The sequence below is a fragment of the Nocardiopsis codii genome (assembly GCF_036327455.1).
Lineage (GTDB): Bacteria > Actinomycetota > Actinomycetes > Streptosporangiales > Streptosporangiaceae > Nocardiopsis > Nocardiopsis codii.
On sequence record NZ_JAUZMY010000045.1, the window covers coordinates 1 to 40,765 of the forward strand.

Sequence of the window (40,765 nt, forward strand, 5' to 3'; positions counted from 1 at the left end):
AATAAGAGGGACTCCAAAACACCAGCAAGAAGTCACGCGAGAACGCGAGCATCTCGGAGCACCCGCACCTGGTCGGACGTCAGACGGCCGGCCGCCGGGTACAGGTGAGCGGTCCCCCACGCGGTAGTGACCCGGATCCACGCCTCATCACTGGACACCCGCCACACCTCGGCCTGCGCAACCAGGTCGCGCAAGATCGCGTTCCGGGTCCACGCCGCCAGCGTCGGCCACTCCTCGATCAGGGTCCCCATGATCGCGACGTGGTCCTCGGGTCCGCGAGTGCGCGCCTGCTTGGCCTCGGCCAGCTGGGCGGCGAGCTCGGCCTCTCGCGCCTGGTGCTTGTCCCGGGTGCGCCGGTAGGAGTCGGCCGGGATGTCTCCCTCGGCGTATGCCTCTGTGAGCGCGTCGAGCCGACGCCGGGTGTCGAGGATGTCGGCTTGGATCTTCTGCACGTCGGCTGCGGCGTCGGTCGCGGGCGCCGAGGTGGGGTTGTGCGCTTCGGTGGCCTCGGCGATCTCGGCGAGTCGGTCGCGCTCGCTGGTGATCAGGGACCACAGGGCGTAGAGGACCTGTCGGCCGGAGACCTGTACGGGTGAGTCGTGCACCTGTCGCCCCGGGCACGCGCCGTTCAGACTGGCGAGACACCTCCAGTTCGGGGGGTGGTCATGGCCCAGGGACGGTATCGCGGACATGGACCGGTGGCACCAGCGACAGCGCATGAGACCGGTTGCTTCGTATTTCGCTTCCTTGGCCCTGGGGCCGAGTTTCTTCCCCTGCTGTCGACGATTCTTGTACGCGTCCCAGACGTCGTCGCGCTCGTTGTCGTCTGCGAATACGTGCGGTTGCGCCCCGGGCAGTTCCACACGGTTCTTGCAGTTTCCAGCCCCGTCGGGTTCGTGGCTTTCGCATTTCGGATTGTGGGCAATGATGTAGCCACATCCGAATCCGGAATCCAGAATGGAAAGGACTGCATTATTTGACCAGTTGTCCACATTCCCCAGGACGCTTGGAATCCGACCTTCAAGCAGCCATTTGACAAGGTGCATCGTGGGCGCACCTTCCGCTGATTCCATAAACATTCTTCCCAGCTGTGGGGAAAGGTCGCCGAGCGCGTAGCGTTCTTCGGGGTCGTCGGGATCAACGACGTACTTGTCTCCGAATTTGATGCGCCCGAGTCGGTCGTATCCGAACTTCGCCGCCCCGGTGTGGGGGAGTCCGCGCGCGAGTCGGTAGGCATGGACTTCCCGCCACCCCTCCCCGATCAGGTCGCTTTTCAGGGCCGCCACCTCGAAAAGCATCCCGCGCGCGAAGCGCCCGATGGCGGTTGCGGCGTCGACCTGTTCCGTAGCGGAAAGCAGTTGACCGCCCGCGCGTTCCAGCCGGGACAGGTTCATAGCGTTGTCGGCGCGGTTCCGGCCGAAGCGGTCGAACGTGCGCACGCCGACCTGACGGGCACCGTCGACTGCTGACCGGGTAGCGATGCTGTCGATGATGCCGCTGATCTGACGCTTCGCGAGGGTCCGGCCGGAGAGGTCGAGATCGGCCACCCACAGGACGATCCGACGGCCGGTGGACGCCGCCCACGCGTTGACCGCGTCGGCCTGCATCTCCGGGCTGATCATGTCCTCCCGGGCGGTAGAGACGCGGATATAGCCGATGATCGGGATCCGGCCGACGGGGTCGCCGTGGTGGGTGATGAGTAGGGCGTCGAGGTCGATCTCGTAGTCGACCGCCATGGGGGGTCCTTCCGGTGGGGGCAGGTGTGGGGGTGACGCTCCATGCCCCCGCGGGAGCGTCACCCTGGGCCGCGTGGGCCCTATGCCCTGGGCGGGCCGAGTAGGGGTCCGACGCGCTCGGCCGCCGAATTCCACGGGTGTGCCATGCCGGCGGCTTCACAGCGTCGGATGAGGTCTCGGTCGATGCGGGTGTCTGGGCGCCACCATCGCGCCCGGGAGTAGGCGACCGGGTCGAGATCGGGGTTGGGGATGCGTAGTGCGGACCACAGGACCAGGCGGGCGGGCCCGTGCAAGTTTCGGAGGTAGGCGTGTTCGAGTCGGTCGCTGTAGAGGTCCTCGGTGAACACGACCAGGTGCCGGGCGCTCCCGTCGGGGAGGGTGAGCCGGTAGGGACGGTACGCCTGACGGCGGGGGAGGTCGCCGAACGTGAACGAGATGGGGGGAGGGGTGTGCCCGGGTGCGGGTGGGGGGAGCGTGAGGCCGGCCGGGTCGGGGGGTTGGTCTAGGACAGACATTGTCCTCCTGTCGTGGGTGAATGATCATGCTAATCGGACAAGCGTTTGTTTCACCAGTCTTGACCTGGACTTTTTCACACATGGTGATCGCTCTCCGCATGAGTCGTATTGCACCCCGTGACGGTTTACCGACCTTTTGTCCGATTCTGGTCAACCCTTGTGGCAACCATTCGCGCGACTATGCGTCGCGCCCCCGACGCCGTTGCATCTCCTCGCGTTTGGCCGCGTAGAACAGGGTGTAATCCGAGCGGATGCGCTCGGCGAGTGCAGTCTCTAGCTCGGCGCGCTCCTCGGCGGAGAGGTCATCGTCGCCCGCGATGTCCTCGACGATCTCGTAGACAACCCGGCCAACCCGCGTCCCGAGCACATGCTCGGTGCTCCCCTCGGCGTCGCCGGGAGGGGTGGGGGTGTCGCCGCCCGACGTCCCGGCCGGCGCGGCGCGGCCGAGGGTGGCGAACAGCTCGCCAACATCGACGCGGGTTGCGTGCGCGAGCGCGACCCAGATGCTGTCGGTAGCTCGCTGGGGCTCCTCTCCGCGTAGGCCGACGGTAAGACCGCGCAACCACGTCTCGGAGATTCCTGCCCGCTTCGCCAGTTCGCGCTGGCTGAGGCGGTCGCGCTTGCGCGCCTGGTGTATGAGCTGGCCAGCTGCACGCCTGCTCTCCGCGGTCTCTTCTGTGGGGAAGGGCATCCGCTCAGTGTACGCACTACTACGCACTTCAGTACGACTTTGACGCGAATTTATACGCGCGTAGTACGCACACACTCCGCGCGTAGTAAGGGTTTCATGGCCCCAGAGTGCGTAGACACCTGCGTAGAAGTGTGCGTACTTTGCGGGATTTGAGTTGCGTAGTGTGCGTAGTGGTGCGTAGTGTCGCCCCCATGATCAACGGAAACACGCTGGTCGCGCTCCGGGAGACGCTCGGCTACACACGAGCTCACGTGGCCCGGACCGCCGGTATCAGCCCCCAGCACTATGGCCAGATCGAGCGCGGACAGCGCGGACGGCGGCCCTCTCGCCGGGTCCTGTACGGCATCAGCACCGCCCTCGGCGTCAAGCCCGCCGCCATCATCCGGGACGCGGCGTGAGGGCGCCCCGGCCGTGGGCAGAGGTTCGCGCCGCCGCCGCCCGCACGCTGCGAGCCGGACGTATCGCCCGCGACAGTCTGTCGCCCCGCGCCGCGGCCGAGGCCGCGCACATCCCCGGTGGGCCGTCGGTCGACGACCTCGAAGCGCTCATTCGCCGTCACCGCGCCGAGGCGCGCGCCGCCCGCATCCCCCGCCCCGCCGCGCACCACGCGGCATAAGAAGAGCCCCCGCCTGACGACCAAGCCCGCGGGGGCCCCGAAAGGAACGCATTCCTGTGAAGCACTCTACCCGCCGCCCCTCCTCCGCCCCGGTGGTGACCCTGTGAACGCCGCCCAGCTCGCCGAGTACCTTCTCCCCGCGTTCATGGCCGTGGGCATGGCCGCGGCGACGTGGCTCGGATACCTCCTCGGTGCCGAGTCCCTCCTACTGGTCATGCGCCGCGCTCGCCGACTCCGCGCCGAGGTGCGGCGCCTGCGGTCCGAGCGCACCGAGCTCGTCGCCCAGCTGATCGAGGCCGAGACCAGCCTCGGTCGCGCCACGGGCGGCACGGACGCCATCATGCGCGCCGTGCGACAGGGGGAACAGTGACCACCACCGCCACCGCGCCCGTGTTCCTGTCCGTGCCCGACGCGGTCGCCCCGGCGCCCGCGTCGGTCGAGGTCGCCCCTGTGGTCTGGCCTACCGCGACGCTCGCCGAGGGCCTGGTCGCCCTACAGGGGAAGCTCCCCCGCATCCACAAGGGCGAGACGGCGAACGTGAAGAGCGACAAGGGGAGCTACTCCTACAGCTACGCGGATCTCGCCGACGTGTCCGAGGAACTCCTACCGGTGTTGGCCTCGGTCGGGCTGTCGTTCACCACCCGCCCGACCCTGGTCGATGGCGTTTTCCTGCTCGCCTACGCCCTGGTGCACGTGTCCGGGGAACGCGAGGAGGGCCTCTACCCCCTCCCGGCCGGGGGCAACCCGCAGGCGATCGGGTCGGCGATCACCTACGCGCGCCGCTACTGCCTGCTCGCCATGACCGGCGCCGCCCCACACAACGAGGACGACGACGCGCGGGCCGCCATGCCGACCCGCGGGACCGACGGCGCCCGGGGCAGTGGCGCCCCGTCAGAGGTCGACACCGAGTGGGTCGCCGAGGCCCGGCGCCGGGTCGAGACCGCCCGGTCCCGTGACGACCTGTCCGCTGTGTGGGCCGCCATCCGCCCCGCGCTCGTCGAGGGGCGTATCGACCAGGCGACCGCCGACCGGGTCGCCGACGCTGTGCACGCCCGCGCCGCCCAGCTCGACGCCGAGGACGCGCCCCCGGTCGACGAGGCGGCCGACCCGCCCACGGCCGACGCGCCGACGGCCGACCAGGTGCGCGCCGCCCAGGACCGCGCGGCCGAGGGGCCGCCCGCTGTCCCGATGGTCGACCACAACCCGGCGCCCGCACCCCGGTCGGTGATCCCGCCGGGCCCGGCCCATGACGACCAGCTCGCCGCGCTCCGTGCCCGCGCCGCCCGCATCGCCGCCAACCACACGCCCGGAGAGAACCAGTGACACAGCCAGAGATCACGCCGGGGGCCGCCGTCGCCGTCATGCGCGTCATCGGCGATCAGGTCAAGGCCCAGACGTCCGCCGTCCGCGCGTCCGCCGAATCGGAGTTCAAGGGGTTGCGCGCGGCCGGGGTCAAGAGCATGCAAGCGCAGCTCCCCACCGGCGCTGAGGTGGGGCGGATCAGTATCCGCGACGCGTCCCCGGTGGTCCGGTGGAACGGGCCCGCACTGACGGAGTTTGTGCAGCGCACCGCCGCACACAACCTTGTGGACCGGGTCAACCCCGACGTGTTGGGCGACCCGGAGCTCGTCCTCTGGGTTCTCCAGCACCGCCCGGACATGGTGCGCACCGAGGTCTACGACTCCTACCGCGACCAGCTCAAGAAGAAGCTGACGGCCGAGGGCGAGCTCGTCGACGAGTCGACGGGAGAGCTGCACAAGGTCGCCGAGATCGACCGGCCAGCGGCCACGGGTGCGTTCTCGTACACGCCGTCGGACAGTGCGGCCGAGGAGGTGCTCGCCGCGTGGCGGTCCGGGGCGCTCGCCGGGATGGGCGGAGTTCTCTCCGCCATCACCGGCCCGGCCGACGGCGCCCAGGCCGCGGGGGGCGACCAGTGAGCGTCTCCGCCCCCGCGTCGACTGCCGCTCTGTTCGGCGCGGTCCGCGCCGACATCGGGGCCGCGCTCCGGCTCGACGCTGGCCGCCTGTCCGGCGCCCCGGTGGACCTCGGAGAGCTCGACGCGCTGCTCTCCGACGCCGCCGAGCGGATCAGCGACCTACGCGGCCTGATCCACGCCCAGACGCCCGCCCGTTCCTGATCCATCCCCTACCGGCCGCACGCCCCGTGTGGCGTGCGGCCGGTCCCATGAGAGGACACCCCGTGTCTGAAGTCCCCCGCCCCGTCCTGGGGCTGGATCTCGCCGCTGTGAAGTCCGGCTACGCCGTGCTGCACGCCGGGGAGATCCTCGCCGTGGGCACCATCACCGCGCCGCCCGCCGCTGGCGAGAAGCGGACGGCCGAGGACAACATGCACCGCCTCGACGTGGTGACGCACATGGTCGAGGTGCTCCTCGACCGGTACCGGCCGGGTCTGGCCGTGCTGGAGGACTACGCCCCCGGCGCCAAGGGATCCGCGGCGCACCGGCTCGCCGAGATCTCCGGCGCAGTTCGGCTCGCCTGCCGACGCCGCGCGGTCCCGCTCGCCCTGGTCGGGGTTCGTCAGGTCAAGCAGTACGCCACCGGGTCGGGGACGGCCGCCAAGTCGACCATGGCGGTTGCCCTGTACAAGCGCACGGGGTTGGAGCTGTCCGAGGATGAGGTCGACGCGTGGTGGATCGCCGCCATGGGCGCCGATCACCTCGGTCACCCGCCCGCGGTGCTCCCGGCCGCACAGCGTGCCGTGCTCGACCGCATCACGTGGCCGGAGACCGGACAGGGCGTGATCCTGTGACCAGGCCCGCCCCGATCACGGTGACGTGCGCCTGTGGGTGTGGGCGCGTCGGTGAGCGCCGAGGACGTGAGGGGTACGTCCGTGCTTGCTATGTGCGGTGGAATCGGGTCGGTCGCCCCGCAGGCGGCCCCCCGCCGGCCGCGCGCGGTCGCGTCGCCGCGAGTACCGGGGAGTCGGCCCGTGCCCGCGCCACCCGCGCCCGGTACCGGTGGGCGACCCGCGTTGCTGTTGACGTGGTGACCGGCGCCGTGTCTCTACCCGCCCCTGTGTGGGAGGAGTCCGCGGAGTGCCGCGACCTCCCCCCGGGGTGGACGCCGAACTTGTGGTTCCCGCTCGGCCCCGTGTCCACCGACGTCCGTGCGGCGTGCGACCGGTGCCCGGTGCGCCGTGAGTGCCTGATCACCGCGCTGATCCGCGAAGAGGCTGACGGTATCTGGGCCGGCCTGTCCCCCGACCAGCGGGCCCGCGCGTTCAACCGCGGGCGGGCCACCGCCCCGCCCCAGGTCGCCGAGGACGCCGCGTGACTTCGGTACCCCACCAAACGAGAGGAGGCCGCACGTGTGGTTCCGCGTAGATGACGCGTTCAGCACACACCCGAAGGTGTTCGCCGCGTCTCCGGCCGCGCTCGGCCTGTGGGTCGTGGCCGGGTCCTGGTCGTCCGGCGCCCGTACAGGGGGTGTGATCCCCCGGCACGCGCTCGCGCGACTCCTGCCCGGTGCCGAGGCGCTCGCCGACGAGCTCGTCGTCGCCGGGCTGTGGGAGTCCGACAGGTCCGGTGGGTACCGGTTCCACGACTGGGAGGACTACAACCCGTCGGCCGAGGAGTCCCGCGCTGCGAAGGACAAGCAAGCCGCCGCCGGGAAGCTCGGCAACCACAGGAGGTGGCACCTCGGCCGCGGTGTGGTGGACCCGTCGTGTCCGTGGTGCTCTGCCGATCCCGCACCCGATCGGGTACCCGATCGCTCTACCGATCGGGGTGGGGAGTCGGGGGGCGAGTCGCCCCGACGCCGACCCGACGCCGCGCACGGCCGCGCGGGGGGAGGTGCGTCGATCGGGTCCGATCGGGTCCCCACCCCTGAATCTGTCGGGTCCGGTGCTGCCGCTACCGGTGACCTGCGCACTCCTGACGGCGCACCCGATCGGGCACCCGATGCCCTACCCGAATCGGGGGCGAATCCCCCGACCCGTCCCGACCCGTCCCGACCCGTACCCACCTCTACCCCTACGTCTGTAGGGGGTGTGGGGGAAGCCGCCGCTGTCGCGTCGGAGACGGACCAGCCACAGCTACCCGCCGCGTACACCGACCCGATCACCGACCCCGACAAGCCCAAGGCCGCACCGAGGGGCACCCGGATCCCCGACGACTTCGAGATCACCGACGCCATGCGCACATGGGCGTCCAAGAGCGCCCCGTCATGCGGCTGGTCGGATCACGAGTCATTCGTCGACTACTGGCGGGGAGTGCCCGGCGCCCGGGGCCGCAAGCTCGATTGGGTCGCGACATGGCGCAACTGGATGCGCCGCGAACACCAAAGGCACCTCGGGGGCGGGGGGTCCCGGTACCCGGCCCCAGCCTCGACCGGACGGTCGGTCACGTCCGAGCGCGCCGAGGGATGGCTCGCCCTCGGCCTCGACAACGCCCAGGGCACCCCGCACGGCTCCCAGATGGCTCTACCCGCCGCCACCGCACAGGAGGTGCCCCCGTGGCACGTCGCATGACCGAAACCGACATGAAGCGTGTTCTAGCGCGCGCCGCCGCTTTCGACAATCGCCGTCCGGATCCCCTCGTTCTCGAAGCGTGGCTCGCCGCTATCGGGGATCTCGACCCGACCGACGCCCTCGATGCCGTGGTCGCCCACTACGGCGACTCGGTCGAGTGGATCAAGCCGGGGCACATCCGCGCCCGGGTCAAGCGGGTGCGCGCCGAACGTCTGCGGTCCGCTGATCTCGCGTTGCCCCCGGCCGACCCGGACGCCCGCGACTACGGTCCCCAGCTCCGGAAGCTCCTCGGCGAGATCGCCGACGGCCGCACGGTGTCCCGCGCGCTCGACTCCGCCCCCACGAAGGGCACCGAGCCGCCCGCCGAGTACATTGCCGCACGCGGCCCCGGGTACGTGCGCCGCCGCGCCGCGCTCGCCGTCCCCTGCCCGCTGGTCGGGTGCCGCATGGGCCCCGGCCGACCCTGCCGCGCCCCCGGCTCCCGCCGCTCCCTGACCGCCGGATACCACCCCGCACGCCTCGACGCCGCCCGCGCCGAGCTCGACGCACAGGAGACCCCATGGACCTGAACCAGCCCGCCACCGACGACGCCCTCGACGCCGTCACGTGGGACGACATCCACACATGGGCGAGCAACTTCCTGCACACCCCGTCCGCCACCGCTTTCACTGACTGGCTCGACGACCACCTCGGGGACCGGGGAAACGACGACAGCACCGTGCGCGACGTCCTGATCGGTGCCCACCAGGAATGGACCGGGGCCGACCTCCCCGACCCCGACGACCAGTAGTCGACATCACAGGCGCCCGCGGCACATACCGTGCCGCGGGCGCCTCGTTGCGCGCCCCCGCCTGGAATCCTGCCCACAGCCGAGACGAGGGGGCCGCATGGGCGGACGATGCACCACCGAGGAATGCCCGGAGATGACCAGCGCGCACCTGTGCGACCTGTGCACCGGCCGACTCACCGCCGCACTCCGGGCCGTCGTCGAGCTCGCCCTCGGCGCCGAGCTTCACCGTGCCGCGCTCCGACAGACTCGTCTCACCCGCTCGGCCGACACCATCGGACGACCCTCGGACTCCTACCCGCTCCCCGTCGACACCGACGCCGTAGACCTCGGCCGCGCCCTGGTCGACACGTTCTCAACCTGGGTACGCCTGGTCGCCCGGACCATGCCGCCCGGCCGCGTCCTCGGCCCGGTCTGCCACGGGTGCGCCGGGGACCCGCTCCCCCGACACGGATCCTGTGCCGCCGTGCTCGGCACCCGGGCGCCGGCCGCGCACCCCTCGGCGCTCGCCCAGTGGCTTGCCGCCAACGTGCCGTACATCCGGCGGATGCCCTACGCGGGGGAGCTCCTCGACGAGCTCGCCGCGATCATCCGCGCCGCCGAGGCCGCCGTCGACCTCCCCTCACCGTCCATCCTCGCCGGGGCCTGCCCCGACTGCGGGAACCCCGTGTACACCCGACAGGGGTCGACCGCCGGCCGATGCCGCGCCCCCGACTGTGAGGGACTGGTCGACGTCGCCCAGGGCCGCGCCGACCACCTCGGCCGCCTCGACGACACCCACCACACCGCCGCCGACGCCGCGCGCATCATGACCGAGCTCGGCGAGCGCGTCACCCGGCACACGATCGCCCAGTGGCACCGCCGAGGCCGTATCGCCCGCGCGTCCTGGGCGCCGCCCCGCGCGGCCGTCCGCTCGACCCGCCCCGGGGAACCCCCCCTGTACGGGCCCCCGGCGCCGAGTCCGCGGTTCCGCCTCGGCGACGTCCGCGCCGCCCGCTGGTCGACCACCGCCCCGGGCCGCACCGCGTGAGCGCCGCCCTGGTCGACGTCGTCGAGCACGCCCGCGCCCACGCCGACGGCGCCGCCTACGGACTCCCCGACCACGTGGTCGACCACGTGGTCGACCAGTGGCTCGACCACGCCCGCGCCACAGGCACCCGCCCACCGTGGGCGACCATCCGCGCCATGCTCGTACACCGGGCGCTCGGCGACCGCTGGCACCCGCCCACCACCGAGGAGACCACCCCATGACCGACCCCACCACCACCCCGCGCCGCGACCCCGCCGGCGCCACCCTCGGCGCCGTACTCACCGCCGTGTTCGCAGGTCTGGGCGTGTGGCTGTGGACCCTCGACGCGTGGTGGTGGACCGCCGCCGCCGTGGTGTGCGCGCTCCTCACCGCGTTCGGCGCCTACGGGTTCGCCGAGTCCCTCCGCCGGGTCCCCCGCGACCGCCGAGGCATCGCCCAGCACGAAAAATGACACATACCGACTCGCCGACCGGGTGATCGACCGGTCGACCGTGTCATCATCATGTGCAGCGCCACACCTGTACCCAGGGCCCCGACCGGCCGTCCATCTCGTCTCCCCGGTCGGGGCCCTTTCCCATGTCACAGGGGGTGTGCTCGTGTGGCCGACAAGCCCAAGCGCCGCCGGGGTCGACCGGTCGATCCCGCCACTCGCGCGCGCGCCCGCGAGCTCCACGCCCAGGGATGGACACGGAACAGGATTGCGCGCGAGCTCGACATGTCCGGCTCGACCGTGTCCGGCATCATCCACGCCGCGGGCAAGTCGTTCGACCGAAAGGCGACCGAGGCCGCGACCGAGGCGCGCGTCGCCGACACCGCCGCGACCCGCGCCGAGCTCGCCGCCCGCCGCGCCCAGCTCTCCACCGAGCTCCTCGGCGACGCCGAGAAGCTCCGCGCGCTCCTGTGGAAGCCGTACACACACGGCGAGTTCGGCGGGAAAGACAACGTGTGGTCGGAGGTCTCTCTCCCACAGCCGCCCGTAGGCGCACAGCGCACGATCCTCGCGGCCGTCCACTCCGCCATCCGAGACCACGTCGAACTTGAGAAGCTCGACGCCACCGACGGCGCCCAGGACGTTGCGTCGATGCTCGACCGCCTCGGCGAGACCCTCGCGACCGTCACCGGGCAAGCACTCGTCGACGCCGAGGAGGCCGCGGCCGAGGCCGCCCGCGCCCAGGGCGACGACGCCGAGGGGGCCGGAGATGCTTGACCGGCTCGCAGGTGTCATGTCCCCGATCCAGCTGCAATCCATCACGGGGGCGCTGTCCACCCCACAGATTGCGGTGTGGTCCGGCGCGGTCGCGTCGGGGAAGACCATCGCGTCGTTGCTGGCGTTCTTGATCCTCATCACCCGGGCGCCCCGTACCGGCCTGATCGTCGTGTGCGGTAGGACGTTGCAGACGATCGAGCGCAACCTCCTCGACGTGTTGCAGAGCCCCGAGCTGTTCGGGCCGATCGCCGCGCACGTCCACCACACCACCGGGAGCACGACGGCCGTCATCCTCGGCCGGACCGTGCACCTGGTCGGCGCCTCGGACGCACGCGCCGAGGGACGTATCCGCGGCGCGACCATCGCACTTGCCTACGTCGACGAGGCAACCCTCATCCCAGAGTCGTTCTGGACAATGCTCCTGTCCCGTCTCCGAGTGCGGGACGCGCGCCTACTCGCCACCACCAACCCCGACGGACCCCGGCACTGGCTACGCCGCGACTACCTACTCCGCGGGGCCGAGATCGGTCTCCGCCACTGGCACCTCACCCTTGACGACAACCCGGGGCTTCCCGAGGGGTTCGCCGAGCGGCTCAAACGGCAGTACGTCGGACTCTGGCACCGCCGGTTCGTGCTCGGCGAATGGTGCCTCGCTGAGGGTGCCGTGTACGAGATGTTCGACGACGACCGCCACGTCGTCGACGCCCTACCGCCGATAGACCGGTGGCTCGCCGCCGGGGTGGACTACGGCACCGTCAACCCGTTCGCCGGTCTCCTGATCGGCGTCGGCGCCGACCGCCGCCTGTACGTCACCGCCGAGTACCGGCACGACAGCAGGCACGCGCGCCGCCAGATGACCGACGCCGAGTACTCCGCCGAGCTCCGGAAGTGGCTCGCCCACGTCCCGCGCCCGCACGAGATCACCGGCCCCGACCGGGCGCCGGCACGAGGTGTCCGGCCCGAACGCATCTACGTCGACCCCTCGGCCGCGAGCTTCATGACACAGCTGTGGTCGGACAAGGTCTCCTCGGTCACCGCGGCCGACAACACCGTCTTGGACGGGATCCGCGCCGTATCCAGCCTCCTCGGCCAAGACCGCTTGCGTGTCCACCGCTCCTGTACCGGGCTGCTCGCCGAGCTCCCCGGCTACTCGTGGGACCCCGCATGGACCGAGCGCGGCGAAGACCGGCCGATCAAGGTCGACGACCACTCCGTCGACGCGTTGCGGTACGCCCTCTACTCCTCGGCGTGGCAGTGGCGCGCCGTCCTGCGACTGCCCATCCTCGATCTCGCCGCATAGGAGACACCCCGTGCCGACCCCCACCGCAGACGCCGCCGAGGCGCCCACGTTCGAGCAGGCGCTCGCCGCCGCGGCCGAGTGCCTACGCACCGCGTCGCGTCCCGACGTGACCGTGGGTGAGGCCGAGTGCCACACCCACATTGCCGACCGGTGGCTCAACCTCGCCGCCCTACTCAAGCCGTAGGAGGAGACCCGTGCACACCCGCTACGTGGTCCGCGCGCGGACCCTCCCCCCGCACCTGCAAGCCGCCCGCCCCGGACGGCCGACCGTGTGGGACGTGACCGAGGCGCACACCACCCGACCCGTGTACCACGGGGTGCACACGTGCCCGGCCAGGGCCGCCGAGCACGCCGTCCGGCTCAACCGGTGCGCCGACGCCGCGGCCGAGCGTGACGCCCAGGACGACGACGGCGCCCGCGCCCAGGACCGGGCCCGTATCGCCGCCACCCGCGCCCCGCAGGAAGAGGCCAAGCCTCGGCGCGTTCGGCGCCGCCGCCGGCCGACCGCGCTCCCGCCCCGCACCGCCCCGTGGAACGGCACCCTGCCCGACGCCGCCGACATCATCACCCGCGTGCGCGCTGCTGGCGGGAGTGCCGCCTACGTGTGCGCGAACCCGTCGGTGTGCGTGCAGACCGGCGGGCGCTCCCCGCACGCCATCCGGGTCACGGCACCCGCCGAGGTGACCGTGTTGGCGGGCGACATGCCGCCCCCGCTCGAAGGGAGGTGAACCCGTGGCGCTCCCCGCTGATGACACCGCGTGGCCGCCTCTGTCGGTGGCGCCCCTGTACGCGGACATGGTCGAGGCCGACGTCTGGTATCAGGGGGACGGTCGCCGTCTCGCCAGCTACTACGGGACGCGTGTGCAGCGCGCCGACGACCGGGCCGCGGCCGAGGCTGTGCTCTGGTCACAGCCGCAGCCCCTCGACGAGCACGAGCGTCGGGTGCATGTCCCGCTCGCCGGAGACATCGCGTCGACCTCGGCTGATCTGTTGTTCGCCGAGCCGCCCGTGTTCACCGTCGAGGCCGACCCGGTCGCCGCCGAGGGGGCGCCCGCGACGGGCACCCGCTCACAGCGGACCGTCACCCAAGACCGCCTCGACGAGCTCGTCGAGGATGGCGGGTTGCATATGCGCCTGTTGGAGGCGGCCGAGCTCGCCGCAGCCCTGGGGGACGGCTACCTCGCGCTCGCGTGGGATGCCAGCCTTGTCCGCCGCCCCCTGGTCGTGCCGTGGTCCGCAGACCAGGCCATCCCCACTTTCCGGTACGGGATGCTGACCGAGGTCACTTTTTGGCGGGAGCTGTCCAGGGTCGGCGACGTCGTGCTCCGGCTCCTTGAGCGGCACGCCGTTGAGGGCGGGGACGGGCTGATCGAGTACCGGCTCTGTGAGGGCACGAGCTCGAACCTCGGCCACCGGGTGCCGTTCACCGAACACCCGGACGCCGCTTACCTGGATGCGCTCACGGGCGGGACCGGCCGACAGATGACCGGTATCGGGCTGCTCACGGCAACGCACATCCCCAACATGAGGCCGAACCGCGCCCACCGCGGCTACCACGGCCGCAGCGACTTCGCCGCCCCCGTGTACGGGCTGTTCGACAGCGTCGACCGCACCATCACGTCGTGGCTCCGCGACCTCCGTCTCGGCGCCGGCCGGGTCTTCATCCCACCGGACTTCTTGGAGGACCTCGGCCCCGGACAGGGTGCCGGGTTCAACGCCGCTACGGAGTTCTACGAGAAGCTCAACATGCCGCCGGGAAGCGCGGACGGCGGCGGGCTCACCATCAACCAGTTCAGCATCAGGGTCGCCGAGCACAGGGAGTCGCTGGAGGCGTTCACGGTCGCCGCGGTTCGCTCCTGTGGCTACAGCGCCCAGACGTTCGGGCAGGCCGGTGACGCCGCGGTCACCGCGACCGAGGTCGTTGCCCGTGAGCGCCGGTCGATGACGACCAGAGCGCGCAAAGCCATGTACTGGAAACCGGCTCTCCGCCGGATCCTGCAAGCCCTGCTCGCGCTCGACGCGGCCGTCTTCGACACGGGTGTTGAGCCGGTCATGCCCGCCGTCGAGCTCGGCCCCGTCGTGGCCACCGACCCCGAGTCGCAGGCGCGGACGCTACAGCTGCTCGACGCGGCCGGCGCGATCTCGACGTGGGCCAAGGTGTCCATGCTTCATCCGGAGTGGGCAGAGCCGGAGGTCGCCGAGGAGGTCGAGCGGATCCGCGCCGACACCACCACCGAGGCCGACCCGTGGGCGCGCGCCGACGCCGCCGGGAACCAGCTCGACGACGCCCAGGGCGACGACGCCGAGGAACCCGCCGCCGTGTAGCCGAGGGGGTGCCCGGTGCCTGGTGTGGACCCCGACGACATTGACGACATCGTCGCCCAGGTCGCCGCGATCTACCGGGAGGGCGAGCTCGCGCTCGTCGCCCAGATCACCCGCCACCTGAACCGGTACCCGGGGGCACCCACCGCGTCGGCCGGGGAGATGCGCCTCGACGCACTCGGCGACCTACGCCGGTCCGTCGAGGTGATCCAGGCGGGGTTGCAGGCTGATGGGTCGCGTGCGATCCGGGAGGGTCTGGCCGCGGCGTGGCGCCTCGGCGCACGCTCGGCCCTGTCCGACATCCCCGATCAGTGGTTCCCCGCGTCCGGGATCGGGTCGCGTGCCGAGGCCGCCCGCGTCGAGGTCCCGCAGACAGGGGCTATCGAGGCGCTCGCCACCGCGATTGTGCGCGACGTCGGGCAGGTCACCAGCAACATTCTCCGCGACAGCCTCGACGCCTACCGGTCGGCGGTCGCCGGGGGGACGGCGCGGATGCTCGCCGCCGGGCAGACCCGCCGGCACGCCTCACAGGCCGCATGGTCCGCGCTTGTCCAGCGCGGCATCACCGGCTTCACCGACCGGGCCGCGCGCCGCTGGCGACTGCACTCCTACGTTGAGATGGCCGTGCGCACCGCGTCGACCCGCGCCGCCGTCACCGGACAGGACGACCGGCTCGCCGCCCTGGGCGTGAACCTGGTGTACATCTCCGCCCACACCCAGGAATGCCCGCTCTGCTCGCCGTGGGAAGGGCGTGTACTCCACCGGGTGTCCGGGGCGGCCGGGACGGTCCGTGTCGAGCACGCCACCCGCGACGGGGTCATGGTCGAGGTGGACGTCGCCGGGTCCGTGATGCACGCAAGAGGCGCCGGACTGTGGCACCCGAACTGTCGACACAGCATGTCCGCGTACCTGCCCGGGGTGACCCGTCTCCCCGAGGCGACACCGGCGCCCGCCCAGTACGAAGCCCGGATGCACCAACGCCACCTTGAGCGGCGCATCCGTCAGGCGAAAGAGGTCGAGGCCGCGGCTTTCACGACCGAGGCGAAGCAGGTCGCGCGCCGCACCGTGCGCGCCCGGCAGGCAGCCCTACGCGAACACCTTGCCCAGCACCGCTACCTGAAACGACTTCGCTACCGCGAACAGCTCGGCGCCGGGTCCACCCCGCCCCGCGGACAGGAACCCGACGCGGTCGACCCGATCGGCCCCGACGTCCAACCGACCCTTGACGGGACGGGGGGCGTACAGGTGCGCCGCACCCGCACCGCCCAGGACGACGAGCCCGCACGCGACCAGGCCGACGAGCAGGTCGAGGGGCAACTCGACTTCGACCAGGCCGCCGAGGAGGCCGAGCGTGAACGCGCCGAGGCCGAACAGCGCGCGGCCGAGGAGGCCGAGCGCGCCCGGCGCCGGACCGCCAGCGACACCACCCGGGAGCGCATCAACGCCGTGTATGAGTCTCTCCCCGCCTCGGCCGAGGCGTGGGAGGCCGTACTCCCGGTCGAGCGGTACCGGGACGTCGACGACTTGATCCGGCGCGCCCAAGACCTGTACTGGTCGGAGATCACCCGGTTTGCCCAGCGCACAGAGGAGATGGAGGAGGAATTCCGGCGCAAGCGCACCCCGCACGCCCGGCGGGGCGACCTGCTCGCCGAGGCGACCGGCCCGCACGCGCGGCGCGCCCGTCAAGCAGTTGAGCAGAAAGCCGAGTGGGAGCGGATCCGCGACCAGTACGACCAGGTCGACCCCGCCGACATCCCCGACGACCTACGGCCCGTGCTGGAGTGGCGTACCCGCACCACCTACCCGACCGACAGCCGCGGAACCCGAATGCCGCCGCCGGAGCTCCTCGGCCACCTGTCCGACGTGCTCGACGTCGGCGAGCACCTCCTCGGCGACGCCGAGCGGGTCATGGCCGAGGACACCGAGCTCGCCGAGCTCCGCGCCCGCTTCGACCAGGCGGGCGCCGACCAGAAAGCGGAAGCGCGGCGGGCGGTCGCCCGGCGAGAGTCCGACATCATCCGCACCGTGCTCGCCTCGGTCGTCGACCTGGGCGGGCACGAGCAGCGCCTCGGCGACGTCGACGCGACCGTACCGGACTCGGCCGAGGACCAGATCCGCGCCGCCGAGGCGTTCTACCCGACCAGGTGGCTACAGCTCGCCGACGCGGCCGGGCCGCTCGACCTAGTCCAGTCCGACCGGCAGTACTTCCGCGCCGGCCGCGACGGTGCCCGCGACGTCATGGCCATGGACGACCGCGGGTACCACTACACGGGGGCGCTCGCGTCCGACGCGCACGAGACCACCGTGCACGAGCAGGGGCACCGCATGGAACAGCACGTGCCCGGGTTGACGTACCTCGAATTCGCGCTTGTGCGCCGGGCCTCGACAGGGGCGGACGGTGACCTTGAGCCGTGGCAGCGGCTACGGGACATCACCGGCAACGCCGGGTACCGGGAAAACGAGATCGCAACCCCGGACGACTGGGGCAACCCCTACGCCGGGAAGACCTATGAGGGCCGCGACATCACCGCGCCCGCCCGGCAGTCCTGGGAGTTGTTCCAAACAGGCGTGCAAGACGTCTGGGGCCGAGGGCATATCCAGTACACCAACCGGGACGGGGTCCGGCTCGTACTCGGCGCGCTCGCCACCCTGCAACGCTCCGAGCGCGTCGAGCTCCTCGACCCGCCCCTCGAATCGCTCTCCGACGATCAGCTCGGCGAGCGGCTCATGGCCGCGTTCACCGACGGCGACATGGACCAGGCCGCCACGCTGGAGGCCGAGGTCGAGCGCCGAGCCGAGGCCGAGCGGGCCGCGGCCGAGGCCGCCGAGCGGCGCCGGGAAGCGGCCCGACTGCGAAGGGAGGCACGGGAGCAGGCTCAGTACGCCGAGATCGTGCGCCTGGTCGAGGAGGACGGGTGGTCGTGGGAGGAGGCCGCGGCCGAGGTCCTCGGCCGTACCGTCGAGCAGATCCGCCGACAGGAGTACGTGCGCGTCCACCGGGTGGGCGACGACGACCGCCGGCCGTTCCGGGAGATCGCCCGGGAGCAATACCGGTTGTACGTGCATCGTCAGGTGGTGTCGGCCGAGCACGCCACGAACGGGTACCTGCTCACCGCCGAGGGACAGCGCCGGGGGATCGACCCTGAAACGCTGTTCAGCGGCCCCCGGGCGCGCGCGGAGAGGTGGGCCTCGGAAGAGCTCCGGCAGTGGTGGGATCAGCACGGTAGGTTGACGTTCGAGGACTTCGTCGCCGAGATCGAATCCGGCCGAGGCGGCGACCCGACACAGGACTACAACAGGTAGGGGGTGGGGTGTGGGCGTCGCTACCGAGCTCATGAGGGCCCGCGCGGACGGGGCCGCGGCGGCTCGCCGAGGCGACACCCGCGGCACGTGCCCGCACCCGCCCGCGGCCGACGCGCCCCCACAGGCGCGCGCGCTGTTCGGGCTGTGGCAGGCAGGGTACGACAGCGTTCGGCCGCTCCCGATCGACTACAGCGACGGGGAGGGGTGACCATGTGGACCGTGCGCACCCGACCGGGCCGCGGGCACCCGGACCGTTGGGTCACGTGGGCAGACGGCGCCTGGTCGGCCGACCCGACCACTACCGCCGAGGCGGGGCCGTTCCTGGGCGGGCCGGTTCCGCTCACACCGACGGGCCCGATCTACGAACCCACCGGCCCCGACGGTACCGAGGTGGCGGTGTTCCTCGGCGCGGTCGCGTCGATCCCCTACCCCGTGACGGTCGAGGGGGAGCCCCCGGCCGTGCCGGAGACTCCCCCTGTGCCTGACGACGCGGTCGCCTGACCTACTCCTCGGCGTGGCGCCACTCGGCGCGCGCGGATTTGGCGGCGCGCTCGACCGCTTCCATCTCCAATGCCAGACCGCGGAGAAGCTTGTTCTCCGGGTTCTGCTGGGAGGCTCTCCGCAGAAGCTCGGTACCGCTGGCGGGGGGCCCGTCCGGCTCCTGCTCGGTGGTCTTGCGCGGCCGACCGCCCCCGGCACCGCGGCCGGGCATCCCCGCCCGCCACGTCACCCACTCCGGGAGGCGCTTCTCCTCCCACCCGAGGACGTCGCCGACGATCACGTCGGGCGCCGGGCACGGGTGCGAGCTGGTCGGCGGGTACCGGTTGAGCCAGTTCGTCACGGTCTGCGTGCGCACTTCGAGGGCTCGCGCCACGTCTGCGGTACCGGCGTACCGAGGGATGGCCGGGTAGTGGTCTGCTGTCGCCATGGTGGCCATTCTGTCGTCTCCTGACACGGGTGGGCCCCGGCCGACCGGCCGGGGCTGGTGGGGTGCGACTACTCCACGAGGAGGGCCGCGCGGACACGCTCGCCGAACGCGGTCAGTGCGGTCGCCGTGATGTCGGTGACGAGCTCCCGGTCGAGTGCTCCCTTACGGGTCTGGTAGTGCCACGGGCCCGCCGCGATATCGGACACCAGGGCGCGCACCTTCGGGGACATCCGGAGCGCATCGACGTCGACCGCGGGCGCCCCCGTCGAGCCGGTGCTCTCGATCTTGCGTGCTTCGATGCGTAGGCATGACGGGCACGACAGCGGCGCGGTGGTCTTCGCGTAGCGGGTCATGCGGCGCTGTCCGCTTCCGGTATCGCACAGTGGCATGACGCTGGGGGAAAGTGCATCGTTGAGCAGGTGGACGTGGGCGCCTCCGAGGACGGAGGTGCACCGCATGTCCTCCTCGACGACCGCGGGCTCCTCGACGATCTCCTCGGCGGTGTTGGTGGTGAACCCCGACGCCCACCGGTCGGCCGCCCCCGCGGGGAGGTCTGCGGTGAGCATGGCGCGGATGCCCGCGGTGTCGCGCTTGGCCTGCTCCTCCTCGGCCGCGATCTCCTCGGCCAGCTCAGCAGCGGCGCGCTCGATCTCGGCGAGCTGCTCGGCCTGGGCGTCGTCGATGGCTCCCAGGAGAGTGCCCTCCTTGGGGAGGTAGGGGGTCATGTCGAAGAGAAGCGGCTGAGCGGCCATGGTGTCTCCCTAGAAACTTCGAGTGGCTTGCATTCAAAGTAACCTCCCCTCGAAACCTTGTCAACCTAGCACTCAAAGTTTTTCGGCCTCGTGGCATCTGCCCGGGGCCGTCGTCATGTCCGGGCAGGCCCCGGACCCCACCAACCGCCCTGGAGGCGACCCACCATGACCGACCCCGCGCCCACCACCGGCCCCACCGGGCAGACCCCGGGGACCACCCCCACCAACCCGCCCCCCGCTGAGCAGGCCGGGGCGCCGGCCGAACCCGCCGCGGCCGACACCGCCCAGGACGTCGAGTCGCTCCCCGCGTGGGCACAGGCCGTCATCCGGGACGCGCGCGCGGACGCCGCCAAGGAACGCACCACGGCCAAGGCCGCGGCCGTCGACGAGTTCAAGCGCGACTTGGTCAAGGCGCTCGGATTCGGCGCGGACGGCGGCGACCAGGGCGACGCCCAGGGCCCGGACCCGGCCGAGCTCGCCCGTGAGCGCGACGCCGCTCGCGACCAGGCGCGCGCGGCCACGCTCGCCGCGACCGTCTACCGGGTCGCCGCCGACCACGGGGCGCGGCCGGCCGGGCTCTTGGACTCGGTGAGCTTCCGTACCGCGGTCGCCGAGCTCGACCCCGCCGACGAGACCGCGCTCGGCGCCGCCATCACCGCGGCCGTGACCGCGAACCCCGCACTCGCCGTCCCCGCCGTCCCCGACCCCGGCCAGGCGCCGGGCGTGGGCGCGCGTGGCGGCTCCGACCCCGCGGGCCGGCCGGGCGCCCCCGCGGTCCCCGAGAACCTCACTGACGCTTACGCCGCCTTCTACAGCGGCACCACTCGATAGGAGGGGCGCCGCATGGCTCCCGTGACACTGGCCGAGGCCAAGAAGAACACCACCGACCACATTGACTTGCAGGTCATCGACGAGTTCCGGAAGAGCTCGTTCCTGCTCGACAGCCTCACCTTCGATGACGCGGTCAACCCCGCCGGGGGCGGCGCCACGTTGACGTACACCTACACGCGGCTGGCCACCGAGCGCCCCGCGGCTTTCCGTGAGTACAACACCGAGTACGAAGACGCCGCCGCGACCCGTGAGCGTGTGTCCGTCGACCTGTCCCCGCTCGGCGGTAGCTACTCGGTCGACCGGGTGCTCGGCAACCTGGGCCCGGCCGCGTCGAATGAGGTCGCTTTCCAGACGTCCCAGGTCATCAAGAGCACGCGCGCGTTCTTCTCCGACCAGGTGATCAACGGCGAGCGCACCGGTACCGGTGATGCGGCGACCGGGTTCGACGGGCTCAACTCCGCGCTCTCCGGGAGTTCCACCGAGTACCGGCCCGACCGGGTGACCGACTGGTCGACGTTCGCGTCGGACGTCGACGCCCGGCAGGCGCTCGACGCGATCGACGAGTGGCTCGGCCTGATGGACGACACCCCCGGCGCGATCATGGGCAACGGCAAGACCATCGCGCGGCTTCGCAGCATGGCGCGCGCCGCGGGGTACTACTCGCGCACCGAGGACGCGTTCGGCCGGACCGTCGAGAACTACGCTGGGGTGCCCTTCCGGGACCTGGGCGCCAAGGCCGGATCGAACGACCCCGTGGTCGAAGTCGGCGCGCGCACCGTCGACGGCGCCGAGGCGACGAACGTCTCGGACCTGTACGCGGTCCGCTTCGGGCTCGACGGCTTCCACGCCGTCACCACCGCCGGGGGCAGCATCGTCCGCCAGTGGGCGCCGGACTTCTCGACGTCCGGCGCGGTCAAGCGCGGTGAGGTCGAGCTCGGCCCCGTGGCGGTCGTTCTCAAGCAGACCCGCGCGGCGAGCGTGTTCCGCAACATCAAGGTGGCCGCGTAGCCATGGGCTTTCTGCACTACCGGGATGCCAGCGGCGCCCTGGTCGAGGTCGGCCCCGGCTCCCCGCTCCCCACCACCGCCAGCGGCGCGGGTGGGGGCGGGGTGGCCACCGTCAACGGGGTCACCCCCGACGAGTCGGGCGACGTCGCCCTCGACGCTCCGGCGGTCGGCGCCGCCCAGGCCGCACACACCCATGACGCGGCCGACATCACCACGGGGGCGCTCGCCGTCGCCCGGGTACCGAATCTGGCCGCCTCGAAGATCACCAGCGGCGTACTGGCCGCGGCTCGGCTTCCCGCCGCCGCGGCCGTGCCCGACGCCACCGACGACCCCGCCGCCACAGTGAACGCGCTTCTCGCGTCGCTGCGGACCGCCGGGTACCTCGCACCCTGACAGGAGACTGATCGTGCCCACCTTCGAGCGCGTCGTCGACGGGACCGCCGTCGAGCGCCGACACGTCCCCTACCGGTCCCGCGACCTGCCCGCCCTGGAGAAGTCCCCGAACTGGCGGAAGGTCGCCGAGGGCTACGAGCCCGCAGACTCCCCCGACCCGCGGCCGACCGTCGCCGAGCAGCTCGACGCCCAGCGCGCCGAGCGGGCCGCCGCCGCGAAGTCCACCCGCACCAAGCCCGTGCCCGACGCCGCGGGCACGGCCGGGGCGGGCGGGTAGCCGTGCGCCGGTACGCCACCGTCGAGGACCTCGGCGCTTTCCTGGGCCCCGCCGCGGTGGTACCCGAGGACGCCGAGCAGCTCCTCGACCAGGCGTCCGAGGTCGTCGACGAACTACTCCTGTCCGCCCGGTACGCCGTCGACGCCGCGGGGATGCCGACCGATCCCGACGTCGCCGAGGCGCTCGCCCGTGCCACCTGCGCACAGGCCGTGTACATCGACGACTCCGGGGACCGGACCGGCGCCGGGTCTCAGTGGTCATCCGCGTCCCTGGGCGGCGCCTCCTACGTGCGCGCGACCGGGGGCCCGGGGCCGATGGGGCACGCGCCCCGGGCGGTCCGGATCCTGCGCACCGCCGGGCTGTGCCGCGGCGTCCGAGTGAGGGGGTGACCGTGGCCGAGATCCCTGCCGTCCTACTCCGCCACCGGGTGGACGTCGAGCCGTACCTCGGATCGGGGGCGCACGGGGACGCCTACGGGCCGCCCGTGCGCGTCCGCGCCCAGGTCGACGAGAAACGGCGCCTGGTCCGCGACAAATCCGGCGCCGAGGTGGTGTCCGAGGCGACGCTCCGCGGACGCCTGGCCACCGAATCCCACTACCCGCCCGGATCCCGCGTCACCCTGCCGACCGGCCGGGTCACGTGGGTGATCAGCGCCCACCGCCACGACGACGCCGGCCTCGGCGGATGGCAACACACAGAGGTGGTGCTCGCATGATGAAGGTCCGGGTCAAGACCCGGCTGTCCACCGGGCGCGTGCTCGGACAGGCGCGCGCGGGGGAGGCGCGCGGTCTCGGCGTCGCTGGCGAGCACCTGCTCGGCGCGTCCCGCCAGCGGGTCCCGATCGAAGAGGGGACCCTCGAACGCTCCGGCGTGGCCTCGGTCGACGAGTCCAGCCTCGAAGCGGCCGTCTCCTACGACACCGAGTACGCCGCCCGGCAACACCAGGAAGACACGTGGCAGCACGACCCCGGCCGCACCAGCCGATACCTCGAAAATCCCTTCGAGGAGGAGGCCGAGACCATGCTCGCCCTGTACGCGGCCGAGGTCCGGCGCTCCCTGGGCGGGTGAGACGGTGCCGCTCCTGTCCGGGCTCGCCGCCTACCTCGCACTCGACGAGCTCGCCCTCGGCCTGTCCTACCGGCCCGACGGGTCACCGTATGGGCCGGATGAGGTGGGGATCGCGCTCGACGTGATCCCCGCCGGCCCCGACCGGGCGGTGATGCTCACCAGCTACAACCAGGGCCCCGAACCGGACTCGCTACAGGCGGGTGCCGACGAGCACCGGGTGCAGATCCGCGCCCGCGGCACTGCCGATCCGGCCGTGTCCCGGGCGCTCCTACGCGCCATCTACGACGTGCTGCACGGGCTCGACGGGGTCGAGCTCCCCGACGGCACACACCTGGTGCTCGCCGTCGCCATGCAAGCAGACGCGACCGCCGTCGGCATCGACGGCAACCGGCGCCACCACCACGTACAGAGCTACCGGCTCATCATCGACGCGCCCACAGCGCACAGACAGTAGAGGAGGGATCCCATGCCCAAGGTTGCGGCGCGGTCGTGGATTTTCGAGATCAGCGACGGCGAATCCGAACCCACATGGCTCGCGGTCGAAGGACTGACCGAGTGGGAATCCGACCCGGCCGAGGGGGAAGAGGAGACCGACGCCGGCGACTTCAACAGCGACGGAGAAGCGGAGAGCCTGCCGATGCAGCGCGGGGAGGCCCTCACCCTCACCGGCCTACGGGAGATGACCGCCGGAGCGCAGGCGCCCGGACAAGGCCGCATCGAGGCGCTCGCCAAGCTCAAGGTCTACGACGCCGTCACGAGCTTCCGGTGGCGGCACTCGACGGAAACCAGCTGGCGGCTGTGGGACGCGTGGGTGTCCCTCGGTAGCCGCGGCGGCGGCAACAACGACATGACCAGCTTCGAGGCGACGCTCCGCCGGACCGGCGCCGAGCAGACAGAGACGGTGACCCCGTGACCGAGATCGACGACCAGTACGACGAGCACGACCAGGACGACGCCGCCGAGGCGCCGGACGGGTTCGGGACGTTCGACGACTACCGGGAGAGCCGCGCGGCCAAGCGCGCCGAGGCCGCGGTCACGACCGTGATCCTCGGCGAGGAGGTCACCCTCCCCGCGGAACTCCCGATCGGGTTCGAGCTCCGTATGCACCGGCTCGGCTCCCCCGGCACCACCGAGGCCGAGACGATTACGATCCTGCGGGAGCTCGTCGCCATGCTGTACGGCGACGACGCACTCGACGAGTGGCAAGACGACCTGGACTTGGACGACTTGCAGGTACTCGTCATCTGGGGTGCGGCGAACGTCCGTAAGCCGTACTCCATGACCTTCCCCGAGGCCGCCGAGGTCGCCCAGGCCGCCGAGGGAAAAGCCCGCAAGATGAGCGCGGCGACCCGCCCGACGCGCTCGCCCAAGCGCAAGCGCAGCGGTTCTTCAAAGCGCTGACGACCCGGTGGGGTCTGCTCCTCGCCGACTTCGAGCGCGAATACGGCACCCCGCCGGCCGACGTCGACACCATGCCGTGGCCGGACTTCATGCGGCGCCTGTCCGGCCTGTCCGAGCATGCCCGGTGGCCGCAGGCGTACCGGGACACCCCGGTGGATGCCGACTCTCCGGCCGCTATCGCCGCCGTGACAGGCAGGTACCTGGGGTGACCCACACAACTTAATACGCGCGCGTGCGCGCGCGAGAACGGACGGGGGGTGATCCCCCGTGGCGCTCAAGGTCGGCGAACTGGTCGCGTACCTGCGGGGCGACGACTCGCACCTACAGCGCGCACTCAAGCGCACCGAGCAGGGGCTCGCCAGCGTCGGCCGGAGTGCGGCGTTCGCGACGCTCGCCGCGTCGGCGGTGTCGCTCGCCGCGGCGATCGGGCCCGCGTCCGGGGCGGTGCTCGCGCTCCCCCCGGCGCTCCTGGTCGCCGGGGCCGCCGCTGCGACGCTCGCCGTCGGACTGTCCGGCATGGGCGACGCGCTCGCCGCAACAGGCGGGACGGCCGAGGAGTTAGAGGAGGCCCTAGACGGGCTCTCCCCGTCCGCACAGTCGTTCGTGCGGTCGTTCGCCGGGTTCCGAAGCGCGTTCGCGCCGGTCCGCGACGCCGTACAGGAACGGCTGTTCGCGGGGCTCGGTTCGGAGGTCGACCGGCTCGCCCTGTCGTCCATCCCCACACTCCGAACCGGCATGGTCGGGCTGTCCGGCGCGCTCAACACCGCCGCCAAGAGCGCCACGTCGACGATGTCGTCGGACGTGTTCAACGGCACCCTTTCCGAGGTGTTCGCGGGCACCACCCGCGTCACCGAGCGTTTCGGGCAGGCGCTCGGCCCCCTCCTCCAGGTGCTCGCGTCGCTCGCCGTCGCCGGGCTCCCCCTGGTTGAGCGGTTCACCGAGTGGGCCGCTGGCGGGATCGAGTCGGCCGCGGCTTTCCTCACGACCGAGGCGGGCGCGGCCCGGCTCGCCGGGATGGTCGAGCGGGCGGGCGACGTGCTCTCCCAGCTCGGCACCATCGGCAGCAACCTGACAACCGCCCTGGGCGGCATGTTCGGGCCTGCGGGTGCGTCCGGGGCGGGGCTTCTCGACACGATCGAGGCGCTTACAGAGCGGTTCGCCACGTGGGCCCAGTCCGCCGAGGGGCAAGCAGGGCTGTCGACCCTGTTCGACACCCTCGGTGCCGCCGCACAGAACGTGCTTGCCCTGCTCCCCCTTCTGACGGGGACCCTGGGCGCGGTCGTGTCCGTGCTCGGCATGCTCCCCCCGGGAGCACAGGCGGGCGCCGCGGGCTTCCTGGCTTTCGCGATGGTCGGTGGGGGGCTCATCTCCCGTCTCGGCGCGCTGACGGGGACCGTCAAGGGCGTCGCCGGGGCGATCGGGTCGACCGCGTCGGGCATCTCCCGGTTCGCGTCCGGGTTCCGCTCGGCCGACGCCGCCGCCGGCGCCGCGTCGGGCAAGCTCGGCACGGTCGGCGGTGCCGTCCGCAAGGTCGGTTCCGCGCTCGGATCCGGCATAGGCACCTCGGCCAAGTTCGCCGCGTCCATGGTCGGACTCGGCGCAAAAGCCCTGGTCATGGGCGCAAAAATGCTGGCGGGCTGGTTGATGGGCCTCGGCCCGATCGGGCTCATCGTCGCCGCGGTGATCGCCGTCGTCGCCCTGGTCGTCATCTACTGGGATCAGATCGTCGCCGCAGTCACGGCGGGGTGGGAGTGGGTCAAGCAAGCCACGGCCGCCGCGTGGGAGTGGGTCAAGTCCGCGTTGGGGGCCGCGCTCGACTTCATTGTCGGGCTGTTCATGAAGTGGCACCCGGTCGGCATCATCATCTCCCACTGGGACCAGATCAAGGCAGCGACAGCCGCCGCGTGGGACGCCGTCAAAGCCTGGATCGCCGCCGCGTGGGCCGCCATCGTGGCCGTGGTCACCAACCACATCAACCGCGTGAAGGCGTTCATCACCGCCGGGTGGAACGCGGTCAAGGCCGCGAACGCGGCCGTGTGGAACGGGATCAAGTCGGTGATCTCGGCCGTGTGGGCCGCGATCGTGGCCGTGGTGTCCAGCGTCATCGGGCGCGTGCGCTCGACCGTGACGGGGGCGTGGAACACGATCAAGTCCGCTACGTCGTCCGCGTGGAACTCGATCCGGTCGTCCATCACGAACACGATCAACCGCGCCTGGTCGACCGTCAAGGGCATCGTCTCCCGCTTCACCGGGATCGGCCGGGACATCGTGAACGGCATCATCAACGGCGTCACCGGGGCCGCATCACGCCTGTACGGGAAGCTCCGCGACATGGCCACGGGCGCGCTCGACGCCGCCAAGAACGCCCTTGGGATCAACTCCCCGAGTCGGGTGTTCGCGAACGAGATCGGCCGGTGGATCCCGCCGGGCGTCTCGGCCGGTATCGCCTCGGCACAAACCGCCCTTGACCGGGATCTCGCCGCGATGGTGGCGGTACCGCCCCCGCCCCCCGGGTGGGACGGCGCCGCCGCCGGGGCGTCCGGCCTCGGCGACGGGCCCCGGGGCCCTGCTGTGCATATCGAGAACTGGAATGCGACCGAGCGTGTCAGCGCGCACGAGCTCGGCGAGACCCTGCACGGGCTCGTCTCGGCGAGGGGGTGACCGAGTGTCTGACGACGACTCCCCGCCCGCGGGGATGAGGCGTGCGAGTCTCGCCCCGGGACAGGTGTCCTGGGGCGGGCTCACGCTCGGCCGGGGAACGCCCTACGGGTGGGGGCAGCTCGACGGGTGGGAGGACCTCCCCGGGCTGGATTCTGGGGATGTGCCTCGGCCGTCCCGTCACGGGGCGTGGGCGGGGCGGGATCTCGCGCAGACGCGGGTGGTCACCCTGGCTGGGCAGATCAAGTGCCGGCGGGGGGATGTGCCCGCGGTGGTGGCCGCGCTCCGGTCGGCTACGCGCGTCGCCGTCGACGAGACGCTCCGGCCCCTGACGGTCAACGCCCTAGGCGAGACCCTGCTCGTGTGGGCGCGGCCGTCGCAGCGCATCATGTCGCTGGCCAAGGGCGCGCCGCTCGGCATCGTGCCGTACACCCTCCAGTGGTCGGCGCCGGACCCGCGCCGGTACTCCGTCGAGGAGTACACGCGCTCGATCTCGGCGCCGGTCCGGCCGGACGACGGGCTCGGCTACCCGCTCGGCTACCCGCTGGACTACGGCGCGCCCATCACGGGTGGCGCCGCGACCCTCACCAACGCTGGCGACACGGGGACGCATCCGGTGGTCACGATCACGGGCCCGTGCGACCGCCCGCAGGTCGTGAACCGGGCGACGGGGTTCGTGCTCGAATTCGCGCTCACGCTCGCCGCCGCGGAAACCCTGGTCGTCGACTGCGACGCCGGAACGGTTCTGCTGTCCGGCAGTGCCGACCGCCTGTACACCCGAACCCCCGCCAGCGTCCCCGTCGAGTCATGGACCCTTCCGCCCGGCCCGTCCCCGATCCAGTACCGGCCCATGTGGGCCGGGCCCGGGTCAGCCGCCGCCGTCCGCTGGCGAGACGCCTACCTGTAGAGAGGAACAACCCCTATGTCTGTGCGCGCTCTCGCGCTCGCCAGCGGCACGACCGGCCTGGAGGACCACCGGCTACTCATCGGCGCACTCCTCGGCGGTGTCGACTCCGAGTGGACACTCGACCGGCGCCCCGGCCTGCTCGGCGGGGGCGGCAACCCCGCCGCCGTGACCGGGTCGGGCATGACGGCGACCGTCGGGGCGTTCGCCGCGGTGGTCCCCGGGGCGTCGTCGCCGACACAGGGCCCGTACCTGGTGGTGTCGACGGACCCCGTCGAGGTGCCGCTCGTCGACGGGCCCGCGGTCGGCGACCGCGTCGACGTCCTGGGCGTGGTCGTGCACGACGACGTGTACGACTCGACGGGGGCCGTGTCCGCCGAGGTGCGCGTCATCGACCCTGCCGTCGACGTGACCACGCTTCCGCTGCACGGGGTGACCGTTCCCCAGGGTGCGAGTGTGGGCACGGGGGGCGTGCCGTGGTCCTCGGCGGTCACCGACCGGCGGGTCTACACGGCCACGCACGGCGGGGTGATCAGCGTCCCGGACATGGCCGCACGCAACCGCCTCGGCGCGGTCCGGGACGGCACGCTCGTGCACGTGTTCGCGACCGACGCCCTGTACATGCGACTCCCCACCGGGTGGACCCCCGCCGCCGGCCAACCCCTGTACGACGCGCTCGCCGGGATCTTCCAGCGGCGCCCGGGGGCGTGGACACAAGCGACGCTCGCCGCGGGGATCACGCACGGGGCCGGGTCACCGGTCGAGCTGTGCCGCACCCCTGACGGACTCGTGCACATGCGGGGCACGTTCACGACCGGCCGACCGATCAACAACACCGAGCTTGGGCAAGTGCCCGCGGGGATGGAACCGCAGCGGCTTACCCGGTGGTCGACGGCCGCCGCACAGTCTCAGCCGAACAACAGCGCGCGCGTCGAGGTGCAGCCGAGCGGGATCATCCGCGCTTACGCGGTCTACGAACCGTCGTGGGTGAGCGCGGACAACGTCACCTGGTGGGGGACGACATGAGCGCCCCCTACTCGTACACGTTCGCGGACCTGGTCACCGACCGGGATCTCGTCGAGCTCGACCTCTCCGACGTCGTCTTTGACCGGCGCATCTGCCAAGCCGGGGCTTTCAAGGCGACCGCGCACGTCACCAACCGGGCGACCGCCGACCACGTCGCCAAGGTCATTCCGCGCGGCGTCGGGGACCTTTCCCGGGGGCCCGGCCGGACCGTGGTGCACATCGACCGCGGGGGCGACCTGTGGGGCACCTACATCATCTGGCGGGGCGACCCGCAGGGCGACGAACGGGGCCGGATCACGGTGCCGCTACAGGGGGCGTCGCTGGAGTCCTACCCGGCGCACCGCGAAATTCGCCGTGATCTGGTGTACGCGGGTGTCGGTGACCGGGACATCTGCCGGGACCTGGTCGCCGACATGGAAGCTCACGGCAGCATCGGTCTCGACGTGCCCGCGGGTCCGCCCGGGATGCCGCGCGACCGCACGTACCGGGCGTCGGAAGCCGCTACCTACGGGGAGCGGCTCGACCAGCTCGCCGAGGTGATCGACGGCCCCGAATGGATGATCCGTACATGGCGGGACGCCCAGGGCGTGCGGCACCGCGAGTTCGTCGCCGCCGGGCGCCTCGGACAGGACGCCACAGACCACCACTTCGCCCAGCCGGGCAACATCATGTCCTGGTCGTACCCGGCCGACGCCACCGACGTCGCGACCAGCTACCAGACCCGGGGGGACACCCCCAACGACGACCTCTCCGCGGAGTCCGAACCCCTGTTGTCCGGCATCTGGGAAGACCCCCGGTACCGCGCGGCCGGGTGGCCTCTGCTTGAGCGCACGGTCGACTACCAGGGCGTGACCGACGTGTCCACGCTCGACGCCTACGCCCGGTGGTGGGCCGAGCGCCGGTCCGGGATGCTCCGTATCCCACAGGTCGAGGTGCGCCTCGACGAGTCGACTTCGTTCTCCCCGAACCGTCTCGGCGACTCGGCCGCGCTGACTCTGGTCAACGACTGGTTCCCGCTCAACAACGGGCGCCCGACGTTCGCGCACCGCTGGCGGATCGTCGGCGTCGAGGTCATCCCCGTGAGCCGGAGCTCCGGGCAGGAACGCGCGCGGCTGATCTTCGAGGAACCGACCGGGCACCCCGCCACGACAACAACCACAGCAGAGATGAGGGGGTGAGACCGTGCCCAGACCCGCCTACCCGCCGGACTGGTCCTCGACCGTCCGGGGCCTACAGAACGGGGTCAAGGCCGCGTACACGGCCGCACAGACGAGGGTGCGGTACTCCGCCATCCGGGCCGCGTCCATCCTGATCGGCGCGGCCGGCGCGCTAGGCGTAGCCGGGGCGACCGAGGCACAGCGCATCCTGTACGTGGGCCGCGACGAGGGGGGCACAGGGTCGCGCCTGTGGCTCGGCCGCCCCAAGGACGGGAGCGCGGTCCTCGACCTGCGCGCCGCCGAGGGTGAAGCTGGCCAGTGGGCGCTACGGGACCAGCACGGAAACGCGGTCGTGGCCGAGGGGCCAGACGGGCTCGGTCTGGCGCGGCCGGTGATGCCCGTAGCGACGTCGTGGATCAACGACTTCCCGGGCGGGTGGCCCTCGACCACGTCGACGTCATGGACGCCACTCGCGCACGCGTGGGCGGTCTTCCAGCACACCACCGTGACGTTCTACTTCAAGGCGTCGGCGCTCAGCGTGTCCGGGCAGATCCGGTTCCTGGTCGACGGCGACGTCATCGCTACCCGGTCCATCCCCACGGGGACGCCGGCACCGATCCGGACCGAGAGATTCACCGTCCAGGCCGCCCAGTACTACAACCCGACAGGCCCTCTTCGAGTGGAGCTACAGGGGCGGTGCACAGGAACCGGCGGGGGCATCCACGCGACCCACTTCTACAACGAAGGCGCGGGCGCCGTGCCGACGACGGAGCCACCGCCGTGACCGATCCTCTGCCTTACCGCCACCTCGGCGAGCTGCTCACGCTCATGCGCGAGGAGATGCGCAACGGCTTCGCCGACCTGAAATCCGAGCTCGGCGAGCGTGTGAGCGTCGACGTCTACGAAGCGGACAAGCGCTTGGCCGAGGAACGCCTCGACCGAGTCGCCGCCGAGCTCGCCGAGCTCCGCGCCGAGGCCGCCCGCGCGAAGACACTCGCCGATGCCGAGCGGACCGCCGCCACGGACCGGCGCGCGGCCGACCGCCGCATGATCTGGGGCGCGCTGATCGCCGCCGCCCTCTCCCTGGCTGTCGGTCTGCTCCTCGCATTCCTGAGCACCACCGCCTGACGCCTCATTCGAGGTCCGAAATCTGAAACCGCCCCGGCCCCGGCCGGGGCTTTCTCATGCCCAGGAGGCCCTACGTGCCACAGCCCGACAAGCTCATCTGGCGATCCGATCTCGGCTGGTCGGCGAACAGCCCGGCCGCCTACGCCAACCCCCGATCCGGTCTGGTCATCCACTACGACAGCTCGGACATGGACCTCGCCGACAAGCCGCTCGACGCGTCCCTCGACTACTGGCGCCGCACCAGGGCGTTTCACACCGGCGCCGCCCGCGGATGGGTCGACATCGGGTATTCGTTCCTCGCGACCGCTCAGGGCTACATCGTCGAGGGCCGCGGGCTCTTCCGCACCCAGGCCGCCCAGCCCGGGGGCAACACGTCGCACTACTCGGTGACGCTGGCGACCGGCCCGACCGACCGCATCACCGATGCGCAGATCAACGCCGTTCGCCAGCTGCGGGAATGGCTGATGGAACCGGAGTCGTCCATCTCCGGCCGGGTGCTCGGTCACCGGGACTTCGTCGCGACGTCGTGCCCGGGAACCAAGGCGTACGCGCTCGTGCGGGACGGGACGTTCACCAAGCCCGCCCGGTGGGGCGACGACGCGCCCAGCGGCGGGGGTTCCTCTCCCGCCCCGCGGCCCCCGCGTCCGCCCCGCCCAGGGACCGCGGCGCCTCGCTTCCCGCTCCCGTCCGGCCACTACTTCGGGCCCCGGTCCGGGCCCGCTCACAGCGTGTCGGGCTACTACTCCCACCGGGAGGACCTCCGCCGCTGGCAGCGCCGTATGCGCGACCGCGGGTGGGTCATCACCGTTGACGGCCTGTACGGCAACCAGACGCGCACCGTCGCCCGGACTTTCCAGGCGGAGAAGGGCCTCAGCGTCGACGGCTTCATCGGCGCTCAGACGTGGCGTGCCGCGTGGGAGTCCCCCATCACCTAACCGAGCCTCACCCCTACCAACCGCGTCCCGGGCACCCGCCCGGGGCGCTCTCGTCTCCTGTGGAGGTCCCCGTCATGCATGCCGTCCCGAAGGATCCCGCCCGCTACCTGCCCGAGCGGAAGGTCGGCGCGGCCGGTGCCGCGGGCGCCGCCGTGACCGTGCTCGTGTACGTCGCCGGCGTCCTCGGTCACCCGCTCCCCGCCGAGGTCGCCGCCGCCGCTGTGTTCCTGGTCGCGACCGCCGTCGGGTACCTGGTTCCCCGCCGCCGCGACGACGTCGACCAGGAGGCGTAGCTCGTGCCCGACATCCTCTCTCTCCCCCCCGACTTCGACCGGGTCGCGCTTCACGGCCGGTGGGTGCTGCTCTCCGGCACCCCCGCCGCGGGCACGGTCACGCTCGCCCCCTCGGTCGCCCGCCTGGTCTCGCCCGCGCACTCGACGGTGATCATGGGCACGCCCGTGGTAATCCCGCTCGACGCCGAGGGCGCCATGTCGGCGGGGGTGCCCGCCACGGATGACCCGGACATCACCGGGGGCCCGTGGGCGTACACGGTCACGGTCACCATCACCGGGGCGTCGTCCTACAGCTTCTCTCTGGCGGCGCCTGTGGGGTCCGGCCCGATCGACCTGTCGGCACTCACTCCGCCGCTCGTGCCGCCCCCGGTCCCGGATGACCCGATCGTCTGGTCGGTGAACGGGCGGACGGGGCACGTGTCCCTCTCCGCGGCCGACGTCGGCGCGCTCGCCGTCGACCAGCTCGGCGCGCCGGGTGGTGTCGCCCAGCTCGACGACGCCGGGGTCGTCCCGGCCGCCCAGCTCCCGGCCGTCATCGGCGAACCGGGGCCACCCGGGGATCCGGGGCCCGCCGGTCCCGAGGGACCCCAGGGGCCGCCCGGCATCGATGGCGCGGACGGTGCGCCGGGTGTCGACGGCGACCAGGGCCCGCCCGGGGCGCCGGGGGAGACGGGTCCCCAGGGTCCGGCCGGCGCGGCCGGTGACCCGGGGCCGGCCGGTCCCGAGGGACCCCCCGGACCGCCCGGGGCCGACGGCACCGCCACCGGCACGCACGACGTCACCGCCTACGGGGCGACCGGCGACGGCGTCACCGACGACACCGCGGCGATTCAGGCCGCGCTGTCCGCGGTGAGGGACGCGGGGGGCGGAACGGTGTGGGTACCGGGTGGCGTGTACGCCATCGCTTCGGGGCCGCTGCGCATCTACCGGCGCACCCGGCTCACCCTCGCACCGGACGCGGTGATCCGTCGGGCGGCTCCGGGGACGATGCTTCTCAACGGCGACGCGGGACAGCAGTTCGGCGGGTACACGGGCCACGGCGACCTGATCATCGAGGGCGGGACGTGGGACGCGCACGGCGTCCAGGTGCCCACCGCGAACATGGTCCTGTCCATCGGTCACGCCCGGAACGTCACCATCCGGGACTGCACGATTCTCGACGTGCCCAGCTACCACGCCATCGAGGTCAACGCGGTTGAGACGTGCCGCATCACTGGTGTGGTGTGCGCGGGGTTCGTCGACGCCGTCGGCGACCGCGGTTTCTCCGAGGCGATCCAGCTCGACGGAGCTTTCCGGCAGTCGGTGTTCGGGGGGTTCGGCCCGTATGACGCGACCATCTGCCGTGACGTCCTGATCTCCGGGTGCACCGTCACGACGTCGGGTACGCCCGGGTCGGGCCCGTGGGGGCGCGGGATCGGGTCGCACTCGGCGTCTCCGGACCGGCAGCATCACGACGTGCGGGTCATCGGCAACCACATCGAACTGACGCGAGAGTACGCCGTCGGCGCGTACATCTGGCGAGACGCCGTCATCTCCGGCAACACGGTCCGCGGGTGCGGCGCCGGTATCTGGGTGCGGGCGCTCGACTCCTCGAAGACCGCAGATCGCACCCGGCCGGACGGGTCGACCATCCCCGGCTCTCAGCCGCTGTCCGGGCTGGTCATCACGAACAACATCCTGAACAGCATCGGGACCATCGCGGGTGCGCCGGGGACGTCGGTCGGCGCGATCATCGTCGAGGGCGAACCTACAGGCGTGGTGACAGAGGTGGTCATCGGTGACAACGTCGTCGACGGCACGGGGTCCGTGGGGTTGCGCATCTCCAACGTGGAGAACTACAGCATTGCCCGCAACGTGCTCAACGCCGTGGGGAACACGGCGATTTCCCAGCTGTCGACCCGGTCCGGGCTGATTGCCGACAACGCCATCAGCGGCCCGACCGGGTCGGGGATCAGCGTGGATTCCCGCCAGCTCGCCGCCGGGGTCATCGCTGACGTCGTCGTGCACCGCAACGTCATCCGCAACCCCGGCAACAACGGGGTGCACATCCTCGGCGGAAACGACGTCGAGATCAGCGACAACCGCATCACGGGGTTCACCGGGGCCGCTTTCGGTGTCCAGGTGAGCAGTAACGCCAGCTACGTCACCGCGCACGGGAACCGGATCCGGGGCACGGGCGCGGCCGGGTTGAACATCACCGCTACGACGGCGAACGTCAAGGTGTACGGCAACGACGCGCGCGGGTCGACGGTCGTCGTGCCGGCCGGGATCACCGGCCGCGACATCACCGCGGACAACACCCCGGCCGTCGCCGGGTAACACGACGCCCCTCTCCTCCCCGTGCGGGAAGGAGAGGGGCGTTTCGTCATGTCCAGCTGGGGTCCAGCTTGATCCCGCCGGGTTCATCCCCACATGCGTGGGGAGCGCTGGACACGGCCGAGAGGGGGCTCATGTCAAATCGGGTCATCCCCGCGGGCGGGGAGCACGTTCCCAGACAGGGTATCGCCGCCGCCGTCCGGCCGTGGGCGAATGGCTCGAATGACCGCCCCCGGTGTGGTCCTGGTGAGTCGGGCGATGTCGGCCCGGGACACCCGGTGCGCGGCCAGCTCCCGGGCAACGTCGGCGAGCGCCGCCCGCTCCCGTTCCTGGGCGCGCGCCCGCGCGGTACGCGCGTGGTCGTGTGCTTCGAGGAGGGGGCTTTCCCCGCGGAGCTCGACCGCCACCTCTGCCGGGGGGACGTCGAGCACCAGGGCCAGCGCATCGCGTGCGGCCGACTCGACCTCTGCGAGCGTCCGCCCGTGGGTGTGGACGTGGTGCTCGGCGACGGTGCCCGACCACCGGGTGCCGTCGCGGACGACGTCCAGCATGTACACGGGTTTCACAGGGCCTCGACCTCTTCCAGGATGCGCCGAAGGGTCACGGGGGGCATCTCCCCGTGGGGGACGGGGAGGAGAAGGTCACCGACCCGGTAGAGGGTGTGGGTGTCGCTCTGGCGCTCGACGTCGAGCGTGTGGCCGGCGGCCTCGGCGGCTTCTCTGATCTGGGCGAGCGGGGGCGCCGTGCGCGGGGGGTAGAGCTCCCGGGACACCTCTTGGGCCTCTTCCCACAGTTCCAAGGAGACGATTTGGGGATGAGCGGGCGGGGACCACACCCACTGGTCACGCGGGCGCGGGATCTTGTCCTTCCCGGCGGCGCGCGCCCACACCTGACGGCCTGTGTACTTGGGCTGTGCGATGATCCGCCGGGCGTGACGGCGCGTCCACCGGCCGGTGGAGGGCCGCCCGTGCGCGACCACGGTCGGGTGCGCGGCGTGGTCGCTGTCGAGCCAGGATCCGATCACGTGGTCTTTCCACCGGCGCTCTACCCGCATCTCGAACACGGTCGCGACCGTGTCCGGGCGCCGCTGGTCGGGGTCGAGGTCGAGCAGGCGCGCCCACCCGGGATTGCGCTTGAGCGGCCGGTGGAGCTGGGGGCGGGCGACGTACCCGTAGGGTGCGGCGCCGAGCGCGTACCCCTGTCGGGCGTGCGTGGCCTGTCCGGCCCACGACTGCTCAAGGAAGTGCAGTCGCATGTAGTCGGCGAGTACCTGTCGCTGGCGGCGGAGCAGCCACCGCGCGGACGCAAGACCGGACGACATGTCGGGCTCGTCGGCCGCGATGATCGGAATGCCGAGCCCGCCGAGCTCCCGCTCAAGGGACATGGACGTGTGCATGTCCCGCGCGGTGCGCGCGATCTCCTCGCAGACCACCGCATCGAAACGTCCCTCCGCCGCGTGGGCGCGGAGGTCGCCGAGACCGCCGGTTCGGGGGACGGGGACGCCGAGGCGCTCGTAGTCGTCGCTGTCGCCGAGGCCGCGCTCGTCAAGGTCGAGCATCCCGGTTTCCACGTCCCAGTACCACGCGGTGATGGCGGCGTCGGGCGGGGTGACGTCCTGGCACCGGTCGTGCTGTCGGGTGAGGGACTTGACGGGGTCCTGTAGGTCCCGGGTCGAGGTGCGTCCGCAGAACGCCAGACGCAAAGGGGGGCTTTGGGTAGGGTCGTGCATGGTTCTCCTGGTGTCTCAGGGTGGACCACGCCTCGGCCGCGCTGTAACGCGGTCGGGGCACTGTCGTGTCGTGCGGGGGCCGCCAGCGTGACGCTGGCGGCCCTGGTTGGTCCCGCGCGCCCAGGACCCTCACGGGTCGACCAGGCGCGCGGGGGTCTACGCGGGGCGTCCGAGGAGTGCGCGGACCTCGGTCCCGCGGTACCGGCGGTGCCCGCCCGGGGTGCGGAACGAGGTCAGCTTGCCCGCCTGCGCCCAGCGCGTGACCGTCTTGGGGTCCACGCGGAACAGGTGGGCGACCTCGGCAGGGGTGAGTACCTCCTCCGGGACGGGGGTGCTCATCCGACGTCGTCCGCGTCGTCGTGGTCCGCGGCGTGCAGGGTCCACAGCTCCGCACGCGGCTCACGCAGCCACACGGACCGGCACCCGTCCGCGGTGACCGTGAGACCGAAATCGTCCACGGTCGGGCGCCCCTCTCCGCGCCACCATGTGAGCGCGCCCGCGAACTCCTCCGCCAACCTTCGCGGGCCGAACTGCTCTACCCGGCCGTCCGGATGCATCCGCGCCCACGACCCGCACCGGGTGGACACCGCCCACACGTGCGGTTCGGACGCGCCCGGCTCCATGGCCATCCCGTGCGCCCACCCGGGCACTAGTAGGGACATGAGGAGGCCGGTCTCGCCGTCGAGGAGGGTGCGCGGGTCACCATCGGCATGGGTGATGCGGTCGGGGACCGCGTCGACGTCCGGAACCATGTGCCCGCCCCGGCGCTGTCCGCGCGCCCACATGAACGCCAAGGACCCCTCGAAGCGGCCCTGCACATCCCCGCCGCAGTCCTCCAGGACCGCGAGAACCCCGGCCGGGGCGCCCGGCGTCGGGGCCCACGGGGTGATGAGGCGCCCGCGGGCGTGGAGCTGCACGAGCCACGCTTCCGGGATCTCCGCCACCTGGCACGTCGCGATGATCCTGTGGTGCCGGCCGTCTCCGATCGACGCCAGTTTCTCCGCGTCCGCGGTGACCAGCTCGGGTGCGTAGTCCTCAGCGATCAGTGCGGAGTGGGCCCGGTCGGCTACCTCCTGGTCGATCTCGATCGTGGTCACCCGGATGTCGCCAACCAGCTCACAGAGCAGGGCGGCGTGGTATCCGGTGCCGGTGCCGATCTCCATCACCCGATGTCCGGGCTCGATCCGCGCGGCGGTAAGCATCCGCGCCATGACGGACGGGGCGGAACTGGAGGACGTCGCGATGCCGGGGCCGCCCTCCGCGCCGTCGTCAACCTGGGTCGTGAGCGGCTGATCGCTGTAGGCCGCGCGCATCCACCCGTCGGGGTCCTCGGCGCGGTCGTACCGTGTGCGTCCATCCCCCCACATCACGTCGGGGAGGAACGCGTGTCGGGGCACCCGACGGAACAGCGACGCGATGTGCTCGGGGATGCCGTCCGCGTGCAGCTGGTCGGCTAGGGCCTGGGCGAGAGGGAGGTAGTCCATGGTTTCAGTCCTTCCCATGTCAGACCCGCCCCGTGCCCTTGCAGGGGCCGCACGGCACCCAGGAACCGATGTTCTTCCCAGCGGATTTGCCGTCGTTCGTCGACCACGTGCCGCCCTCCCCGCGGCAGGCACCGCACGTAGCGGCCGAGTGCGTACAAGGAGGGGGTGCGGCCGGGCGGGGAGGCGTGAGCGTTGCGGTCATGTCGTCTGCTTCCTGTGAGGGGGTGACTCACCCGCGGGTGTGGGTGAGGGTGTCGCCGCAGTGGCGACAGGTCTGCGTGCGGATGGCGGGCCATCTGGGGTCGGGCGGGTCTGGAATGTGGTCGTGCTGTCCTGACGTGGTGCCAGGGCATCGGGTCGCGCCGTCCATCGCTACTCCTCGGACACGAGGGGGGAGGGGGAGGGCGCCCCGGCCCCCGGGTCGGGGCGCCCAGTCTCAGAGGGCCGACCGAATCGCGGCGAGTAGGAACGAGTGCATTTCCCCCGCCGGACCGTCGAGAGTGCCCACGGGAGCGGCCAGAGCCCGGCCGATCATCTCGGCCGTTGACATCCGCGGGGAGGCGGGAAGGCGTTCAAGCGGGCTCTCCCACGACAGCGGGTGGGGGTGCGGGTCCCGGCCGGGCACGACCACGACACGGGTGACCGGCCCTCGGGTGGCCCCGTAGACCGCCCGCCCCTCCAGGGTCGATCCGCGGTAGGTGACCTCGGCCCCGTGCGCGGTCGCCCACGCGTTCAGGTCCGCCATGGTCGACAGCTCGCCGACATCGCACACACGGCGTCGGCTCGTCATGCCGCCACCGCCGGACGCTCCTCGGCCTGACGGGCGACCGCGACCAGGACGACCGAGCCGCTCCGGGAGGCATCTCGGCGGGCACGGTGCCGGTAGGGATCCATGGGCACCACACGCGCCGGGGCGACGTCGAGCGGGCGCTCGGCGGGGAGAGGCGGCGCGACAGCGGCCCCGGTTCGCGAGCTCGGCCAGATGATCGGAATTGGGCCGGTCACGGTGCGCGGCCGGGGCGCCGGGGGCTCGGCCGCGTACCGGCGGACCCTGCCGGACCGGCGCCGCACGAGGTGGGCGCCGGCACGGGCGACCAGCCACAACGCGGACAGGGGGAGCACCAAAAGGCGCACAAAGGAGGACATTAGGGATGCTCTCGATTCTCTTCGAGTCGGCGAGATCACTACAGGTGACTCGATAGTGCACGAGAGGACACCAACTCACAAGAGAAATGACGAGATTCTCTCGAAAATGCGGCGCTAGCATTGCCCCATGCGATCCCCTTACTCACCCACCGTGCGACGTCGACGGCTCGGAATGCAGCTCAGACGCATGCGCGAGGCTGCCGGACTCACTGGCCACGACGCCGGAGAGCGGGCCGGGATCAGCCGTGCCGCGCTCGGGAAGATCGAGACTGCCGAGACACGACGGGTCCCCGCCCGTCAGGTCGACGCGCTCGCCGAGGTCTACGGCGCCACCCCGGACGAAACGAATGCGCTCCGCCAGCTGGCCGCCGACGCGGGCGAAAGGGGATGGTGGTGGAAGTATCGAGATGTTTTCGGCCATGACTCCCTGCCGGACTTCGAGGCCGAGGCGTCCTTGATCCAGACAGTCGAGATCGCTACCGTTCCGGGTCTTCTTCAGACTCCGGAATATGCCGAGGCGATTTTTCGGGGCGGTCCGCTCACGAGTACGGAGCACATCGACCGGCAGGTCGAAGCGCGTATGCGCCGTCGGGAGATCCTTCACAGGCACGAGGCCGCCCCGCGACTGTGGGCGGTGATTGATGAGGGTGCGCTCCGGCGTCCCATCGGCGGCCCCGACGTGATGCGCGGACAGCTCGATTACCTACTCTGGATCGGCCAGCATCCGAATGTGGATATCCAGGTGATGCCGTTCAACGTGGGGGCACATCCGGGTCTGGGTCTCGCGTTCACCATCTTGTCGTTCGCGAATCCCTTGGACCGGACGATCGTGTACACCGATTCGATCGGCGGCGTCTTCGAGGAGGACCCCGACGATGTAGACCGCTACGTGACGACGTTCAGTCACGTGCAGGCCACCGCACCGAATACGGTCGTGAGTGCCCAGTTCATAGAGGGCATCCGGGAAGAGAGCACACCAGCATGACCACACCTGAGTTCCGTAAGAGCAGCTACTCCACCGCCCAGGGGCAGAACTGTGTAGAGGTCGCAGACCTCCCCGGACAGCATCTGATCCGGGACACGCAGAACCGCGGGCTCGGCCACGTCGAGTACCCGGCCGACGCGTGGGCGGCTTTCCTCGCCGTCGCCCAGGGCGACGCCGACCGGTAGTCCCGGGAAGCAAACAGGCCCCCCACCCTGTACCGGGTGGGGGGCCTGTTGCACCTGAGTGCTCGTCGAGCATCACCGCGAGCCTACCGCCCCGGGCGGACACTCGGGAGATGCCGAACGAAACCGAACAACACAGGATCTAGTGGTGTTTTAGAGAGCCTGATCAA

At 71.7% G+C, this 40,765-nt stretch carries 53 protein-coding genes; 42 read left to right on the top strand and 11 right to left on the bottom strand.

Annotation, left to right across the window (positions count from 1 at the left end; genetic code table 11):
- Positions 1-32 precede the first annotated feature (32 nt).
- From Q8791_RS28900 to Q8791_RS28910, 3 genes are all read right to left on the bottom strand, one after another.
- Positions 33-1,736: a recombinase family protein gene (locus Q8791_RS28900; protein ID WP_330095009.1), complete on the bottom strand. Its 1,704-nt coding sequence runs from the start codon at positions 1,734-1,736 to the stop codon at positions 33-35.
- A gap of 80 nt (positions 1,737-1,816) precedes the next feature.
- Positions 1,817-2,251, bottom strand: a complete 435-nt coding sequence (locus Q8791_RS28905; RefSeq protein WP_330095010.1) for a hypothetical protein — start codon at positions 2,249-2,251, stop codon at positions 1,817-1,819.
- Positions 2,252-2,429: 178 nt separating this feature from the next.
- Positions 2,430-2,942 carry a helix-turn-helix domain-containing protein gene (locus tag Q8791_RS28910; protein WP_330095011.1) on the bottom strand — a complete coding sequence of 171 codons (513 nt, stop codon included), beginning with the start codon at positions 2,940-2,942 and terminating at the stop codon, positions 2,430-2,432.
- 191 nt (positions 2,943-3,133) lie between these two features.
- Here Q8791_RS28910 and Q8791_RS28915 point away from each other — a divergent pair, with 191 nt between their 5' ends.
- From Q8791_RS28915 to Q8791_RS29015, 21 genes are all read left to right on the top strand, one after another.
- On the top strand, positions 3,134-3,340 hold the full coding sequence (locus Q8791_RS28915; RefSeq protein WP_330095012.1) for a helix-turn-helix domain-containing protein: 207 nt from the start codon (positions 3,134-3,136) through the stop codon (positions 3,338-3,340).
- A gap of 321 nt (positions 3,341-3,661) precedes the next feature.
- Entirely contained in the window at positions 3,662-3,928 is a 267-nt protein-coding gene (locus tag Q8791_RS28920) for a hypothetical protein (RefSeq protein ID WP_330095013.1), read from the top strand.
- Entirely contained in the window at positions 3,925-4,881 is a 957-nt protein-coding gene (locus Q8791_RS28925) for an ERF family protein (protein WP_330095014.1), read from the top strand. Before Q8791_RS28920 ends, Q8791_RS28925 begins: the two co-directional genes overlap by 4 nt.
- Positions 4,878-5,495, top strand: coding sequence for a hypothetical protein (locus tag Q8791_RS28930; RefSeq protein ID WP_330095015.1), 618 nt, complete (start codon positions 4,878-4,880; stop codon positions 5,493-5,495). Before Q8791_RS28925 ends, Q8791_RS28930 begins: the two co-directional genes overlap by 4 nt.
- The gene (locus tag Q8791_RS28935; protein WP_330095016.1) at positions 5,492-5,695 is read left to right on the top strand and encodes a hypothetical protein; all 204 of its coding nucleotides are present in this window, start codon (positions 5,492-5,494) and stop codon (positions 5,693-5,695) included. Before Q8791_RS28930 ends, Q8791_RS28935 begins: the two co-directional genes overlap by 4 nt.
- A 62-nt stretch (positions 5,696-5,757) precedes the next feature.
- Positions 5,758-6,327 carry a crossover junction endodeoxyribonuclease RuvC gene (locus tag Q8791_RS28940; RefSeq protein WP_330095017.1) on the top strand — a complete coding sequence of 190 codons (570 nt, stop codon included), beginning with the start codon at positions 5,758-5,760 and terminating at the stop codon, positions 6,325-6,327.
- 266 nt (positions 6,328-6,593) lie between these two features.
- Positions 6,594-6,851: a WhiB family transcriptional regulator gene (locus Q8791_RS28945; RefSeq protein WP_330095060.1), complete on the top strand. Its 258-nt coding sequence runs from the start codon at positions 6,594-6,596 to the stop codon at positions 6,849-6,851.
- A 715-nt stretch (positions 6,852-7,566) separates the two neighbouring features.
- On the top strand, positions 7,567-8,046 hold the full coding sequence (locus Q8791_RS28950; protein WP_330095018.1) for a hypothetical protein: 480 nt from the start codon (positions 7,567-7,569) through the stop codon (positions 8,044-8,046).
- 11 nt (positions 8,047-8,057) lie between these two features.
- A complete protein-coding gene (locus Q8791_RS28955) occupies positions 8,058-8,615 on the top strand; it encodes a zinc finger domain-containing protein (protein WP_330095019.1) in 558 nt (185 codons plus the stop codon).
- Positions 8,606-8,836, top strand: coding sequence for a hypothetical protein (locus Q8791_RS28960; protein WP_330095020.1), 231 nt, complete (start codon positions 8,606-8,608; stop codon positions 8,834-8,836). The genes Q8791_RS28955 and Q8791_RS28960 overlap by 10 nt, the downstream gene beginning before the upstream one ends.
- Before the next feature lie 133 nt (positions 8,837-8,969).
- Positions 8,970-9,863 carry a hypothetical protein gene (locus Q8791_RS28965; protein WP_330095021.1) on the top strand — a complete coding sequence of 298 codons (894 nt, stop codon included), beginning with the start codon at positions 8,970-8,972 and terminating at the stop codon, positions 9,861-9,863.
- Positions 9,860-10,084: a hypothetical protein gene (locus Q8791_RS28970; protein WP_330095022.1), complete on the top strand. Its 225-nt coding sequence runs from the start codon at positions 9,860-9,862 to the stop codon at positions 10,082-10,084. The genes Q8791_RS28965 and Q8791_RS28970 overlap by 4 nt, the downstream gene beginning before the upstream one ends.
- Positions 10,081-10,314, top strand: coding sequence for a hypothetical protein (locus Q8791_RS28975; protein ID WP_330095023.1), 234 nt, complete (start codon positions 10,081-10,083; stop codon positions 10,312-10,314). The genes Q8791_RS28970 and Q8791_RS28975 overlap by 4 nt, the downstream gene beginning before the upstream one ends.
- 51 nt (positions 10,315-10,365) lie before the next feature.
- Positions 10,366-11,070, top strand: a complete 705-nt coding sequence (locus Q8791_RS28980) for a terminase gpP N-terminus-related DNA-binding protein (protein WP_330095024.1) — start codon at positions 10,366-10,368, stop codon at positions 11,068-11,070.
- A 16-nt stretch (positions 11,071-11,086) separates the two neighbouring features.
- The gene (locus Q8791_RS28985) at positions 11,087-12,370 is read left to right on the top strand and encodes a PBSX family phage terminase large subunit (protein WP_330095025.1); all 1,284 of its coding nucleotides are present in this window, start codon (positions 11,087-11,089) and stop codon (positions 12,368-12,370) included.
- A 10-nt stretch (positions 12,371-12,380) separates the two neighbouring features.
- Positions 12,381-12,554, top strand: coding sequence for a hypothetical protein (locus Q8791_RS28990; RefSeq protein ID WP_330095026.1), 174 nt, complete (start codon positions 12,381-12,383; stop codon positions 12,552-12,554).
- Positions 12,555-12,564: 10 nt separating this feature from the next.
- A complete protein-coding gene (locus Q8791_RS28995; RefSeq protein ID WP_330095027.1) occupies positions 12,565-13,098 on the top strand; it encodes a hypothetical protein in 534 nt (177 codons plus the stop codon).
- A gap of 4 nt (positions 13,099-13,102) precedes the next feature.
- The gene (locus Q8791_RS29000; RefSeq protein ID WP_330095028.1) at positions 13,103-14,695 is read left to right on the top strand and encodes a phage portal protein; all 1,593 of its coding nucleotides are present in this window, start codon (positions 13,103-13,105) and stop codon (positions 14,693-14,695) included.
- 15 nt (positions 14,696-14,710) lie between these two features.
- Positions 14,711-17,995, top strand: a complete 3,285-nt coding sequence (locus tag Q8791_RS29005; protein WP_330095029.1) for a phage minor capsid protein — start codon at positions 14,711-14,713, stop codon at positions 17,993-17,995.
- Between the two features lie 10 nt (positions 17,996-18,005).
- Positions 18,006-18,203, top strand: coding sequence for a hypothetical protein (locus Q8791_RS29010; protein ID WP_330095030.1), 198 nt, complete (start codon positions 18,006-18,008; stop codon positions 18,201-18,203).
- An 11-nt stretch (positions 18,204-18,214) separates the two neighbouring features.
- A complete protein-coding gene (locus Q8791_RS29015; protein WP_330095031.1) occupies positions 18,215-18,496 on the top strand; it encodes a hypothetical protein in 282 nt (93 codons plus the stop codon).
- A 1-nt stretch (position 18,497) separates the two neighbouring features.
- Here the strand turns inward: Q8791_RS29015 and Q8791_RS29020 are convergent, their stop codons facing one another.
- Together Q8791_RS29020 and Q8791_RS29025 are read right to left on the bottom strand one after the other, a co-directional pair.
- Positions 18,498-18,923, bottom strand: a complete 426-nt coding sequence (locus Q8791_RS29020; protein ID WP_330095032.1) for a hypothetical protein — start codon at positions 18,921-18,923, stop codon at positions 18,498-18,500.
- Between the two features lie 68 nt (positions 18,924-18,991).
- Entirely contained in the window at positions 18,992-19,675 is a 684-nt protein-coding gene (locus tag Q8791_RS29025; protein WP_330095033.1) for a hypothetical protein, read from the bottom strand.
- A 165-nt stretch (positions 19,676-19,840) separates the two neighbouring features.
- Between Q8791_RS29025 and Q8791_RS29030 the strand changes: the two genes are divergently transcribed.
- The 19 genes from Q8791_RS29030 to Q8791_RS29120 all read left to right on the top strand — a co-directional run bounded on the left by Q8791_RS29030 (position 19,841) and on the right by Q8791_RS29120 (position 35,072).
- Positions 19,841-20,506: a hypothetical protein gene (locus Q8791_RS29030; RefSeq protein WP_330095034.1), complete on the top strand. Its 666-nt coding sequence runs from the start codon at positions 19,841-19,843 to the stop codon at positions 20,504-20,506.
- Positions 20,507-20,518: 12 nt separating this feature from the next.
- On the top strand, positions 20,519-21,514 hold the full coding sequence (locus Q8791_RS29035) for a major capsid protein (RefSeq protein ID WP_330095035.1): 996 nt from the start codon (positions 20,519-20,521) through the stop codon (positions 21,512-21,514).
- A gap of 2 nt (positions 21,515-21,516) precedes the next feature.
- Positions 21,517-21,906 (top strand): hypothetical protein, encoded by a 390-nt coding sequence (locus tag Q8791_RS29040; protein ID WP_330095036.1) that lies wholly within the window; start codon positions 21,517-21,519, stop codon positions 21,904-21,906.
- A gap of 13 nt (positions 21,907-21,919) precedes the next feature.
- Positions 21,920-22,183 (top strand): hypothetical protein, encoded by a 264-nt coding sequence (locus Q8791_RS29045; RefSeq protein ID WP_330095037.1) that lies wholly within the window; start codon positions 21,920-21,922, stop codon positions 22,181-22,183.
- A gap of 2 nt (positions 22,184-22,185) precedes the next feature.
- Entirely contained in the window at positions 22,186-22,572 is a 387-nt protein-coding gene (locus tag Q8791_RS29050; RefSeq protein ID WP_330095038.1) for a hypothetical protein, read from the top strand.
- Positions 22,573-22,574: 2 nt separating this feature from the next.
- Positions 22,575-22,898 carry a hypothetical protein gene (locus Q8791_RS29055; RefSeq protein WP_330095039.1) on the top strand — a complete coding sequence of 108 codons (324 nt, stop codon included), beginning with the start codon at positions 22,575-22,577 and terminating at the stop codon, positions 22,896-22,898.
- The gene (locus Q8791_RS29060; RefSeq protein ID WP_330095040.1) at positions 22,895-23,251 is read left to right on the top strand and encodes a hypothetical protein; all 357 of its coding nucleotides are present in this window, start codon (positions 22,895-22,897) and stop codon (positions 23,249-23,251) included. The genes Q8791_RS29055 and Q8791_RS29060 overlap by 4 nt, the downstream gene beginning before the upstream one ends.
- Before the next feature lie 4 nt (positions 23,252-23,255).
- On the top strand, positions 23,256-23,705 hold the full coding sequence (locus Q8791_RS29065; RefSeq protein ID WP_330095041.1) for a minor capsid protein: 450 nt from the start codon (positions 23,256-23,258) through the stop codon (positions 23,703-23,705).
- A gap of 12 nt (positions 23,706-23,717) precedes the next feature.
- On the top strand, positions 23,718-24,164 hold the full coding sequence (locus tag Q8791_RS29070) for a phage tail tube protein (RefSeq protein ID WP_330095042.1): 447 nt from the start codon (positions 23,718-23,720) through the stop codon (positions 24,162-24,164).
- Positions 24,161-24,652 carry a hypothetical protein gene (locus Q8791_RS29075; RefSeq protein ID WP_330095043.1) on the top strand — a complete coding sequence of 164 codons (492 nt, stop codon included), beginning with the start codon at positions 24,161-24,163 and terminating at the stop codon, positions 24,650-24,652. Before Q8791_RS29070 ends, Q8791_RS29075 begins: the two co-directional genes overlap by 4 nt.
- A gap of 267 nt (positions 24,653-24,919) precedes the next feature.
- The gene (locus tag Q8791_RS29080) at positions 24,920-27,313 is read left to right on the top strand and encodes a phage tail protein (RefSeq protein ID WP_330095044.1); all 2,394 of its coding nucleotides are present in this window, start codon (positions 24,920-24,922) and stop codon (positions 27,311-27,313) included.
- 268 nt (positions 27,314-27,581) lie between these two features.
- Positions 27,582-28,217 carry a phage tail family protein gene (locus Q8791_RS29085; RefSeq protein ID WP_330095045.1) on the top strand — a complete coding sequence of 212 codons (636 nt, stop codon included), beginning with the start codon at positions 27,582-27,584 and terminating at the stop codon, positions 28,215-28,217.
- Between the two features lie 15 nt (positions 28,218-28,232).
- A complete protein-coding gene (locus Q8791_RS29090; RefSeq protein WP_330095046.1) occupies positions 28,233-29,240 on the top strand; it encodes a hypothetical protein in 1,008 nt (335 codons plus the stop codon).
- On the top strand, positions 29,225-30,418 hold the full coding sequence (locus Q8791_RS29095) for a hypothetical protein (RefSeq protein WP_330095047.1): 1,194 nt from the start codon (positions 29,225-29,227) through the stop codon (positions 30,416-30,418). The genes Q8791_RS29090 and Q8791_RS29095 overlap by 16 nt, the downstream gene beginning before the upstream one ends.
- A gap of 4 nt (positions 30,419-30,422) precedes the next feature.
- On the top strand, positions 30,423-31,181 hold the full coding sequence (locus tag Q8791_RS29100) for a hypothetical protein (protein ID WP_330095048.1): 759 nt from the start codon (positions 30,423-30,425) through the stop codon (positions 31,179-31,181).
- Positions 31,178-31,525, top strand: coding sequence for a hypothetical protein (locus Q8791_RS29105; protein ID WP_330095049.1), 348 nt, complete (start codon positions 31,178-31,180; stop codon positions 31,523-31,525). Before Q8791_RS29100 ends, Q8791_RS29105 begins: the two co-directional genes overlap by 4 nt.
- 74 nt (positions 31,526-31,599) lie before the next feature.
- Entirely contained in the window at positions 31,600-32,460 is an 861-nt protein-coding gene (locus Q8791_RS29110) for a peptidoglycan recognition protein family protein (RefSeq protein WP_330095050.1), read from the top strand.
- 74 nt (positions 32,461-32,534) lie between these two features.
- Positions 32,535-32,753 carry a hypothetical protein gene (locus Q8791_RS29115; protein ID WP_330095051.1) on the top strand — a complete coding sequence of 73 codons (219 nt, stop codon included), beginning with the start codon at positions 32,535-32,537 and terminating at the stop codon, positions 32,751-32,753.
- Positions 32,754-32,756: 3 nt separating this feature from the next.
- Complete coding sequence (locus Q8791_RS29120; protein WP_330095052.1) at positions 32,757-35,072, top strand: right-handed parallel beta-helix repeat-containing protein; 2,316 nt, start codon at positions 32,757-32,759, stop codon at positions 35,070-35,072.
- A 134-nt stretch (positions 35,073-35,206) separates the two neighbouring features.
- Here Q8791_RS29120 and Q8791_RS29125 read toward each other — a convergent pair whose 3' ends face one another.
- The 6 genes from Q8791_RS29125 to Q8791_RS29150 all read right to left on the bottom strand — a co-directional run bounded on the left by Q8791_RS29125 (position 35,207) and on the right by Q8791_RS29150 (position 39,428).
- Positions 35,207-35,635: a hypothetical protein gene (locus Q8791_RS29125; protein ID WP_330095053.1), complete on the bottom strand. Its 429-nt coding sequence runs from the start codon at positions 35,633-35,635 to the stop codon at positions 35,207-35,209.
- On the bottom strand, positions 35,632-36,798 hold the full coding sequence (locus Q8791_RS29130) for a recombinase family protein (RefSeq protein ID WP_330095054.1): 1,167 nt from the start codon (positions 36,796-36,798) through the stop codon (positions 35,632-35,634). Before Q8791_RS29130 ends, Q8791_RS29125 begins: the two co-directional genes overlap by 4 nt.
- 156 nt (positions 36,799-36,954) lie before the next feature.
- The gene (locus tag Q8791_RS29135; protein ID WP_330095055.1) at positions 36,955-37,137 is read right to left on the bottom strand and encodes a BldC family transcriptional regulator; all 183 of its coding nucleotides are present in this window, start codon (positions 37,135-37,137) and stop codon (positions 36,955-36,957) included.
- Positions 37,134-38,282 (bottom strand): methyltransferase domain-containing protein, encoded by a 1,149-nt coding sequence (locus Q8791_RS29140; RefSeq protein ID WP_330095056.1) that lies wholly within the window; start codon positions 38,280-38,282, stop codon positions 37,134-37,136. Before Q8791_RS29140 ends, Q8791_RS29135 begins: the two co-directional genes overlap by 4 nt.
- A 436-nt stretch (positions 38,283-38,718) precedes the next feature.
- Positions 38,719-39,072 (bottom strand): hypothetical protein, encoded by a 354-nt coding sequence (locus Q8791_RS29145; protein WP_330095057.1) that lies wholly within the window; start codon positions 39,070-39,072, stop codon positions 38,719-38,721.
- Entirely contained in the window at positions 39,069-39,428 is a 360-nt protein-coding gene (locus Q8791_RS29150) for a hypothetical protein (protein WP_330095058.1), read from the bottom strand. The genes Q8791_RS29145 and Q8791_RS29150 overlap by 4 nt, the downstream gene beginning before the upstream one ends.
- Positions 39,429-39,600: 172 nt before the next feature.
- On the opposite strand from Q8791_RS29150, the gene Q8791_RS29155 reads away from it, so the two are divergent.
- Together Q8791_RS29155 and Q8791_RS29160 are read left to right on the top strand one after the other, a co-directional pair.
- On the top strand, positions 39,601-40,413 hold the full coding sequence (locus Q8791_RS29155) for a helix-turn-helix domain-containing protein (RefSeq protein WP_330095061.1): 813 nt from the start codon (positions 39,601-39,603) through the stop codon (positions 40,411-40,413).
- A complete protein-coding gene (locus tag Q8791_RS29160) occupies positions 40,410-40,598 on the top strand; it encodes a DUF397 domain-containing protein (protein WP_330095059.1) in 189 nt (62 codons plus the stop codon). The genes Q8791_RS29155 and Q8791_RS29160 overlap by 4 nt, the downstream gene beginning before the upstream one ends.
- The last annotated feature ends 167 nt before the right edge of the window (positions 40,599-40,765 follow it).

Coding starts and splice junctions, on each gene's coding strand:
- Q8791_RS28900 (WP_330095009.1), bottom strand. CDS start 1,736: ATGGCGGTCGACTACGAGATCGACCTCGACGCCCTACTCATCACCCAC.
- Q8791_RS28905 (WP_330095010.1), bottom strand. CDS start 2,251: ATGTCTGTCCTAGACCAACCCCCCGACCCGGCCGGCCTCACGCTCCCC.
- Q8791_RS28910 (WP_330095011.1), bottom strand. CDS start 2,942: ATGCCCTTCCCCACAGAAGAGACCGCGGAGAGCAGGCGTGCAGCTGGC.
- Q8791_RS28915 (WP_330095012.1), top strand. CDS start 3,134: ATGATCAACGGAAACACGCTGGTCGCGCTCCGGGAGACGCTCGGCTAC.
- Q8791_RS28955 (WP_330095019.1), top strand. CDS start 8,058: ATGAAGCGTGTTCTAGCGCGCGCCGCCGCTTTCGACAATCGCCGTCCG.
- Q8791_RS28960 (WP_330095020.1), top strand. CDS start 8,606: ATGGACCTGAACCAGCCCGCCACCGACGACGCCCTCGACGCCGTCACG.
- Q8791_RS28965 (WP_330095021.1), top strand. CDS start 8,970: ATGACCAGCGCGCACCTGTGCGACCTGTGCACCGGCCGACTCACCGCC.
- Q8791_RS28975 (WP_330095023.1), top strand. CDS start 10,081: ATGACCGACCCCACCACCACCCCGCGCCGCGACCCCGCCGGCGCCACC.
- Q8791_RS28980 (WP_330095024.1), top strand. CDS start 10,366: ATGTGCAGCGCCACACCTGTACCCAGGGCCCCGACCGGCCGTCCATCT.
- Q8791_RS28985 (WP_330095025.1), top strand. CDS start 11,087: ATGTCCCCGATCCAGCTGCAATCCATCACGGGGGCGCTGTCCACCCCA.
- Q8791_RS29020 (WP_330095032.1), bottom strand. CDS start 18,923: ATGGCGACAGCAGACCACTACCCGGCCATCCCTCGGTACGCCGGTACC.
- Q8791_RS29025 (WP_330095033.1), bottom strand. CDS start 19,675: ATGGCCGCTCAGCCGCTTCTCTTCGACATGACCCCCTACCTCCCCAAG.
- Q8791_RS29030 (WP_330095034.1), top strand. CDS start 19,841: ATGACCGACCCCGCGCCCACCACCGGCCCCACCGGGCAGACCCCGGGG.
- Q8791_RS29035 (WP_330095035.1), top strand. CDS start 20,519: ATGGCTCCCGTGACACTGGCCGAGGCCAAGAAGAACACCACCGACCAC.
- Q8791_RS29040 (WP_330095036.1), top strand. CDS start 21,517: ATGGGCTTTCTGCACTACCGGGATGCCAGCGGCGCCCTGGTCGAGGTC.
- Q8791_RS29060 (WP_330095040.1), top strand. CDS start 22,895: ATGATGAAGGTCCGGGTCAAGACCCGGCTGTCCACCGGGCGCGTGCTC.
- Q8791_RS29070 (WP_330095042.1), top strand. CDS start 23,718: ATGCCCAAGGTTGCGGCGCGGTCGTGGATTTTCGAGATCAGCGACGGC.
- Q8791_RS29090 (WP_330095046.1), top strand. CDS start 28,233: ATGTCTGTGCGCGCTCTCGCGCTCGCCAGCGGCACGACCGGCCTGGAG.
- Q8791_RS29115 (WP_330095051.1), top strand. CDS start 32,535: ATGCATGCCGTCCCGAAGGATCCCGCCCGCTACCTGCCCGAGCGGAAG.
- Q8791_RS29130 (WP_330095054.1), bottom strand. CDS start 36,798: ATGCACGACCCTACCCAAAGCCCCCCTTTGCGTCTGGCGTTCTGCGGA.
- Q8791_RS29135 (WP_330095055.1), bottom strand. CDS start 37,137: ATGAGCACCCCCGTCCCGGAGGAGGTACTCACCCCTGCCGAGGTCGCC.
- Q8791_RS29140 (WP_330095056.1), bottom strand. CDS start 38,282: ATGGACTACCTCCCTCTCGCCCAGGCCCTAGCCGACCAGCTGCACGCG.
- Q8791_RS29145 (WP_330095057.1), bottom strand. CDS start 39,072: ATGACGAGCCGACGCCGTGTGTGCGATGTCGGCGAGCTGTCGACCATG.
- Q8791_RS29150 (WP_330095058.1), bottom strand. CDS start 39,428: ATGTCCTCCTTTGTGCGCCTTTTGGTGCTCCCCCTGTCCGCGTTGTGG.
- Q8791_RS29155 (WP_330095061.1), top strand. CDS start 39,601: ATGCAGCTCAGACGCATGCGCGAGGCTGCCGGACTCACTGGCCACGAC.
- Q8791_RS29160 (WP_330095059.1), top strand. CDS start 40,410: ATGACCACACCTGAGTTCCGTAAGAGCAGCTACTCCACCGCCCAGGGG.